Source organism: Pseudoalteromonas sp. SCSIO 43088 (assembly GCF_023650795.1).
Taxonomy (GTDB): Bacteria; Pseudomonadota; Gammaproteobacteria; order Enterobacterales; family Alteromonadaceae; genus Pseudoalteromonas; species Pseudoalteromonas shioyasakiensis.
This window is the reverse complement of record NZ_CP072675.1, coordinates 3,186,531-3,244,201: the sequence shown is the minus strand read 5'-3', so window position 1 is coordinate 3,244,201 and position 57,671 is coordinate 3,186,531. Positions and strand designations below refer to the sequence as shown.

Below are 57,671 nucleotides of genomic sequence, written 5' to 3'. Positions count from 1 at the left end.
TTGCGGGTACTTCAAAAGCTCTCTAGCTGCTAAGCCATCGCCACCGCCTAAAATTAGAATACGTTTGGCATTACCATGGCGCACCATAGCGGGATGGATAAGCGCTTCGTGATAGCGATACTCATCAATCGATGAAAACTGTAAGCCACCGTTTAAATAAAGCCGAATATCATCTTTATGACGAGTCAGTACGATTTGCTGATAGGGTGTTTGCTCTGAGTGTACAACACGGTCATCGTAGATTTGGCTTTGCCAAAGATGGGTGAGCTGTTTACTAGCAAATAAGCAAAGCACTAATACTGAGCAGACTAAAACTAATGTGAGTCTAAGCACTTTTCGACGATTTGGGCTGATATGGTCGATAAAGTACCACAGCAATAACAGCGCAATACTTAGATTCATTAAGCCAAAGCTTAAGGCTGTTTTAAAAACCCCAAGCCAAGGTAAAAATAGAAAAGGAAACAGTAAAGTCGCAAGCAGGGCGCCAAAGTAGTCAATAGATAACACATTGGCGAGGTTTGCTTTTAGCGCATAATGTTTTTCCATTAGGCGACTTAACAGCGGAATTTCTAAACCAATCAAAATACCAATTAAGCTGGTGAGTAAAATACTAATTGCTTGCAGTGGTAAGCCAAACGCATAACAGAAATACAATAAGGGCACACTTAAGCCACCAAGTAGTGCAAGCAGTAGCTCAAAACCGATGAAATACACCAGCAATGGCTTATCAGGCACAAAACGCGAAAAATAAGAGCCAACTCCCATTGCCGCCATATAGACGCCAATTGTCAGAGAAAATTGGGTGATGCTATCACCCAAAAAGTAGGCACCAGTGGTTGCGATCAGTAGCTCATAGATAATTGAGCAAAGGCCAGCAACAAAAATACTAAACAGTAAAATGTGGCTTTCGCGAATTGAGTTATTTTCCACCTGGGCCGCCTCGTGAACGGAAACCTGCACTGCCAATACTTTGTTCACGCAATTGTTTATCAACGCTTATCGTGAGGTGGTGATAGGAGTAAACTTGCCAATCTTGCTCTTTGTCACCTTTGCTATATGCCAAGAAGGAAAAGAAGAGCACGGGTGCTAAAAACAGTAACGCAATAGGCCAAACTGAGATACGCGATTCCATTGCTTTTATAGCCTCAGGGTTTAACTTATTGATTGGTTTATAAGTAATATCGGAGCCTTCACGCTCAGCTTCTAAACGATGCAGCATTACAAATAGCGCTACACCGCCGATGAAGCCAGAAATCCATAACAGCGGTAGCATGAAATTACTGTTACCTTTGATTGGGATTATACGAAACGTATAACTAAAATGTTCGGCACGCTTATTTGGGCCAAACGTACTACTGACGTAGGCGCTATATTGCCCCTTCTTAGGGAAGTGGACATCGTGATGAGTATAATCACGGTACTCAGTCCATTTACCATCTGAATCGTGTCCGGTTTCGGCCCAAAGTTCATCAGAGTAACTAAATAAGTAGTTACCATCAGGGTCAAAAATTTCGATATCAATGGCTTTCCATGAGTTTAAAGGCAGTCTGCCTTTAATTTCTAAGCGCATCATTTGGCCATCTTCTGGCACTGTAAATAGGTAAGGTTTGTCTTGTCCGTCGTAGTCTTTAAAGTTGCCATATTGGCCACTAATAAGTGGCGCTTGTAGATCTGCACGTATCACTAAGCAAACAACAAATGTGATAGCGGCAATAATAAAAAGCTTATAGATGTTCATCCATTACTCCATAAATAAGCTTAAATAGCGATAGTGATGATAACAGCAACACAGATTGCAATGCTGCTTTCAATAACCGCAACGGCGGTGTTTTTGTCGTGCATTGCTTGGTCGAGTGAAATTTTGCTAAAGATAATTTTATCAACGAGGTAACGCACAATTGGTAAAATTAAAAAGCCAAATAATGCGTCAATAAAGAATAAGCTTAAGCTTTGTTGCCAAGTATGAAAGCCACCAATAAGCGCATGACACAAGATAATAGCTAACGCCAACATGGTGCCAGAAAAGCTAAGCGCAACGGCTTTGTTGCCTTTTTCGAGCTGTTCGTGAAGATTAAAAGCAGTGAGGTGATCATAGCCTTTGGCAAAAATGATCAGCATTAGTTGCCCTAAAAAATAAAACACTATGGCTGATAACCAGCTGCCTTCACCGGTTAATGCGCCACCAATGATAAGTGCTGCGGCCATATAGTTTGCTGCTTGTACTAAGCCCACAGCCTCATTTTGTTGGTTAATTAATTGCTCTTGGTTACAGAACAAACGCAGCAGTAATTTGTCATTTAAAATACGTGAGCAAGTTAGCAGCACCATACCTAATACACTGTACAGTGATACATTCATCAAATCGCTTAGTAAACCTTGACTAGGCCCAGCTAAAACAAAGCCATAAATAATGGTAATTGCCCCTAAGTAGCCGCCAATAGATAAACCCAAGGCACTGTTGGCATTGTCGGTTAACTGGTTGGTGGTGTTATAAGGGGTTGCTAAGTTATACGACAGTTTTGCAACGGCTATGATTGCAATGAATAGACCAATATAGGCGCTGTTGTAGGCCATCGTTGCGAGGTAGTGGGTTAAGTTAATATCCATATAATTATGTTAGCTTGTTGTTATTTTCCGAAAATATTAACACAGAGTGTTTGTTGCAAAGAATATCAAAGCTTCATTTTTGGCAGAATTAATCAATTTCTTAAAAGTTTCATAGCTTTTGCCTGTCTCATTGTTAGGTTATGGGTTAAAATAACAACATAACCAACTAACAAGATAGTGAATGTCAAAACAGGATCCAAATCTCAGTCGAGAACAAGAAAAGTACGAAAACCCCGTCCCTAGCCGTGAGTTTATACTTACTCACTTAGAATCTCGCGCCAAACCAGCAAACTTCACACAACTTTGTGACGAATTACATGTGAATGATACAGAGCGTCAAGTTGCGTTCAAACGTCGTTTACGTGCTATGGAGCGCGATGGTCAACTGTATTTCAATAAGTTTAAATGCTACGCATTGATCGATGAATCTGGCCTAGTTAAAGGCAAAGTCATTGGTCATCGTGACGGATTCGGCTTTTTAGAAGTTGAAGGTGAGAGTAAAGATTGGTTTATCGCGAAGCACCAAATGAATATGGTGTTGCACGGTGACATTGTGCTTGCTAAAGGCAATCGCAAAGGCTCAAGTGGCAAATGCGATGCACGCATCATTAAGGTTTTGACCAATGAGCGAGCCCCGATTGTTGGCCGCTATTTTGTTGAGCATGGTATTGCAGTTGTTGTGGCTGAAGACCCACGCATAACGCAAGATATTATGATTCTACCGGGTAGTGAAAATGGCGCGCGCCACAACCAAATGGTGCAGGTGCAAATTACCCAAAACCCAAGCCGACATATGAATGCGGTAGGTAAAGTCACTGAGGTACTGGGTGAGCACTTAGCACCGGGTATGGAAATTGAAGTTGCACTACGCAATCACGATATTCCTCACGTTTGGCCTGAAGCGGTTGAAAAGCAAGTTGCTCATTTAGGTGAGTTTGTTGATGAACAGGCAAAGCAAGGTCGCGTTGATTTACGTGACTTACCGCTGGTGACAATCGACGGTGAAGATGCCCGAGACTTTGACGATGCCGTTTATTGTGAGCGCAAACCATCAGGTGGTTGGCGTTTATGGGTGGCCATTGCCGATGTGTCGCACTACGTAGGAATGAACACGCCTCTGAATAAAGAAGCGATTGAACGTGGTAACTCAGTATACTTCCCTGAGCAAGTTATTCCGATGCTGCCAAAAGTGTTATCGAATGGCTTGTGCTCATTGAACCCAGAAGTTGACCGTTTATGTATGGTTGCTGAGATGACGGTGTCAGAAGCGGGTAAGTTGTCTGGGTATAAATTTTACGAAGCGGTGATGAATTCACACGCTCGTTTTACCTACACTAAAGTGAATGCGATTTTACAAGGCGATGAAAAGCTGCGTGAAGAATACGCCAAGATGGTGCCACATTTAACTGACTTACAGCAAATGTACATGGCACTTAAAGCTGCTCGCCAAGAGCGTGGTGCGATTGAGTTTGAAACCTTAGAAACGCGCTTTGTGTTTAATGCACATCGTAAGATTGAATCAATCGTGCCTGTGGTTCGTAATGATGCACACAAACTTATCGAAGAGTGCATGATTTTAGCGAACGTATCGGCAGCCCGATTATTAGAAAAGCACGAGGCGAGTGCGCTTTATCGTGTGCATGATGAGCCTGATGCTGAAAAGCTTGGTTTCTTCAGAAACTTTTTATCAGAGCTTGGTATCGAAACTGCGATTTCTGATGAGCCAACACCAAAAGAAATAACCCAAGTGTTAGCTAAATTAGGCGACCGCCCAGAAGCTGAGCTTATTCAAACCATGTTGCTCCGTTCAATGAAGCAAGCGGTTTATCAGCCAGATAACATTGGCCACTTTGGTTTAGCTTTACCTGCCTATGCCCACTTTACATCGCCAATTCGTCGTTACCCTGATTTAGTGGTGCACCGTGCAATTAAAGCGGTACTTAAAGCGCAAGGTCAGCAAACATCGGGTGAGTATGCCTACACTGATGACGAAGTTGATATTTTAGGTGAGCAGTGTTCAACCACTGAACGCCGTGCTGATGATGCGACTCGCGAAGTGGCAGATTGGCTTAAATGTGAATTTATGCAAGACCATGTTGGTGACGAATTTGGTGGGGTGATCTCATCGGTAACTAACTTTGGTTTATTTGTACGCTTAGACGATTTACAAATCGACGGCATGATCCATGTAACTAACCTGGGCAATGAGTACTTCCATTACGATGGTGCTAAGCATTGCTTGATTGGTGAACAAACTCACACCGTTTATCGTCTAGGCGATAAATTAACGGTTCAGGTGTCATCTGTCAGTCTTGATGAGCGACGTATAAACTTAGTGTTAGCAGGTGAGGCGCAACAAGACCGTTATGCGCGTCGTCGTGGCCGTAGTGCCCCTGCAAAACCAAGTGTTCGAGCCCAGCTTAAAGCAGGTAAAATTCCTGGTAAAAAACCGCAGTCAGGCAGCTTTGAGGCAAAATCAGGCGACAAAGAGAATGAAAAACGTGGCAAGTCTTCACCTTCTAAAGGGCGCAAAAAGCCTAATAGTAAACAAGCTGATGCTGTAAAAGCCGGCAAAAAGAAGAGTAAGAAAAAAGCCACCAAAAAGGCAAAAAGACCGGGTAAGAATGCCCGTAAACGTAATGGCCGAGGAGCAAATAATACGTGAGTAATGAATTAATTTTTGGTTTTCACTCAGTTGAAGCAATATTAGCAAAAGAGCCTGAGCGCTTTTTAGAAATATACGCTTTAAAAGGGCGTGAAGATAAACGTTTAAACCCGGTTATTGACCAAGCACGTAAATTCGGTATTTCTGTACAATTTATGCAGCGTAAAGCGCTTGATAATAAAGCAAATGGTGAGCAGCACCAAGGCATTATCGCTAATGTGAAAGCGGCGCGCATGTATAACGAAAAAGATCTAGATGAGATCATAGCCCGTGAAGAAACGCCTTTCTTATTGGTGCTTGATGGTATAACAGATCCGCATAACTTAGGTGCCTGTTTACGTAGTGCAGATGCTGCGGGCGTGCACGCGATCATCGTTCCTAAAGATAAGTCTGCAAAACTGAATGGCACAGCGCGTAAAGTAGCATGCGGTGCGGCAGAAACAGTGCCATTGGTGCAAGTAACCAATCTTGCGCGTACGTTACGTGAAATTAAAGATGCTGGCGTTTGGGTTGTCGGCACTGCCGGTGAAACAGATACAGAGTTATTTGATGCAAATCTAACAGGGCCAATGGCTGTTGTTATGGGTGCTGAAGGGGATGGTATGCGCCGCCTTACTCGTGAGCATTGTGATTTATTAGTTAAAATCCCAATGGCTGGTTCGGTATCTAGTTTAAATGTGTCAGTTGCGACCGGTATTTGTTTATTTGAAGTGTTACGCCAGCGTAATGCAACGCAAATCTAACTGCCGCGAAAATTTCAGACACAAAAAAAGCCGATGTTACATCGGCTTTTTTGTATCTAACAGTTCTGATTAGATTTTTGCAAAAGCGTCTTGTAGTGGTGGTACTACTTGCTTCTTACGGCTTAATACGCGATCTAACCAAACGCGACCGTCTTCTGATTTAACATCATAGGCAGCTTCGATTACTGATACGTCATCAGACGCAATTAGCATTTCAGAGCCTTCTTTCATGATATCAGTTAACAGGAGTAATACTGAGTGGCGACCGCCTTCTTCTTTAAGCTTTGCGATGTCAGCTTCAAGATCTGCTTTGATCTCATCAAATACAGCAAGGTCGATAACTTCTAGCTGGCCAATACCTACTAGCTTACCGTTCATGTTGAAGTCTTTGAAATCACGCATTACTAAATCGCGTGCAGGCGTGCCTTCAACTGCTGATTTAACCTTGAACATTTCCATGCCAAGTTCTTTGAAATCTTCAATACCAGCGATTTCAGCAAGTGCTTCAACACACTTGATGTCAGCTGTTGTACACGTTGGTGATTTAAAGATTACAGTGTCGCTTAAGATAGCGCATAACATGATGCCTGCGATATCTTTTGGAATCTCTACGTTGTAGAAGTCATACATCATTTTGATGATAGTGTTTGAACAACCAACTGGACGGATCCAACACTCAAGTGGTGTTGATGATGTTAAATCGCCTAGTTTGTGGTGATCAACAACACCTACAACACGTGCTTCATCGATGTCATCAGGTGCTTGTGTTTTTTCTGTGTGGTCAACGATATAAACGTCTTCGCCTGCGTAGCTAAGTTTTAGCTCAGGTGCTTCGAAACCGAATTTATCTAGGATAAATTGTGTTTCAGGTGATACTTCACCTAAACGCGTCGGGATCGCAGGTTCATTGATCTGGTTTTTTAAGTAAGCAAGCGCAATTGCACCGCAAATTGAATCTGAATCAGGGATCTTATGACCCACTACATACATTGACATTGACGGAACTCCTTTAAATTTGGCGGATATTTTAGCAAAGTATCGACAGATTGATACATAACAGACATGAAATTTTGTTGATCAATTACAACTGCCAATTAATGTCCTTTTTGGTTACACTTTAAGATATTGAAAACTGAGGAAGATACTGATGCGCTTGAGCCGAAAAGCATGGAATAATGTAGTGATTATTTCGATGCTATTGATGATTTTTTTCTTCAATGGCCTACATAAAAAGCTCAATACACAGCCCGTTGAAGAAGGAGTACAAGCATTACTCCCAGAGCAAAGCTTCATTTTAGCAATGGCATTTCCAGAATTAAAAATCGAGCGTATCGGCACCTCTTGGCGTAGCCAATCACTACAAGAAACCACATGGCAAGGCGATGAGCAGCAGCTCGAACAACTTGTTGAACTTTGGCAACATCAAAAACTGACTATTGCCAGTCTCCCTGTTAGTAAAATTTCACAGACATCGGCTGATTATGTTGCCTCCGTGTGGCTAGCCGGGGAGCAGTTGCCAGCGGTGTATCAGTTGTACAACATAGATCAGCAATACTATTTATTAGATAAACGGTTACAACGAGTATTTGAGCTTGAACAAGCTGATGCGGCTAAGTTGTTTCCGTTATACCCGTTTTAAGAGAGTCACAGATGCCTGAATTACCAGAAGTTGAAGTTAGCCGTTTGGGAATAACGCCGCATGTGCTTAACCAAACAGTGACCAAAGTAAATATTCATAACGCCAGTATGCGTTGGCCTGTGCCTGATGATGTATATCAATTACAAGGACTTAAAGTTACTTCAGTGGAGCGTAGAGCAAAATATTTATTACTCGGTTGTGAGCTGGGTAGTGTTATTTTGCACTTAGGAATGTCGGGCAACTTACGAGTTGTGAGCGCAGATGAGCCATTAAAAAAGCACGACCATATCGAATTTATTTTAGCCTCAGGTAAAGCGCTAAGACTCAACGACGCGCGTCGCTTTGGTGCCTGCTTATGGCAAGCACCAGGCGAATGTCATACCTTGCTAACCAAGCTTGGACCGGAGCCTCTTACCGATGAGTTTGCTGCAAAGCGTGTTTACGAACAGTCTAGAAATAAAAAAGTACCAATTAAACAGTTTATTATGGATAACGCTGTGGTCGTTGGTGTAGGTAATATCTATGCCAATGAGTCGTTATTTAAGGCCGGAATTCACCCGAAACGAGAAGCCGGCAAGGTGTCTTTAAAGCGTTATCAGCAATTAGTGCCTATTATTAAAGAAACACTTGCTGCGGCTATCACGCAAGGCGGCACAACATTAAAAGATTTTGCTCAAAGTGATGGTAAGCCCGGTTATTTTGCCCAACAATTACTAGTTTATGGTCGCAAAGGTGAGCCATGTGTAACGTGTAAAGAGCCATTAAAAGAAATTAGATTAGGGCAAAGAAGCACTGTGTACTGCTCTAATTGTCAAAAATAACAAAGAATCCCTCATCTATGTAGTATTGCAACAGATAGCAAGATAGAGACAGGCTTAAGGAATGAGAAGGTTGTATGCTATTAAACAAATACGTCATAGGGTGCGTGTGCTTAGCGGCACTGGTGGGTTGTTCTAAAGAGCAACCTCAAGTTATCGTTGAAGAAGTGGTTACCGCTGAGGTTAAGCAGTTTGATGTGCCGCTGTATGGGAATTACGTGGCGCGTACAGACGCATCACTTGATGTTGAAATACGCGCAAGGATCACCGGCTTTGTACAAAGCGTAGAATTTGTTGAAGGTAGTTGGGTAAATGAGGGAGATTTACTCTACACCATTGATGATAGACCCTACCGAGCAAAACTTAATCGCGTTAAAGCGGCGCTGCAAAAAGACCAAGCAGCGCTGGCAAAAGCAAAGCGCGATGTTACTCGTTTAAAACCCCTCTACGAGCAAGATGCAGCAAGTCAGCTCGACTACGACAATGCAATTTCTATTCAAGAGCAAGCGCAAGCGTCATTATCAGCAACCCAAGCAGAACTTGAAGAAACCAAGCTTGATTTAGAATATACCCGTATTACGGCGCCAATTAGCGGCATGGTTGGTAGCTCTGAAGCCGATCTCGGTGCTTTGGTCGGCAGTAACGGTATTTCACTCCTTACTACCATTCAGCAAATAGACCCTATTTTCGTTAATTTTAATATGTCGGCACTTGATTACTTGAATGCCAAGCGGCGTATGACCAGCATGATGGAGCAGCTACAAGCCGAACAACAAGGCAAGGCACTTGAGGGCTTTGTACGTATTTCTTTGCCTGATGGCAGTGAGTATCGATATTGGGGTGATGTGAGTTTTACCGATCCTAAAATTAGCCCGAAAACGGGCACCTTTAAAGTAAGAGCAAAGCTGCCTAACCCTAATAGTGAGCTATTACCTGGGCAATATACAAAAGCACGGATTAAATTATCCGAATTGAAAGATGCCATTGTCGTCCCTGAGGAAGCTACACAAGTTGAGCAGGGCGGTATTTATGTGATGGTGGTACTTGACTCAGGTGAGATAGAGCGTCGCTTTATTGTTGTTGAGCATTACGGTGAACAAGGGATTGTTGCCAGCGCTGGCTTGAGTGCCGGTGAGCAAGTGGTGGTGAAAGGTTTGCATCGTATTCGTCATGGTCAGCAAGTAAAAGCGATTTCGTTAGCCGAGTTTGAAAAACGCCAATTAACGCCAAACACGGGCACTATTCCACTGGCGCCAGATAAACCAAGCAAACAAGATGATGAAAAAAATCAGCAGGGAGCTTAACTATGTTTTCGCATTTTTTTATCAAGCGTCCAGTGTTTGCTATCGTTATTTCGTTAGTTATTTTACTCACAGGCTTGGTCTCGCTCTTTACTCTACCGATTGATCAATACCCTGATATTGCTCCGCCGTCGGTTAAAGTGTCTGCTTCATTCCCTGGCGCAACGGCTGAGACCGCATCGGAGTCGGTAGCCATTCCTCTTGAGCAAGAATTAAATGGCACACCGAATATGTTGTATATGGAGTCAAAGGCAACTAACTCTGGCAGTGTTGGGATCACACTCACCTTTGATGTTGGCACCGACCCAGATCTCGCCCTTGTTGATGTGCAAAACACCGCAAGCCAAGCAGGTAGTAATTTACCTGTTGATGTGCAAACTGAAGGGGTGAATGTCTCTAATGAAAGTTCCGTTGAGCTGTTGAAACTGGCACTGACCTCTGATGATCCTCGCTATGACGAAATCTATTTGAGTAACTACGCCAGCATCAATGTTGAGGCGGCTTTAAAGCGTGTTCCGGGGGTTGGTAAAGTGCGTAACACCGGCTCGCGTTCTTATGCTATGCGGGTCTGGTTAAAGCCCGATATTTTAGCGGGTTACGAATTAACCGTGAATGATGTGACCGCAGCAATCAAAGCACAAAATAAAGAGGCCGCTGCTGGGGAGATCGGGGCTCAGCCAATGAGCGATGCAATTAAGCTTAATTTTCCGGTGCGGGCACAAGGACGGCTTAATAAGGTTGATGAGTTTAATAACATTATGTTGCGAGTTAACAGTGATGGCTCGATGATCCGTTTGCGAGATGTTGCAAGGGTTGAGCTGGCATCGTCTGCGTACACTTTAAATTCAAAACTAAATGAACAGCCCGCCACTATTTTGCAGGTTTATATGTTACCAGGCTCTAATGCATTAGCGGTTACTGAACGTGTTAAGGCTGAGATGGAACGCCTGAGCGCGGCTTTTCCAAAGGGAGTGAAATGGCAGTTATTTTATGATGCATCTGAGTTTATCAAGCTGTCGATTAATGAGGTGATCAATACCCTTATTCAAGCGCTGATCTTAGTGATTTTAGTGGTGTATTTATTTTTGCAAAACTGGCGAACAACTTTAATACCCGCTTTAGCTGTGCCGGTGTCAATAGTGGGTACCTTTATCGCCTTGGCTGCATTTGGATTTACCATTAACAATGTCAGTTTATTGGCTATGGTATTGGCAATCGGCATCGTCGTTGATGATGCGATTGTTGTAGTCGAAAGTGTTGAGCGATTGATCAATGAGCAAAATATGGAGGTAGTTGCTGCTACTAAGCAAGCGATGACAGAGCTTTCTGGCGCCATAGTGGCAACCTCTTTAGTACTGGCAGCGGTGTTTGTGCCGGTGTCATTTTTAGCCGGTATTACGGGCATTATGTACCGAGAATTTGCGATTTCAATTACCGTTGCGGTACTCATTTCGACCCTAGTTGCGTTAACCTTAAGCCCTGCTTTATGTGCGATTTTCTTAAAACCTAGCCTCCCATCAAACAATAAGATTTTTGTTAAATTTAATAATTGGCTTGAAGGTGTTGGCAAAAAATACACCTGGCTTGTAAAGGCATGCTCTGAAAAAGCAAAACGTAGTTATATTGGCTTTTTTATAATGCTAGGTGGCTGTTACTTTGTGTTCAGCCAATTACCAAGTAGCTTTATGCCGCAAGAAGATCAAGGACGCTTTTTTGTTGATATTACCTTGCCAGATGCGGCAACGGTCTCACGTACCAACGAGGTGATAAGTAAAGCTAACCAATTTGTTATGAGCCATGCTGGGGTGGCTTATTCATTCACGCTAGCAGGTGAAAACCGCCGTGCTGGTAGTGCGCAATCACATGGTCAAATGGAGGTGATTTTAAAGCCTTGGCAAGTGCGTGCAGAGCAAGGTTTTACGGTCACGAGTGTGATGAATGATATTCGTAAGCAGCTGTACGCCATTCCCGATGCTGAATTTAATGTGTTTCAGCCATCGGCTGTGGCGGGGCTTGGTTCGGGCTCTGGTGTTGAGTTTGCGCTGCAAGAAAAAACAGGAGGCAACTTAACGGGTCTGGTTGAATCGCTCGAGGTACTGCTGGCAAATTTAAATAACCGCCCTGAAGTTGCTAAAGCAAGTAGCTCACTGCGTGGCTCAGTACCTCAGCTATTTTTAGAGTTAGATAGAGAAAAAGCCATGGCATTAGAGGTGCCGATTGCCGATGTTTACAGCACAATGAAGGTGCTTACTGGCTCATCAACAATTAATGACTTTAATTTATTTGGCCGGGTTTATCGGGTTAAAGTTCAGGCTGAAGATGAATTTAGGGCACGCCCTGAAAACCTCAACGAATTTTATGTGCGTTCAAAAAATGGCGCTATGGTGCCATCAAATGTGCTTGCTAAGTTAAATTTAACAACCGGTCCGTCTGCAATAAACCGCTTTAATATGTTTACCAGTGCCATGGTGAATGTATCGCCAGCTGAAGGCTATGCATCGGGAGATGTAATTGACGTAATTAAAGAAGAAATGGCAAAACTACCGCCTAACCTTGGCTATGAATGGACAGGATTAACCTATCAAGAAATTCGCTCATCGGGTCAGCTAAGTATCGCTATCAGCCTTGCTATTGTGTTTGTATTTTTATTTTTAGCGGCGCTCTATGAAAGTTGGAGCTTGCCGTTTGCTGTACTACTAATAAGCCCGATAGCTATGTTGGGAGCCTCTGTATTGACCTTAGTGACGGGGCATGAAAACAATTTATTCTTCCAAGTCGCATTTATTGCATTGATAGGCCTTGCGGCAAAGAACTCTATATTGATTGTTGAGGTGGCAAATCAGCTTTATCAAGAAGGTATGAATGCCGTTGATGCTGCAATAGAAGCCGCCCGTTCTCGCTTTCGGCCTATATTAATGACTGCAGCCTCTTTTGTGCTTGGTGTATTGCCGTTAGTACTTGCTTCTGGCCCCGGAGCGGTTGGTCGGCAGTCGGTATCTATGCCTATTTTAGGGGGGATGTTACTAGCAAGCTCTATCGGCATTATATTAGTTCCGCTGTTTTTTATTACCGCTGCACGCTTTGTAAAAAAACAGCAAACACCGGCCTTTAAAGTAGTAGAGGAGCAAGTCGATGCATAAATTGCTGCCATTGCTTTGTTTCGCTTGTATTCAAGGCTGTGCTGTAGGGCCAGATTTTGAAATACCTGATCATAGTGAAGTTGCTAATTTTATGGGTGCAGCAGCTACGCCACAGTCTGAAGCTTTAGCGGGATGGAAGCAAATATATAGCGACCCTCATTTGCAAAAGCTGATTAGCCAAGCGCTTCTTAATAACCAAGATATGTTAATTGCGCAATCGAAAATTATTGAAGCGCGAGCTCGGTATCGAATTACCGATGCCGCTTTATGGCCAGATGTAAGCATAGGGCTTACTTCAGAGCGAGAAGAAGAGCTTAATAGCAGCCCCGAAAATACCTTTGATTTAAAAGGTTACTTAAGTTGGGAGCTAGATTTATTTGGTAGTAACCGACGTGCAAGCGAAGCCGCACTGGCAAATTATTATAGCCAAGAACAAGCAAGAAACGCGTTGCAGCTCGCCTTGATTGCTGATGTTGCGCAGCAGTTTTTTGCCCTTAAAGAAGTTGAAGAGCAATTAAATATTAGCCTGAGTACGATTAAGCTTCGCGAGAAGGAGCTTGAAATTGCGCGTATTCGTAAAAAAGGCGGTATTATTTCAGGGCTAGAACAGCGCCAAGCCGAGGTTGAATTAGAATCAGCGAAAGTGAAGATCCCGCCTTTACAGCACAGTGAAAGGCGGATTATTAATCAGTTAAAGTTTTTGATTGGTGATGCCAATGCTGATGTGCAAGGGGGGAATGAGTTATCTGTACAAACCCTTCCTAAGCAATTACCTACAGGACTACCTAGTGAACTGTTAAAGCGTAGACCAGATGTGCAGCAAGCAATGTATCAATGGCAAGCGGCCATGGCTGAGATTGGGGTCGCAAAAGCGGCTTTATTTCCAAAACTTAATTTATATGCAGAGCTTGGCAGTGAAAGCACTGATTTTAGTGATTTGCTCGCCAGTAATTCGCAGGTTTGGTTGCTGGGCTCAGAGCTGTTAATGCCAATATTTAATATGGGACGCAATCAGGCAAATTTAACGGTGGCGGAACAACGAGCTTATCAGGCAAGTATTCAATACCAAAAAACAGTGCTGGTGGCACTGCAAGAAGTAAGCAATCAGCTTTCGAACTATCAGTCGGCAGAGCAAAGCTATGATGCGCAAAGGAGCTTGGTGCTCAGTAGCCAAGATTACTATCGCTTAGCACGCCTTAGGTATAGCAATGGTGTTGCCAGCTCCCTTGATTTAATGGATGCACAGCGCCAGTTATTTTCGGCAGAAATAGCTTTATCGCAGGCAAAGAATGATCGTCTGCAAAGCCTAGCAACGCTTTATAAAGCACTTGGTGGCGGATGGTATGAATTAAGCGAACAGGAACTGGAAAAAGAAAAAGTGGTAGATTAATTAAAAGAGCATGCAAAAGCATGCTCTTTAAAAACTTATAACTCAAATGGTGCTACACCAACGGCTTTCATTTTATAGCCGACTTGAGCAATTTCACCAGACCAGGTTTCGGTGCTGATAACGCCAGTCACGACAATCGCATCGTATAGGCTTTCGATTGGTACGCCGTCTTTAATCGTGACATGCACAATTTGATTTGGCGGTGGTGGTGGTACGTGAATACAAGCACCAAAGTAAGGTACCAATAAAAACTCGGTGATCACTTCGCTGTCGCCTTCAAGGGGAACAACAAAACCAGGCAAACTTACTGATTGACCATTAAGTTCTTTTACCACGGGAGCATCAAGGTCTGGTTGCACCCAGTTTTGTTCTGAGCCTTCATGGTTTGCTTGCGCTTGGGTATCGATTTGCACATGACCTTTTGGAATTAAATCTTCCCAGAAGATTTCTTTAGGTGCGCCAGCATTAGCTCCAGCACACACAACTAATGCGACTAAAGCGACGAATTTTCGAAAAAACGGCATAACATTCCTTAAATTTTAATACTCATACCATCAGCAAGAGAGTAGAAATACGCGCGAGTTGCGGGAATTAACCCAACAATAAAGCCTGCAACCATTATCGCAGCTAAAAGCATGAGTTCATAGGATGACAATAAGGCTATATTTAGGCTTATTCCGGCATGGCTTTGCAAGTAATCTGCGCCGAGTAGCATTAAAGCATAGAATAATGCGATACCAACAATGCAGCCAAGCCCTGTAATGAGTAATGATTCTACACTGATCAAGGTGAAAATATGCCAAGGTCTTGCGCCAACAGAGCGCAAAATAGCAAGTTCTCTGCGGCGTTGATTTAAGCTTGAAAGCAGGCTCGTTAACATGCCAAGCAAACTGATCAGCACCACGACGATAGAAAATAACAGCAAGATTTTTTCAACGATAGAGAGCATTTCCCATAGTTCACGCAAAGTAACTCCCGGCATGATGGCTAGCAGTGCCTCATCTTTGTATTGGTTAATATTACGACGCACTTGTAAGGTATAAAGTGGTGAATCGAAACCAAGTAAAAAAGCGGTTATTTGTTTTGGTGTGCCAACTAAATCAACATCATCATGCTGGTCGTGGTCGTGGTCGTGGTCGTGGTCGTGGTCATTTGCATCAGCCTGAGCGGCTTCATGCTGATGAGCATGACCACCATGAATCGCTTCAATTGCTGCAAGTGGAATATGCAGGGTTTTATCAACAGGTGTGCCCGTTGGATTTAAAATACCGACCACTTTAAATGGGTTATCGTCATGATTATGAAAGCTGGTATTGCCCATGCCGTGCGCAATCACCACTTCGTCACCAAGCTGATAGCCAAGAGTATTGGCAACCTCAGCACCTAATACAACCTCAAATAAGTGATTAAATTCATGGCCTTGTGAAAAGCTCAACGACTGCTTTTTAGCAAAGCGATAGTGCTCAAAATAGTCTTTATTTGTACCAAGTACAGCTAAACCTTTATGGCTGTCGCCAAGTGACATAGGAATAGCCCATTTCACTCCCCGTTGCCCTGATATGTATTGGTAACTTTTCCAACTCACGCCATTATTAGCATGACCAATGCGAAATACCGAAGACAGCAGCAACTGGATATCACCGGTACGCGCACCGACAATTAAATCAGTGCCAGAAATTGTATTGCTAAAGCTACTTTTAGCATCAACTCGAACCCGCTCAATCGACATCAATAACATTACGCTGATAGCAATGGTAAATAGGGTGAGTAGGGCGCTGGCCTTTCGGTTTAATAAACTTTTTGTGGCGAGTTTAATGAGTAGCATCTGTGCCTCCTTGTAACTCAACAAGGCTGATACTGCGGGTAAATAGCGTTTGTAATGTTTCATCATGGCTAACAAAAATTAGCGTGCTATTTGCTGCGCTTGCCTGCTCAAATAACAATTTTACGAATGCTTGGCGATTTTGTGTGTCGAGTGCTGAGGTAGGTTCATCTGCAATAATAATTTCAGGGCTGCCAATAAAGGCTCGCGCTGCGGCAACTCTTTGTTGCTGGCCAATACTCAGCTGTGCAACTGCTTGATGCTGCAAGTTATCATTTAGCCCTAAAGCGCTCAGTAAGCGGCTTGCTTCAGCGGCTATTGTTGCACTATTTTTTAATGCGTTTTTTTGCCTTTGCTTTGAAAATTGGCAACCCAAAGTCACATTTTCAATAGGCGATAAATAAGGTAGTAAATTAAAGTTTTGAAAAATATAGCCAATATGGTCGGCACGAAAACGGTCCCGTTTACTATTACTAAGTTGGTTAATCGCTTTACCAAGCAGCTCGATATTGCCCTGTGTTGGTACTGTGACGCCAGCAAGCAATGATAATAACGTTGATTTACCACAACCACTCGGACCGTGAAGAAAAACATGTTCGCCTTGATCAATATCTAGCTTAGTAATATTGATCGTCGGCTCGGGTTGTTTTGCGTGCCATTTAAAAAGCACATTTTCAAGCGTGATCATAACGACCTATGAATTGTTACCATCGCCAGTAATTTAATTTTCTACGCATTTTAAAATTACGAATAAAATTACGTGGTTTCGGCTTAAGTGCAGGGTTGCTCAATAGTAATTCATTGCTAGCAGCAAGTACACGTTGACTCGATAAGCCGTCTTGATATGGATGCAGTTGCTGGCAGAAGTGCTCAATTTTCGCCATTAATTCAGCAGGTCGTGTGAAGGCATAATCAATCGCTTCAGTTAGTTTATTGACATCTGTGACATCAATAAGGTGTTCGCCAGGTGCTTGGTTGCAGAACGTCACGACGGGTTTTCTTTGTAAGATAAACATAAGCAAAATAGATGAGGTATCACACAGCATGACATCAGCAGCTTGTAAGAGTGGTAGTACATTATCTGTCTCGACAAAAGTTAGATTGTCGTTTTGTAGAGCCTTGTATCGTTCAACAAGCTCACTTGGCATTTTCGGGTGAAATTGCACCAAAATTCGCCATTTACCTTGCTCACTGTACGCTTTTATTTGTTCGTATAATTTAGGTGCAAGAGACAGGCGTTTTGAAAAAGTCGAACAAATTAAAAGAGTTTGCCTTTTATCGCCTTCATCTACGTATGGATTGTTTTCTATTTTTGAAAATAATGGATCTAGAGTAGGCCAACCTGTTTCTTTAGTTAAAAAGAAACCATGCTTTTTAGCTAGTTTCTCAAACTTAGAAGTTGTATTAGGGCCTTGGGTACAATACAGGTCAAAGCAGCCTCGGATGTTAAAATGATCTTCGTATCCTTTTCGATTTAGTTTTCCAGAATTAAAGCCGTGAAAAACAGCTACTTTTTTTCCTGGGATAAAGTTTGGAATTACATTCCCGGGAATGTATGAAATGTCTGGCTGCCACTGGATTACATCATCTATAGTTTCTAAACACGATTCATCTGAACGAAGGAAGTTCTGATTAACTTCATCACCATAGAAAAACCATTTAACTTCACCACCACGAGCTAAAATCTCCCGTTGCAATGGGCGTAAGATCGCGTACGAATAGTTCTGCGAAATAAACATTAAATATTTTTTTTCTGCGGTAGCTGCTAAGTAATCCAAGAAAACCTCCTATTTCGAGGGCACTAGTATAGCGAAATAATGTTTATGACAGCAAAATTACTGAAAGTTTAAATTTTTATGGTTTTTATTACATCCGCAGGCTGCTGATGATAGTGCAATGATTGAGCTTTCAAAGCGTCTAGATTATTATAGGCGGCCATAACCCCAATCCCATACATGTGCTCACAAGAGCATGCCAAATACTATCGGAGATAGCATGACTAGCTATAAAGTTTTAGACGTAAACGATGATTTACCGATCCGTACTAAAGGTGCGGTACACAGTGGTAAAGTGCGTTCAGTTTATTGGTTAACTGATGAAGACAGCGCTCGTTTAATTAATGAAAAAGGTTATCAAGTTCCAAAAGGAACTGAGCTAGCTATTATGGTTATTTCTGACCGTATTTCTGCGTTTGATTGTATTTGGCAAGGTGAAAACGGTTTAAATGGTGTGCCTGGTAAAGGCATCGCGCTAAACTCTGTGGCATCTCATTGGTTTAAGTTATTTGATAAAGCAGGCCTTGCTGGTAACCATATTGTTGATATTCCACACCCTTATGTATGGATTGTGCGTAAAGCAAGCACTGTGAAAGTTGAAGCCATTGCTCGCCAATATATTACTGGCAGTATGTGGCGTGATTATGCGAAAGGCACGCGTAATTTCTGTGGTATTGATTTACCAGAGGGACTTGCTGCGAACCAAAAGCTAGATGAAGTGTTAATTACGCCATCAACGAAAGGCATTATCACAGGTGTTGCTGATATTCCTGAAGTAGATGATGTGAACATTACCCGTGAAAACATCACCAATAACTTAGCTGTTTTCAACTTCAAATCTGAAGACGATGTCGCTAAATATGAGCAACTACTTGTTGAAGGTTTTAAGCTGATCAGTGATGAACTTGCACAGCTAGACCAAATCTTTGTCGATACTAAATTTGAATTTGGTTATGTTGAAGACATTGATGGTTCAGATAAGCTTATCTACATTGATGAAGTGGGTACGCCTGATTCGTCACGTATCTGGGATGGCCCAGCTTACCGTGACGGTAAAATCATTGAAAACTCAAAAGAGGGTTTCCGCCAGCTATTAATTAATAACGTGCCAGACAGCGATGTGTTATTAAATAAAGACCGCATGGACGAGCGTGAGCAGCTTGCTAAAGACTATACCTTGCCAGAATCAGTGATGCTTGAAGTGTCTGATACTTACGTTGGCATTGCGAGTAAAATCATTGGTCAAGAAATTACTATTCCAAGCGACCCACGTAGTGAAGTAATCGCTATTTTAGATAAAGAATACGGCTTAATTAAGCACAATTAATTGCTATTTTTTTAACTTAGATATGCTCTAAGTCAATATTATTAAAGCCAAGTTGGTTTTCTAGTAAAACTGCTTGGCTTTTTTCTTGCTTTTCATACCCTCTCTCATTAACTTAAGCTAAGATTAATCTATACTTATTAGCAAACTAGGCTAAGCAAGGTTCAATTATGACGTTTTTTGCGCACTGTGCTCGCACGGTATGTTCTTTTGTAGTTCTGTGCAGCGCAGCAACTGCATTCGCTGCTGATATTTCATTTACCGTTCGTGATCAATTTGGTAAGCCTTTGGCTGATGCTGTCATCGAATTAGAAAATAATGCGAACTCACCGAGCACGCAATTACCCATAGCGATAATGGACCAGGTTGATAAACAATTTTCACCTAATGTATTGGTGATACAACAAGGGCAGTCTGTTGATTTTCCTAATAGCGATAATATCCGCCATCATGTTTATTCTTTTTCAAGTGCTAAACCATTTAATATTAAGCTTTACGCTGACCGTCCAGAAAAACCAGAGTTGTTTGATAACAGCGGAGTTGTAGTCTTAGGCTGTAATATTCACGACTCTATGGTGGGTTATATCTATGTCGCAAATAGCGCTAATACACTAAAAACAGCAGAGGATGGCAAAGTACAATTAAAAGGTATTACTGTTCCAACTAGCATAACGATTTGGCACCCAAACCAAGCAAGTGAAATCAATAAAAAATTATCAGTCACTGTAACTGAGCAAGTCGCTGATATTACAATTAATACGAATGAACCTGCACCGCGTAATACGTTTGGTGAGATGTTTAAGGCAGATAATGATTCATAGTTTAAGAGGGCGGATCATAGCCTTATGCGTAAGCCTGGTTTTATTAACTAGTTTAGTAAGTTTAGCGAGCTCTTGGTGGTCGACAAATCGCTTTAACGATCAAAAGCTACGTGAAGATATTAATGTTGCTGAAAATGTTTTTAAGCAATATTTAAGCGCTAAAGAGAGCCTGCTATTAACGGCTGCAAAGGTCCTCACCGCAGATTTTGGCTTTAAACAAGCGGTCGCAACTCAAGACGCCGATACCATTAGTAGTGTATTGAATAACCACAGTCGTCGAATAAATGCTGATTTGATGTTGCTTGTGGATTTATCAGGGCAATTGGTTTCAGCAAATACTGAATTTAATCATAGGCCAGATGAGTTTTCTGCATTGATGAATGAATTACTCATTGATGCTGAGCAATCAAATTTCATTGTACTTGATCAAACCCTTTACCAAGTTATTTTACTGCCGGTGCGCGCACCTCGAACTGTTGCCTACAGTTTAGTGGGATTCGAGATTAACGACCTTGTTGCTGCAGAGCTTAAAAACCTCACCACAATGGATGTGAGTTTTATTGGTGAAGATGATGGTGTTGTAGAAACATCGCTGACCAAGCAACCACAAAGCACCTCTGTATTAGCGCATTTTAATAACGAGACAACGCAGCGCATATTTGGTGAAAAGCCGGTCTATAGAAACCGCCTGGTTGAACTTCCATCTTTGCCCGGACACCTAGTTTCTGTGCTATTAAGTGCTGATTTAACCCAGAGTTATCGTGAGTTTGAACAGCTGTTTTTCACCATTATTGTGCTTGCTGCTATTACTGTTGTGATAGGCGTATTGACCAGTGGTATCTTAGCTAAAAATCTCACAACACCGCTTTCAAAGCTTACTTTACTTGCACAGCAATTTGCCCGTGGCAATTATAAAGCTGAATTTGTAGGTAAAAAGCAAAGTAGCGAGATCACCACTTTAATTGATGCCTTTAACAACATGGGTAACGACATCAAAGAGCGTGAACAGCAAATAAGTTTTCAAGCTAGCCATGACTCATTAACCGGTTTTTATACCCGTTCTGCTATGTTGGAAAATATGGAAAACTTGTTTGCCGAAGGAGCTGAGTACACACTGGTTGCTATAGATATCCGCGGCCTTCGTCATATCAATGATAAATTAGGTCCGCGTATTGGTGATGATTGTTTAAAAGCGGTTGCTGAGCGTATTGGTGAATACTCAGCTCATCATAATGGTGTTAATGCTCGGATTGGCGGTGATGAGTTTTTAACTTTATTGCCAGCAGATGAAACGAAACAGTTTAAAGATGCGGTAATGAAGTTAGTTGCTCAGTTACAGGCTGGCTACTTAATTCAAGGCTTAAATATTACGTTACGCTTTAGTGTTGGGGTGGTGCATTGCCTTTCGCAAAATGTCAGCCCTGAGGACTTAATGCGTCGTTCGTTAATTGCTGTTGATACCGCATCTTGCGAGCATAAAACTATTCATTATTATCAAGAAGGTGAAGACGAAGAGCATCTTGAGCGCCTTGCAATAATTGATGAACTTAAGCAAGCCCTTGTTGATGATGACGGTCAGCTGTTCATGACCTATCAGCCAAAACTAAATATTAAAACTAATAGCATTGATAAAGTTGAGTCGTTAATCCGCTGGCAGCGCAAAGACGGTCAGTGGGTTTCACCAGAACTGTTTATTGATTTAGCAGAGCAATCGGGGGTGATTGTTGAGTTAACTTCTTGGGTTGTTAAAACCGTAGTGTCGCAAGTTGCAGCATGGCAACAGCAAGGTATTACTATGCAGGCTGCAATTAATGTCTCTGCGCAAGATATTGCATACCCAAGCTTTTACTCGCACCTTGCTAAACAGTTAGAAAAACATGCTGTTAATGGGCGCTTGATCACAATTGAGCTTACAGAACGCGATATGATTGAGAACGAAGAGCAAGGTATTAAGGCGCTAGAAAACCTCAAAACCTTGGGGGTTAAAATCTCGTTGGATGACTATGGTGTAGGGCAAACATCGCTTGGGCGTTTAAAGTCATTACCGATTGATGAGCTAAAACTTGATAAGTGTTTTATTTTGCAATTAGATCAGTCACGTCAAGATCAATACATAGTGCAATCGACGGTGACTCTAGGTCATCAGCTGGGCTTTTCGGTTGTTGCTGAAGGGGTTGAGAACAAAAATTCACTGGATATTTTAGTGCAAAATAAATGCGATTATGCACAAGGGTATTATTTAAGTAGGCCACTAAAATCAGAGCAGTTTTTGCAGTGGTTAGAGGTGTACAATGAAGCGTCTTAATTGGTTGTTTTGTCTGGCTTGCCTCGGTTTTGCAAGTTCAGGATTAGCTGCATCGGGTAAATTACTAGCAACGCCTGGTGTCTCACAAGTTGAAGGTAGTGCGGGTGGTGGTATTGTCCCTTGGGCGCAGCTTGCAGGCTATGCAAGTGATGATGAAATAGCAATAAATGGTTTTTGCAGCCGCGCTGATGTGAGTGATTACCGCTTAGATGTTTGTGGCGCGCAGCTAAATATTTATGATCGCGTTGAATTTAGTTACGCAGAGCAACGCTTCGAAGTTCCCGCATTAAATACCGATATTGAGCAATCAATTACAGGGGCAAAAGTACGCTTATACGGCGATATCGTTTACAGTAAATGGCCGCAGTTGAGCTTGGGTGTACAACATAAATCACTTGATGACGGCAGTATCGCAAACTTACTCGGCGCCAAAGATACCAGCGGTACCGATGTATACCTTGCTGCTAGTAAATTACATTTGGGCGCGCTTGCTGGGTATAACTGGTTTTGGAACACCACCTTTCGTTATAGCGATGCTAATCAGCTTGGCTTGTTAGGCTTTGGCGGCCCTGATAGCGATAAAGAATTGTTATTTGAAGCATCGACAGCTGTGTTTTTAACCCACCAAATAGCCGTTGGTGTTGAGTATCGTGAAAAGTCCAATAACCTAGGCTTAGGGGAGCAAGATTGGCAGGATGTGTTTGTTGCTTGGTTTCCTAATAAGTATGTTAGCGTGACTGCTGCTTGGTTAGACTTAGGAAGTATTGCTGGGGCTAAGGATCAAACAGGTTGGTATCTTTCTGTAACAGGGTATTGGTAATGATGAAAACACTTTTTACATTTGTATTTGCCGTTATGTTAGTTGGTTGTGCAAGTAGCAACAATAGCACCTTGTATCAGCAAATTAATGGCGAACAAGGAGTTGAAAAACTGGTTGATAGTTTTATTAATCAAATAGGCCGTGACGAACAAATTTTAGCTTATTTTAAACAAACGAATGTCGCCCATTTTCGACAAGGTTTTATTACTCATTTGTGTAGCGTCACCAACGGTCCTTGTGAATACAAAGGCGACAATATGGTTGATATCCACACAGGAATGAATATCCCTGAAAAAGACTTTAACCGTGTGGTAGAGCTTTTGATTAATGCTATGGACGAACAACAGATCCCGCAAACGGTACAAAATAAAATCCTTAGTCGCTTAGCACCACTTCGCCCTGAGGTAATTGATATTTAGCTATTGTTTATATTAAATTTTTACTTTATTGCATTCTTTGACTGTAGTCCTTAAACTTCAACAGAATTATTTAATGTATGGCTTAAAGCATGTCTTTTCTATTTATCTCTCGCAATAATGTACACGCCCGCTATTACAAAGAACTAATTGAGAAGTTACCCTTAAATTGCAAAGTGCACACGATGGGGGTACCAAGATTTGGTGCTCTGAAATACATCAAAAATACGACTAAGTATGATTTTAGTAAAATAATTGCGGAGCAACTATTACGGAAACAAGCGCGTAATAGTTTATGGAATAACCCGCTAATAATTAAAAGTTACTCTGCTTTGATGCTGCTTGTGGAGCGGTGTCGGTTCGCTAAGTATTATGATTTATTGAAGTCAGAATCGCCACAAGCTTTAGTCATTTGGAATGGTAATAAATTACCGAATGTTACTGTTTGTATGGCTGCTAAGGCTTTAGGAGTGACCACCTATTACTATGAAAATGGGTTACTGCCCGGAACAACAAGCTTAGATCCAAAAGGTATTAATTTTGCGGCTTCTGTACCGCGAGATAGTCAATTCTATTTAAACTTTGATCCGCAGGGGAAGTTGCCATTTTCTGCGCCTGATTTAATTCCAAGAGCGAATCATAAAAAGCGCTGTAAGTTTGACGCAATCGAGTTACCCAAAAAATACTTATTTGTGCCATTTCAAGTTCCACACGATACTCAAATAGCTTGCTACTCTCCATGGCTTAAGTCAATGGAAGAGTATTACTATGCTGTTGTTTCAGCTGTAAAACAGTTAAATGATCCAGAACTTAAAGTCGTTTTTAAAGAACATCCTTCATGGCATAAGCACTATGAGCACTTGTACGATAGAAATGATGTTGCCGTTTTTGCTAACGGAAATTGTACTCGAGAGCTTATCAATGGCGCTGAAGCCGTGATCACTATTAACTCGACCGTTGGCTTAGAATCTTTATTACTTGATAAAAAAGTGATTACCTTAGGGCTTGCTTGTTACAACATTGATGAGCTTGTACTACACGCGAGTGATCAAGCGACTTTGATTAAGTGCTTAGAAAAACTACAAAATGGCTGGCAGTCTAACAGTATTCTGAGAGATAAGTTTTTTACCTACTTAAAGCATGTGTATTGCTTGCCTGGTGTTTGGAAAGAATGTACAACTGAGCATGTTGAAGCGGTCGAAAAGCGCTTAACTCAACAAGATACATTTGCACAGTTATCGCAAAAGGAAAGCTAATGAAGAACATTGTCTCGCCAGAATGGTTAAACGAGCATTTAAGCCAGGATAACTTGGTTATCTTCGATGCAGGAATGGTACGTCCTGGTTTACCGGGTGAGTATGCGCCTAAGGCTATGCTTCCTAATGCACAGCGTTTTGATTTCAAAAAGACGCTGGCAGATAACAGTAACCCTGTACCAAGCATGATGTGCAGTAGCGAGCAGTTCACAGAACATATGCAGCTTGCTGGTGTTAACCAAGACTCTCTAGTTGTGATTTATGAAGACCAAGGCTTATTCAGTTCAGCGCGTGCGTGGTGGATGTTTAAAGCCATGGGCTTTGATAACGTAAAAGTTTTAAGTGGCGGTTTAGCTAAGTGGCTGGCACTTGGTTTTGCTACACAAGCAAGCTATTCAGCCGCTACTGGTCAAGGCAACTTTGTTGCCAGCCCGCGCGCTGATTACTTTATCAATGCTGAGCAAGTACTTAACTCACTTGACGAACAAAGCACACTAACACTCGACGCTCGCCCTTATGAGCGCTTTACCGGTGAACACGCTGAGCCGCGCGAAGGTATGCGCAGTGGCCATATTCCAAATAGTCGCAGTTTATCTCTAGCAACAGTGCTAAATAACGGTGAGCTTAAACCCCTTAGCGAATTGCAGGCATTATTTGAACAACACATAGCGCCGCATCACACCCAGTTGCAGTTTAGTTGTGGTTCAGGTGTAACCGCTTGTGCAATTGCATTGTGTGCCGATGAATGCGGTTACGCTAACTTACGTGTTTACGATGGCTCATGGAGTGAGTGGGGCGCTCGTCACGACCTACCTATTGAAACAGGTCCGCACCAATAAACTCAGCGTAATTTTGCCAGCTGCCGATACTGTTTTTATTCAGTGGCTGGCGGATTTGCTTTTTACTCGCCGTGGCTGATGCTGCATTACTTTTATAAAAAGTCAGGCAGTTTTCCTGCCAGCTTAAATCACAAAACGCATAGAGCTTCTGAGTTTGTTGAGTAGGCTCTGCCACCAATTGCTCATAGCTTTGCAAAAAAACATTTTCAGGATACTTGTTGGCAAAATGACTGACTAATGCCGAGTAATCTTGATAGAACGAGGCAATATCTTCAAGTGTAAAACTGTAGTGATGAAACACACTTTGCGGGCTATACATCTGTCTAAAATTGGCAATGCTGCAATCTTGCCAGCCCCGCTGCATACAAACGATTTTAGCATTAGGAAAAGCCGCTAAAATAAAATCAATATAGTAAAAGTTAAATGGCTGTTTGTCACAACTTCTTAGGCCGCCACTTAGTAGCTCAGCTCTTTGTTGATAGCTAGCCAGTGCTGTTTTTATTGCCTCAGATTCATATGCCTTATCGAGCATTTCGCTGTCTATTACACGCGCTGATTGCGTGGCGAATTGTATGAGTTGTGCAATATCATTTAACTCCCCAACCCCTTGCAGTTGTGTACTTTGATTAAGGATTTTTTCAACTAAGGTTGTGCCAGAGCGGGGCATGCCAACAACAAAAACGGGTAAGAACTCAGAGTCACTACTTGCAGGTGCTTGTTGTTTGCTTTGCGTAATGAGCTTTTGACAAAAGTGGTGGTGTTGGCTTGCTTGATAGTTAAGTTTACTGGCTATCGCTTGCTTACTTTGTGCAAAGTATTTAAATGCATTTTTGTAGTCATTTAGGTGCTCATAATTAAGAGCAAGACTATGAAAATACACTTGCTGTTCAACAATGCTTTTTTCTTTATCCGCCAAGGCTTGTAGTTTTTGGATATGTTGCTCTGCATCTATAACAGTATTGAGTTCAGCCTGCGAATAGTGGGCTTGATAAAAGCTAGGTTGCTTTGTGGTTAGTTGCTGAAGCAAGCTTTTAGCTTCATCGAACAGTCCGTGAATTTTATAACACACTGCCAAATTATAGCTAATTTGTGGGTTATCTTTATTGCGCTGGTAGGCTGCTTGTTGGAAGCTAAGAGCGTCGTCATAATGCCCTAAACGGGTCGCAATGTTGGCTAATGTATCAAAGTCTGCGCCACTAAAGTCAGCTGTTTGTAATGCGCTTTGATAATGTACAGCTGCATTACTTACTTTGCCTAACAGTACGTATAACCTGGCAAGTGCTAAATGATAAACTGCAAAAGGGGCTAGGCTTAGGGCTTTTTCAAGGAGCTTAATCGCTTTGGTGATATCGCCAGCTGCGGTGTTGACTTCGCTGAGTAAAAAGTAACAAACATGGTCTTCAGGATTTTGTTTTAGGCGCTGCACAAGTAAGTGATGTGCATCGGTTAGTTGTTTGTTGTTTAACAACTGTTGGATATGAGCGCGAAGCGCTTGTTGGGTATCATTTAGCATAAGCGCATAGTATACCAATTAATTATTTTCAGGTATTAAAAAGCCCTGCCTAAAGGTGGCAAGGCTTTTATGGGTATGTTTAATTACAGCTCAAAGTTGTAGCTAAACTTCATACCGATAGTACGAGGCGCTGTGGTGTAGTGACCATAAACACGCTGTAGCTCAGGTAGTTCTTTGTTTAGCTCAGTATATTGTGACATACCTGCCCAAGACTTATCACGACGTACAGAAGTGAATGCATATTTATCGAATAAATTGTCTACGTAAAGCGTTGCAGACCACATATCACCAGTAATTTTGGCAGATAAGTTACTTAGTGCATAACCAGGTAATACTTCGCCGTCTGCTTTTAGGCCTACTTTGGTGATCACATTGCTTTGCGCTGTGATACCGTAGTTTACACTTAATAACTTATCACCTAAGACATCTTGCTCGTAACGAAGACCAAACGAGAATTGATGCTCAGGAGCGCCCGGTAAACGGTCGCCTTTAGCACCATCATAGTAGCTTTGGTACTGTGCTAAGTCATCGCCTAACACACCAAATAAGTAAGGTGCATCTTCGGTCAATTCAGCCTTTGCATACGCGTATGTCGCATATGCAGCCCAATTATCACCAATCATTGCGCGAGTAGAAAGTTCAACACCTTTCGAATTAGCAGAGCCTGCATTTGAGGTAATTAGCTCTTGGCCATTTACAGTGCTACTACCTACTTGCGCATCTTTCCAATCAACATTAAATAGTGCAGCATTGAAGTGTAGGCGGTTACGTAACCATGATGACTTAAAGCCTAGCTCGTAGTTGACTGTTGTATCTGGTTTGTAATCTTCTTCGTTTGGCAGGGCACAAACTATTTGTTGCTCAGGTAATACATCAGGGCAAGGAGCAATACCGTTACCACCACCAATACGGAAACCTTCACTCACAGTAAAGTAAGCAAGTACACCATTATCGAATGTATAGTTAGCATTAAACTTAAATAAGTTACCGTTATCACTAGCGCTCACATTTTCCATAACAAGGTTATCTAGTGAATCAAAATCACCAGAATAAAGCGGCGTTGCAGAGCCTGATGTTGTTGATACATCGTATTCGTAAAAACGAGCACCTAAAGTTACATCAAACTGATCTGTGATGCTGTAGCCGATTTCACCAAAAAGTGCTTTTTCAGTGGTTTCGCTATCTGAAATTAGAATGTACTCAAGGTCTTGTTCAACATTTGGAATACCACCACCCCAGTACTCAGTCAGACCCGGCGTGTACTCACGATCATCAGAGTAACTTTCTACTTTGTTGTAGAAGCCGCCTACAATCCAGCTAAAAGCACTATTACTATTTGAAACTAAACGAAGTTCTTGCGTAAATGTATCGCGATCTGAGGTATCGTGCGTGTAGCCAACAAAAGAAGGGAAGTCGGCATAACCTGACCAAATATCGTAAAGTAGATCAGTTTGATCGCGCTGACCAGACTGCTCATAGCTAGACCAACCAGATGCAGATACCAGCTCAGCAAAACCAAGATCTGCTTTTACTTCTAAACTTAATAAATCGTTTTCTTCTTCACCAGGCTCAAGTACACGAGCTACGTTTTCGTACTTTCCTGGGACACCTTGTAGTGCACTACTATCAGCAAGTGAGCCGTATTGCGATGTCGAGTTACCGCCATTTTCTTGCTTTTGATAAAAGTAGTTTAGCGTTGCATCAACATCTTCGGTTGCAAGCCAACGCAGTGATAAACGTGCTGTGGTGATTTGCTCATCGTTAACATCGCTTACGCTTTTTAAGTTGGCATTTACATCGCTGCTGTCTGAAAAGTCAGGGTTTGGGTTTGATACACCCGGTTCTTGAACCACGTGAGTGTAGTCAATGTAACCAGGGTTATCGTAATAATTTAAGCTAGCACGAAGCGCTAGTTTTTCTTCAATTAGCGGGGTATTGAATACAGCACCAAACTCACCGCCAGTGCCGTCACTTTCGTTAATGCTAAATACATCGCCTGTAATCTTACCTTCGGTGATATCAAGCTCAGGTTGCTTTAGTAAGTAACGAATTGCACCACCTAAAGTACCTGCACCATACAGTGTACCTTGTGGGCCAATTAGCACTTCAACACGGTCAACATCAGTTAAACGTAAGTCGATGCTCAGTGGAATTTCACCAACATAGGTTGCCACTGTGCCACTATCAGAAATACGGTCAGAGGTATTTGTATTCAAACCACGAACGATAATCGGAGAACCTTCACGACCACCTTGATCAGAAATTGTTAAGCCAGGTACCCAGCGTGCGACATCTTCTAGATCGCCAATGTTTTGGTCGCTAATTACATCGCCATTGAGCGCTGTGATATTAAGCGGTGCATCTTGCACAGAGCCTGCACGTCGTGTTGCAGTAATTTGAATAGTTTCAATTGATTTATCAACTTCGATAGCATCTTCTGCAGCAAACGCCATATTGCTATTGATTAAAACTGCAGAAATTGCACTTGCAAGTAGAGCAGGCTTAAAAGTGTTCATGATTGATTCCGACTTAGTTACAGTAAATTTATGCTTAAAAAATAGACATTACTAGTAATTTAAGCTTAAAAATTGATGATTTAGTGAATTTATATCCAATTATAATGTATTTTTATTCTTATCGTCCATGCGTTATTTGCAATTAAATGCAAAATAATTGAATAAATACTCTGTAAGGGATTAGCTGTCGGAATAAGGGCAATGAGTACAGCCATTACTACAGCAATGGCCGCGTTTTAAAAAGAACCAGCGGCTAAATACCATGTAGTTGTTTTGCATGGTGTAATCGAGATTTTCTATTAAATTACCTTGAGTAAAATAAGGCTTAGCAAAGGCAAGCTGCTGTTCAAGAGGTTGTTGGTAAAGTTTAGATAAAAATGAATTGATCTTTTTTATAGTACAGTCTCGGCATAAACATTCTGTTGCAGCCTCATCGAGTGGTAAAATGTTGGGCAGCTCATTACACCAACAGGCATTAATATTGTCGGCTTGGCAGTTAAGCGTTGCTTTGCATTGTGAGCAAGTAAGGGTTGTCATTAAATAAAAAGATGCTTTGAGATTGAAAAGGTAAGCATAGCAAATGGATAAATTAGACGCATTAGATGAGTTTGCCCGCTTTGGTGATAACCGATTTGAGGCAATCTCAGTAATTACCAGTACTCCAGACACGCAAGGTGGTATCTATACTCTGACGCAAGATGTTTTCTGCCAGGTTTTACAGCGTGTTATAGACGGCGAAATAGATATCGATGAATTAGAACTTTGGGCAAACGTAGTAGAGTCTAGGCAAGACATCGACGAAAGTGCCGTTGAAGGGGCTATTTATGCGCTAAGTAATAACGAGCAAATGGGTGAGTTGAGTACAAGTACGCTAAAGAAGTTATTAGCAGTGACTTTAGGCTGAAAGAATTTTATACCTTTCAGCCTAAGGCATTTACTGCTTGCTATTTATGGTAGCTTAAGCAGGTTTCCACTTCGTTCTTCGAACCTAAGATCACCGCCACACGTTGGTGAATAGCATCAGGTTGAATGTCCATGATGCGCTCAGTGCCTGTTGAGGCAATACCGCCAGCTTGTTCGATTAACATTGCCATTGGGTTTGCTTCGTATAATAAACGTAATTTGTTAGGTTTATTTGGATCTTTCGTGTCGGTTGGGTAAGTAAAAATACCACCACGGCATAATACACGGTGCACATCACCTACCATTGCAGCAATCCAGCGCATGTTAAAGTTACGACCACGCGGTCCAGTATCACCAGCAATTAAGTCATTGATGTAATTTTGCATTGCTGGTTGCCAATGGCGTTGGTTTGAAGCATTGATTGCAAATTCGCTAGTCTCTTCAGGTACGGTTGCAAAATCTTGCGTTAATAAGAAGGTACCGTGCGTTTTATCTAAGGTGAAAAAGCGTGTGCCTTTGCCGGTTGTTAACGCCAGCACGGTTGATGGGCCATATAATACATAACCCGCTGCAACTTGGTTTTTACCCGGTTGCATAAAAATACTAGGATCAGCCGGAACAGCCCCTTCAGGCGCCGCCATAATTGAGAAAATCGTACCAACGAGTGAGTTGATATCAGTATTTGATGAGCCATCAAGTGGGTCGAATGCAACAATGTAGTTGGCATCTGGATTACCCGCAACGGTGAAATCTTCTTCTTCAGAGGCAATGGCTTTTACGTAGCCCGATTCTAATAAAATATCTTTTAAAAGTTGGTTAGTTAGAACGTCGAGTTTTTTCTGTGTTTCACCCTGAATGTTTTCGTCTAGGGTTGAGCCTAATACGCCAGATAGGGCGCCTTGACCAACACGAAATGAAATTTCTTTACATGCCGCAAGTACCGTTCTGATCAATGAGATCAGTTCACGAGGGCAACCATCTTCTAACAATACCGGTGGGAGTCTACGCATTCTATTTTCCTGATAACGTTGTAGCCAGACATTTTTAGTGTGAGAGAGAATGTCTTAGCAAGCGCTGAATTTCGTCTTAAATAGCTGATTTTTCTTGGCGGTACTTTATACTGCTTAATACCTATACAGTATTTAAAACGCGAATAACAAAGATAAGATTATGCAAAAAATACCATTACTACGATATCTGCTCTTAGCTGTGCTACTTACTATGATAACTCAAGCACACGCAGCAATTAAGTCTATAAATGATTTTACTGAAAAAATGACTCATTTTTCAGGCTATTTTTCATTTTACTACGACACAGAAAACGGCAAATTGTATCTTGAGGTGGATAAACTCGAGCAACAATTTTTATTACAACAAAGCTTACCTTACGGTGTTGGTTCAAATGATATTGGCTTAGATCGCGGTCAGTTAGGCGATACTCACTTAGTTCAATTTGAGCGTTTTGGCGATAAAGTGATGTTAAGAGCTATTAATACTTATTACCGTGCTAATACTAATAACCTTGCGGAACAACAAAGTATTAAAGAGGCGTTCGCATCAAGTATTTTAGCGGGCTTTAGTGTTGTAGCTCAGTCAGACACTGCGGTACTTGTGGATTACACCCCTTATTTATTAAGCGATGTTCATGGTGTAAGCCGTCGTTTATCAGCAACCGGGCAGGGAAGTTTTAACTTAGATAGCAACCGCAGTGCGGTATATTTAGCACGCTCAAAAGCGTTTGAAAAAAATACTGAATTAGAAGCCGTGCTTACTTTTCAAGGTAATAACCCAGGTAAGTATGTACGCCAAGTGAGTGCAGACCCTTATGCACTGACAGTGCATATGCATCACTCATTAATTGAGTTACCGGACGATAACTACACCCCTCGCAAATTCCACCCCCAAGCAGGTTTTTGGAGCATTGAGCACAAAGATTATGCGGCAGCGCTGGGTGAGTCTATGTATGTGCGTTACATCCCGCGTCATCGTTTAGCGAAAAAAGATCCGAGCCTGCCAATCAGCGAGCCCGTTGAGCCGATTGTTTATTACTTAGATCCGGGTGTCCCAGAGCCAGTTAAAACAGCGTTACTTGATGGTGCTAAATGGTGGAATGATGCCTTTAATGCAGCAGGTTATAAGAACGCATTTATTGTTAAAGTGCTCCCTGATGATGCAGACCCTATGGATATCCGCTACAACGTAATTCAATGGGTGCACCGTGCAACCCGTGGTTGGTCGTATGGCAGCTCAGTGATTGACCCTCGAACAGGTGAAATCATCAAAGGTCATGTGACACTGGGTTCACTGCGTGTTCGTCAAGACATCCTAATTGCGGAAGCATTAGCAGCTCCCTATTTTGAAGGCAATGAAGTGGCTAAGCGTTTACAAGCCATGGCACTTGATCGTATTCGTCAATTAAGTGCCCATGAAGTCGGGCATACTTTAGGTATTTCGCATAACTTTGCAGCGTCAGTGGCAGACAGAGCCTCTGTGATGGATTATCCACACCCACTACTGAGCTTTAATGAGCAAGGTAAATTAGATGTAAGTCGAGGCTATGCTACTGGCATGGGCGTGTGGGATACCCAAGTGGTCAAATACGGTTATAGCGACTTCACCAATCAAAATGAAGCACAGCAATTGGCCGCAATTTTAGCTGAAAACAAAAGCAAAGGGCTGGAATTTATTTCAGACAGTGATGCCCGCGCTCAAGGTGGTGCTCACCCAACAGGGCATTTATGGGATAACGGCAGTTCACCAAGTGATGAGCTAATGCGTGTACTTGATGTTCGCAAACAAGCGCTGACGAGCTTTGGTATCGAAAACATCAAAACAGGCACTGCTTTATCACAACTAGAAGAAATACTGGTGCCACTTTATTTGTTCCATCGCTATCAAGTAGAAGCTGCGGTTAAACTAATTGCTGGTGTGAATTATGAGTACGAAGTACGTGATGGCTCACAACCAAAAGGGGCACAGGTTGTGGCAAAGCAAACGCAACAAGCAGCAGTGGATGCCTTACTTGCAACGCTAAAAGCCGAAAACCTTGTTTTACCTGAGTCAATATTAGCGCTTATTCCACCAAAAGCATATGGAGAATCTAAATCACGCGAAAGTATTGTTGGTCGCACAGGACTAACGCTTGATGCTATGGCGCTGCCTGAGGTTGCTGCAGCACATAGCTTGAGCCTACTTTTCAATAGCCAACGCATTAACCGTTTGGCGCAGCAGCAAGCACGAAGCGATGCATTTTATGGTTTAGATGCGCTATTAGCACAAACTTATCAGCAAGTTTTTGAGCAAAAAATTGCTTCAGGGATGGCAGGTAAAATTAGCCAACGTGTGCAGCTTTTAACGGCGAAACAGTTTGCTGACTTAGTGGCAAGCAATGAGGTGGCACCCGAAGTACAAGCACAGCTTCGTTACTACTTAGCTAAACTTGCAAAGAGTTACCAACAAGAATCAATGCTAGGCAGTGCATCCGTTGGTAACAGTGCATTTAAGCAATACTTAAGCGAGCAAATCAGCTTGTTTTTAGAAAGCGGTGAATGGCCTGCAAACTTTAAAGTGTTGCCAATGCCACCGGGTTCACCAATTTAATCCACCTTTCTTTTAAGACGCCTAGCATAGCTAGGCGTTTTACTTGCATAAAATTGGATATTTGCTAATCTAGCGGCCTTCCTTTTTTGTCTTTTTGAGGTGTATATGGCGTTCTTTTCTCGCTCGTTGTTAGCAGCGGCCATTACATTCTCTAGCTTTTCCAGCTACGCAACCCTAGAAAAAAAACAATGCGATGTAGAGCTAAGCCATGGCTTAATAATCACTGATGATGTCATTCGTATTGTTGATAAAGGTCAAACTCGCGTACAGATCAATAACGATAACCAATTGTTTATAAGAGGTTATTGGGTTGATTTAAGCCCAGATGAAAGCAAAGTTGTAGAGCAGTTCAGCCGCGGTATCAGGCAAACAGTCCCTGAACTTGTTGACTTGGCGACCGATGGTGTAAACCTTGGCTTAAGTGCCATCGAGCAAGTTGTTGAGGGCATGTCAGACAAAGAGCCCGAAGTACTAAAAACTCAGCTGCAATATGTTGAGCGTGCGCTGATGGATAAATTTAAGCGTGGTGATGACTTCTTCTTTATTGCTCCGCAGTCGCTGTCGAAAATAGATGACTTTTTTACCAAAGAAATCAGCCAAAAAATTCACTCTGCAGTGCATGGCTCACTTGGCGCTATTTTAGTCTCGTTAGGCGATGCTTTTAAATCGCGCGAAGGTAACATCGAAGACCGTATCAATGATATGGGGCAGCGTATGGATATCATCTCAAAAGAAATTGATAAATCACTACAAAAGAAAGCAGAGCAATTAGAGATGAAAGCCTCTGAGTATTGTGAGTGTTTGAACTCATTAGATGTCACCGAATCACGATTACAACAAATGGTGCCTGGTATGGCCGATTTTGATTTGGTACAAATAAAGTCTTAATGCGAATTTAAAACGAAAAAGCCCAGCAGTTGCTGGGCTTTTTCGTTTTAGTTGATTTAAATTAACTGAATTTAGCGGTTTCAGTTTCTAAATTGCTAGTAAGACCTTTGATCAAATCGGTTGCTGTATGGGCCTGATTTGATACATCAGCCGTTTGTGAAGCCGTGTCTGAGATAGTTACGATACGTTTGGCAGTGTCTTCACCGGCATCAAGCTGCTCTTTTGCAGCAATGGCTATCTGATGGCTCATTTGCGCGATGGCGCTGAGTGAACTGGCAACGCGTTTTAGCTCTTCATTGGCTTTAGTCGACTTTTCAACGGTTTGTTCACTGGTACTAATACTAAGCGAAACAGATGATTTGGCATCTTGGGTTGCAGCTTGTAGTTTGCCAATCATATTGCGGATTTCTTCAGTACTGGTTTGTGTGCGCTGAGCAAGCCCGCGAACTTCATCAGCAACAACAGCAAAGCCTCGTCCTTGCTCACCTGCACGGGCAGCTTCTATCGCTGCGTTAAGCGCAAGTAAGTTAGTTTGTTCGGCAATACCTTGAATAACACTGAGCACATTTGCGATGTTATTTACCTCATCATCTAGCACTTGAATATTATTACCAGCGCTGTCAATTTGCTGCTCTAAAAGCGCGATGGTATCAGCAGCCTCGCTGGTTAAGTGGCTGGCGCTTTGACCTTGTTGCTCAGCTTCTTGCACTGAGTAAGCGGCTTGTTCAGCATGTTCAACAACGGTTTGCGCTGAGGCTGTTAACTCGGTAATTGCTGAAGCTACCATTTGAGTTTCTTCGTTTAGGCTACGAGTGAGTTTATCGAGCTCAACAGAGCGAGACTCGTTATCAACACTTTGATTTTTTAAGCTATCTGTAACGCCTTTAATGCCGCCAACAACGCCACGTAAACCTTGCTGCATGTAATGCATGGCAGCAATAATGCTCTCAGGTGGAGCATCTTGGCGAATATATGAGTTTAAGTTGCCGCGAGAGACGTTTTTTACAATACCGATTACTTCATCAATTTCGCCGCCTAAGGCATTAGTGAGCGATGAGCCAAAGCGAGCAATAGCAAAGGTCAGTGCAATGGCAATAAGCATAGATAAGCCCAGCAACCACTTTGCAGTATTCCAATAACGTTCATCAACTTCTTTGGCGCTAATGCCTGTACCAACATACCAGCCAAACAGCGGTGTTTTTTGTACTACAGAGGTTAAATCAACGGTTTCACCATCTCGCACTGAATCCCAGTGATAGGTGATGATTTTATTGGTCGTGTTACCCACGAGATTTTCGACCATACGGCCGATACTGTTGCCGCTGGCATCTTTAAAATCGTTAAAGCTGGTGCCGTGTAGCTCTGGGTCGTGCGGAGTGGCGACAAAATCTAAGTTGTTGTCGACGACATACACATATTCTGAGTCGTGGTATTTATTTTCTCGAAGTACCTGAATAGCAAGCTTCTTTGCTTGTGCTTCTTCGAGTTGATTGCTTTTAACCATCAACTCAAATTGCTCAACAATATTGGTGGTGCTCTTCATGAGCTGGTTGATACGCGCGATGTTGTCGCTTTCGCTGGCATGGCGTAAAGATTGTAAGCCAAGTAACGCTATCGCAGATAACGCAATAAACATAGCGATAGCAAATAAGGTGATTTTTGTTTTTAAAGCTAATCCTGATAACACAGTCAGCCTCCTTTATTATTTCCCCTGTTAACTTTTACCACGTTTGTCTGGTTTTATTAAGGAAAAATGACAGCGTTATCATGACTTTTGCTCAAGTACCTATTTAGAGCTTCAGTTCGGCTTCTGTAAGGGCACGATATTCACCGCTTGCAAGGCTTTCGTCGAGGGTGATGTCAGCTATTTTTTCACGATGTAATTCAACAACTTTATTACCTACAGCCGCAAGCATTCGCTTAACTTGGTGGTATTTACCTTCGCAAATTGAAAGGCGTAAGCTGTAGCTTGCAAGTTTTTCAACAACCGCAGGGCGAGTTAGCTCTTTTTCGTTGTGCAATTGCACCCCTTGCTCTAACGCTGCAATGGCTTCTTCATCAATAGGTTCTTGAGTTTCAACTAAATACGTTTTGAATTTGTTATGCTTTGGTGCAGTAATTTTGTGTGACCAGTCGCCATCATTGGTGATGATTACTAACCCTGTAGTATCGATATCTAAACGGCCTGCAACATGAAAGTCGCTCATATTTGGTTCATCAAGTAAATCGAATACAGTCGGGTGAAGGTCATCTTTATTGGCACATACATAGCCAGCAGGCTTATGGAGCATGAAGTAGCGCTTACCTAAAAATACCAGTGGCTCGCCTTGCCAGCGCACGTCATCATCTTGGCTGATTGAATAATCAAATGAGGTGATCACCTCGCCATTCACAGTGGCGTATTTACGTTTGATACCTGCTTTGGTTTTGCTGCGAGGTAACTCGGCAATATGGCTAATAAATTTATCTAAACGGCATGGAAATTTCATTGGGATCACATTTTTAGTCGGCTACAATGGCGGCGAGTATAGCGGATACTAGTTACCTATGACAGTACAGCAAGGACAAATATTACAGCATTACCAAGCGCAAATAGCCAAAGGTGATTTGCAAGAAGACCGTGCCCAGCGCACAGCGATTAATGCTCTCGATAATCTAGCCACAGAATTAGCTGCACCAAGCCATTGGTGGCAAGGCGCTAAGCCAATAAAAGGGGTTTATTTATATGGCCCAGTAGGGCGTGGTAAATCTATGTTAATGGACGTGTTTTTCAAGCTTGTTAACACTGAAGCTAAACAGCGTTTGCACTTTCATCATTTTATGAAGCAAGTGCATGAGCGCTTAACTCAGCTGCAAGGGCAGAAAAATCCGCTGACGGTGATTGCTAAAGAGTGGGCAGAGCACATTCGCTTGATTTGTTTTGATGAGTTTTTTGTATCTGATATTGGTGATGCCATGATCTTAGGTGGCTTATTTAAAGCCTTGTTTGAGCAGCAAGTAGTGTTAGTGGCAACGTCAAACTGCCAACCGGAGCAGTTATATCGTAATGGTTTACAGCGAGCACGATTTTTACCCACTATCGATTTATTAAATGAGCATTGCCATGTTTTAAGTGTTGAAGGCGATACCGATCATCGCTTTCGCTTTGGCAAACAAACCGCACATTATTTTATTGGTAACAAAAAGGCGCTAACAGAGCGCTTTTTAAAGCACGAGCAAGCTATACAAAGGCAAACAACGATAGCGGTTTGCCACCGCGAGCTTAGCTGTGTAATGCAAGCTCAAGACGCCATTATGTTTGATTTTATGACGCTTTGCTCAGGACCTAGAAGCACCGCGGATTATATTTATTTGGCAGAGCGTTTTCAGCGCGTTTATTTACTCAATGTGCCGGTGATGGGGCGCGGAGCAACAGGTAAACAAATTGTGCATGGCATTGAAGATAGTTATCAGCGAGAAAAGCAGGATTTACAAGAACATTTTTTAGATGATGAAGCGCGGCGCTTTATTGCTTTAGTTGATGAGTTTTATGATCGCAGCCGATTACTGGTGATTTCGGCCGATGTGGGTATTAGCGATTTATATCAAGGCCAAAAACTGGCATTTGAATATGCGCGTACCGAGTCTCGGTTAGTTGGGATGCAAAGCTGGAAAAGATAAAAGGCGCAATAAAAATGCGCCTTTGATGTCAGCCTAGCTGGGGATCTTCATATGAAACGGTTAAAAGCTATATTGAGCACCTACATACACGTAGCGACCAGCACCACCGCCGTATGCGCTGTAGTAATTACCACGGCCATATGGATAAAAGTCACCTTTATTATCAAACACGTTATTCACACCACCGAATACGCGCAATTGGCTCTGTTCACCAAGTGACATGGTGTAAGACGCTGAAAGGCTGTGCTTTAAGAACGAACCATAATCTTGGTAGGCAAGTTTTTCTGGATTACTGATACAAGTATCTTCACCAGCCTCACAGCGGGCATCATTTTCGGCAACATACTCTTGATAATCTTCTTCAAGACTCTGGCTTGCTTTAAACGAGCCTAAGTAATTTGTACGCCAGCGAATACGCAAGTTATCGTTACGCCATGTAAGTGACATTGAGGCTTTATCTTTGCTGCTGCCGTAACCTGCGTAGTGACTGGTTACTAAGCTGCCATCAAGGCCTTCATAAGTTTGCGAGTTTTCGATTACATGGTTGTAATCTAGTTTAAACGATAACTGACCTAGGTTATCTAAGTCTAATTTGTACTGTGCAACCACATCATAACCACGTGCAGTTAGCTCATCGAGGTTATATTGACGCTGAAGAATTTTGATAATGTTACCTTCGCTATTACGGGTAATATCATTACAAAATACGGTGTCTTCACCCCATGCTGCTTCTGAGTCGTAACATTCACGCATGATGTTTTCATTGCTGATCTGCGAAATCGCATCAACAATAGCAATATCGTAGTAATCAACAGCAAGATTAAAGTTTTCTAAAAAGGCAGGAGCCACTGTCACACCAAAGGTATAAGTATCAGCGGTTTCTTCTTTTAGATTTTCGTTACCTGCCCCTGGAGAGTAACTGTTGTTCTCATCGCTAAATTCAAAGTTAGGATCAGCAGCAAGTTGCGCAGCTAACGTAGGTTCTTTGCGGCAGTTATCGTGACCTGCTTTAGTTGATGTTGCTGTTAAACCGTCACAAATATCATCATAGCTGTCGTAATCGCCACGCGGTGGTGACATAAGCTCAGTGATTGTGGGAGCACGTTGAGCGCGAGCGTAGTTTGCTCTAAATGCATAGCCTTCGATTGGTTCCCAAAATACACCTAGCTTGTAGCTGGCAACAGTGTTGACGTTTTCCATGCTGTAGTTAGCTAAACGTAATGAAGTTTCTGCGCTTAAATTTTTTGCTAAAGGAGCATCTTTTAAAAGTGGGATCGCAAGCTCTGCAAAGGCTTCATAGACCTCAACTTCACCATAAAAATTTGGTACATAGTTGAAGGTAATACCGCCTGCCTTCATGTCGTCGCTGGTTGATAGGTCTTGGCTGTCTTTACGGTATTCACCACCAAATACTGCGGATACTGAGCCTGCTGGTAATTCAAATAAATCACCCGCAACGTAGCCAACTACACCGTATTGTTCTATTTCGGTATCAATAATTGGGTTGGTACGGATCCAAGCAGCCATTTCTTCGGTGATAGAGCCCTCACCAAATAAGTTAATTGGCACACAGCCTTCAGCGCGAGCTGCTTCATCAATACATTGAATGGTGCCATCCGCTAATTCTTCTGCTTGCAAAGCTTGATTAAGTTTTACAGTATTTAATTCATTGCTACGAATTTGGTGTTGGGTAAAACGACCATAACTTGCAGATACATCCCAGTCCCACTCGTCGTTAAATAATGTGCCTTGGAGACCTGCCCAACTACGAATCGTTTTACGGGTATTATCAGTGCTAATATTCCCCACTTCACTGAAGCGGCGATCCCAATAAATACGATCTTTGTATGGGTTGGCATCGAGGATTTCTTGCGGAACATATGGGTTGTCGATAGGGATATAACCCGGTGCTACATCTGCAAGGGGCTCGCCAGTGGTCGGGTCATAACGCGGTACATACGCACCTTCGTATTCATCTTCAGGCGACTTATTGTTAAAAGAACCACTTTCACTGTATTGAACTTGCGCGTAGAACATTACATCGTCAGTTAAATCGTAATCAATTTTAACTGCAGCAGATACGTTATCGCTTGGTACATCAAGCATCACGTATTGCCTAGAATTCACACCGTAAATTTCTTCGTTGCCTTTCCAGTCATCACGTAGAGTTTGGCCGTCATACCAAAATTGCGTGTCGTTACGGCTGTTTTCTAAGAACACACCGCCAGGAATACCATCACTTTTGCTAACCCAATCAGCTTGTGTGATGTCACGCATACATTGATAACCGTCTTTTGTGAGCATCTGATTACACATTTGCTCATCGTCGTAGCGGTAAGAATCTTCGATTTGTGCGCGTTTACGATCGTAAAAAGTCATACCGAAATCACGGTCCCAGTTGGCACTGAAATAGGCGTAACCGCGATCTTCAGCAAACGAGGTACCGTAGTTTAAATCAAGGGTAAATTCTTTACCGCCGCCATCGGTGGTTTCACCTGTGTTCGCTTTAAAATCAAAGCCTTCTTTTTTGGATTGGGTGATAATATTCACCACACCTGCTACAGCATCGGCACCATAGGTTGCAGATGCACCACCACTGATTATTTCAACGCGCTCAACCATACCGCTCGGAATGGTATTTAAACTGACATAGTTGCCACTGTAGCTGTTTGAAACAACACGACGACCATCAATCAATGTTAGGGTACGGTTAGCGCCTAAATCTCGAAGCTGTACTGTCGATAAACCGGTCGCTGAAACACTTGATTGGCTGGTGGTATTACCTATGCTCTCGCTAAGAGCTGGCATGTTATCAACCAAAATGTCTGATAAGTTGGTTAAACCTGTATCGGCAATGGCTTCGCGGTCCATTGTGACCAGCGGTGTTGGAATTGAAAAGCTATCGCGTTTAATACGAGAACCCGTAACAACGATTTTTTCCGGCTCTTCAGTTTGTTCATTAGCTGCTGGAGTGGTGTTGGCAGGGCGGGCAATCTCAGCCTCATTGGCAAATGCATGTTGGCTAAAACCACTGGCAACAGCAAGTGCAATAGCACAAGGTTTGGTTAGTAGATTTCTCACAGGCGTTCCTAGTTGTTTTATTTTTAGTTTTTAGAACCAGAGTGATGCTCTTTTAAGGGCAGTTAAAATTTACAGTGAGCAACACTCTGGTTGGTCGGTATTGACGTAAAAATTTTTATAGAAATGTGAACCTAACTACAATCTTAGGTGGCTCGTTTATGTCTCTATTTTATATCTATTGAATATCTATTTATTTAAAATCAGCGAGTTAAGAAATGTTCATTGTTAACTGTTTTGCAACGTTAAAGCTGGTGAAAGGGCTGCTTTTACGATAAATTGATAGGGCTTTATACTGCTGTACTTCTAAAATGGGGTTTTATTTAGAGTAAATGGAAACATCTAATCGCGTTTATCAGCTGGGCTCATGTATTGTTAACCCACTCGAAAATAAACTGATCTGCAATGGTAGTGAACAGCTTTTGCAGCCTAAGTTTATTGAGTTGTTAGCTTGCTTAGTTGCGCGTTACCCCGAACCCATCACCCGTGAAGAGCTCATCAATAGTGTTTGGGAGGGCAATTTTTACGTGGGTGAAAAAGCCTTAACAAATGCAATTTGGCATTTACGAAAAGCATTTAAGGAACTCGATCCAGAACAAACTTACATAGAGACACTGCGTAAAACGGGTTATCGCGTTTTATTAAAGCCCGAGCCAATAGATACAGCCGATAAAGAAAACCCAGTGGGTTTTAGTATCACTACTGCACAAATACGCCAGCTGTTTGTGGCTTTGTGTGTCATTAGCTTGGTTGTGATGTATTGGTTGTTCTCTTCGCCTGTAAAGCAAACTAACTCAAGCTTTGTGCTACCGCTTAATAGTATCGAAAGCGTGACGGCAAGCCCTGGTCGTGAGATTTATCCTTCAATTTCTGATGATCAGCACTATTTGGTGTATTCATGGCGACAGCTTGGTAAACCAAATAACCTATATTTACGTGATTTACATTTTCCAGAGCACCCAGCAAAGCAATTAACGGACTCACCTTTTACAGAAGGGCGCTCTGTGTTTAGCCCAGATGCAAACACATTATATTATTACCGTATGGCGTCAGATGTTTGTGAAATTGTAAAACTCTCTTTGGTAAATGCCACCAGTGTCGTGCTAGGGGAGTGCAGTAATAACTATGCGCCTGATCTTGATATCAGTAGTGATGGTAAAACCTTGGCCTACATTGTTGATCATACAAGCAAGACAGGTGATTATGTCACTCGTATCAAACTGCTCGGTTTACAGGCAAAACAAACAAAAGAAACAGTTATTCCTTGTAATGATGACTGCGAAACTGTGTATGAGTCAGTGTCGTTTTCGCCAGATGCACAGCGAGTTGTGGTTACGCGTAATGTTAAAAACAACCAAAAAGCGCTGTTTTTAATAGATGTAAAAACAGGGCAAAGCCAACGGCTAACTCATGATTTTGTTGATATTCATGGTGTAGATTGGCATCCGTCTAAAGAGCAATTGGCGTTTAGTGCAGTTGAGGGCGGTAAACGTTATGGCTACTTCTTTGACATTAAGAATCAAACCCTAATCAACACGCAAATTGCGGGCATGAGTTCACCTAATTACAGTAGTGATGGTAGTGTTTATTACCATCAGTGGGATTTAGATAAGGTGATCACGCGTCTGAAAATAGACGAACAAGTGGCCAACTCGCCGTTTTCTATGTTGTCGACCAATTTTAGCTCGCTATTCCCTGAATATAATCAGCAGCAAAATAAACTACTGTATGTGTCCAATGAATCTGGCAGTTCACAGCTTTGGATTGTTAACCCTGATAGCAGCTCGCGAAAGCAGCTTACTGACTTTGCACATAACACGGGGGAAGTTCGTGATCCAACCTGGTCAGCCGATGGACGCTATATTTTGTTTTCATTGTATGACAATGGCAGTACCCGCTTATATATTTATGATTTCAAAGTAGAGCAAAGTCAGCAAATCAAACTGCCATTTAGTCATGCAATTAAACCCAAGTTTAGCGCTGATAGCCAGCATATTTTAGTTTCTGATGGTGACTACTTATATCGTTATGACTTAACAGGTAAAAGCCTAGGTAAAGCTGTTGAAGTGCCTGCGCAGTATGGCGTTGAAACACAATCAGGCGATATTTTATTTACCAACTCGCGCCATGCTATTTGGATAAAACATCATGATACGGGTGTTGAAGAAATGCTGGTGAACGATGTTAAGTTGGCGCGCAGTTATGCATGGTTGCTGGTGGCAAAGAACGCGTATCATGAGGGGCGTATTTATTATTATAAAGAACGCTTAGGTGATTACCGTATTAGCTACTATGACTTAGCAAGTAAGCAGCATCATGATTTAATTGCCTTACCGGAGCGAGCTTATAGTCGCTCATCGGGTTTGACCTACATACCCAATGAGCGTTGGCTAGTTTACACTGCGTACTTATCGCCTGAGATAGAAATCAAGCGCTTACCGGCAGCCTATTTGCCAAAGTAATTAACACTTACGGTAAATATCAGCATCCATATCGTAAATATTAACGCTTAAGCTATACGAGCGGCGGCAGTATGTTCTTAAGCAACTTAATAATTGCTCACTGAGCATTTGCTTTTGCTCTATGGTTCTGCCTGCCATGATTGATGCGCCGATGTGAATAAAGCCATCTTTGCCTTCACCTAATTCGTAATGCTGATAAGCAATTGCACGAGTCTTTATGGTCGAAAGCTCAAATAAGCCTGAGTCAAAAACGGCTTGGTGAACTTTTTCAACTAACACTTGTGGCAGAATTGGCAAGTCTTCTGAGTGTTCTATAACAATGTGCGGCATGGGGTCTTCCTTAAAAGCGGTAACTAAAACCGATGTTTGTCTGAAATTGGTTTAACACATCACCATCAAAGTGCCATAGACATTGGTCGTCTTCTGATGTTGGCAATGTTCACGATACGTTACTTGCATTATTTACAATAGTTGCCAGCCAGCGAGTTTCAACATAAACCCGTGCTTGTTCAGTAAATAAATAATCTGCGCCAGCATAAAGGCCAGAGGTAAAATATGTATCAGAGTCGGCAAAGTCAGTGTTGACGTGGTTTGCGCCAATTTGGGCACCAACAAAACCAACTATACGGTCAGCTAATGGCACTTCTACGGCACTTTGAAATAGCAGGTATTGCATCTCGACTTGCTTGTTGGTTTGGTCTTTCATATCAAGCTCGGTTGCTGAATAAAAGAACCCATAGCGAGCATTATCAATGGTTCTATCTAGGCTGACAGTAAAATGGCTGTCATCCTCAAGCTCAATTTTAAGGTTTTCTTCGGTTTGCACCGAGTTAGTAAAGTTTTTGCCGAAACCAGCGCTAATAGAGTAGTCAGCGTGAGCTGTACTACTTAAGAACATTAAACACAGTAAACCAAGCGATTTTTTCATTGTTTAGGTGCTCGTTGTTGAAGATATTTTGAGATAGTATTGAAACATAGCAAGCAAATCGTTGTAAACGGACAACTATCGCTTTTTAATAAGGAACACTAGGATGAAGTTACTAAAATTAGCTGCACTTACTGCGCCACTGATTTTGTTGAGCGGTTGCTCGGATGATGCTGCTTCGGTGAGTTTGGGGTTATTTACGACCAAAGATATTAAAGTGGTATCACAACAAGACCCGCTTATAAGCGGTGTTACTTGTCACATTAGCCATATTGAAGCGAACCTTGATTTTGCTGATCCATCCGATATGTCTATTGCCTGTCGTCAAACAGGCCCCATTACCGCTGACCAATTACAACAAATTGATCGCAGTAAATCGGGCGAAGTGGTATTTAAATCATCGAAAAGTATTTTGTTTAAATCGTTAAAAGTACGTCGTATTTATGATGCGCCAACACGCACACTTTTATATTTGTCTTATTCAACGAAAGAGTCGAGCGGTAGCCATCATCATGCTTTATCAACTGTGCCTCTTTACAATACGGATGCATGGCAATGGGCACAATCACAAGAGTAATTTATGTTAGCGTTATTTAAGTCAGCCCCACTTGTTGATGAGCAAGAGCAGCAGTGGTTAATCGATACCTTTTTATGGGCTGTTGAACACTTTGATAGTGAATATTTTTTAAAACACACACAAATCATTTTACCTAACGGGCAGTTCTTTCCGGATAGGGTGTCGAGCGTCAATGAAATGGCTGAAAAGGTATTTAGCCGAGTTGTTGATTATGCGGGGATGCAGGCGTGGCCAATTAACTTAGTTGCGCCATCTGGGCTTACACCGCAGGTGTTTCCGCATTTTGAATTTCAAGACAATTTACGCGGTAGCGAGGCGAGCTTAATTTTGCCGGCAAATCATCCGGTGAATATCTCCTTTAACCCGAACCAAATCAATCAACCGCAAGATTTAGTGGCAAGTTTTGCTGGTACCTTAGCGACCATTTTGATTCACCATGTGGGTGATGAGATGGACGCTCCCCTAAACGGCGTCAATGCGCCAAACTGGTTAACTCACACTCAGTTAAAAGGGAACGTCCGTCATGAAAATTAGCACATTATCAATTGATTTGGCAAAAAATGTATTCCAAGTCGCTGGCTTTAATTCTAACTATAAAAGAGAATGCAATAAACGTTTAAACAGAGCTAAACTCAACGCCTTCATGGCGAATACCCCTCCGTGCCGCGTGGTGATGGAAGCCTGTTATTCTTCCCACTACTGGGGAAGAGTATTTTCGTCTTACGGTCATACCGTTGACCTTATCCCTGCACAACACGTTACCCCCTTTGTTCGCGGTAATAAAAACGACAGTAACGATGCCCTTGCTATCTATGAAGCAAGCTTACGCCCTCATATTAAATTCGTTCCTATTAAAACCGAAGCTCAGCAAGAAATACTCATGCTCCATAAGATACGTGAGCGACTTCTGCAAAACAGGATTGCTGCAACCAACCAGTTACGCGGTTTATTGGTCGATTTTGGGTATGTATTTCCTGTCGGTATGAAGGCATTAGAGCAAGGGATAATTGCCTTAGAAAGTGATTCTGAGCTTCGCCCTCAGCTGCGCATAATGGTGAGTGATATTTACACTGAGTACAAAACCCTTGTTAAACGCATTAAAGCCATTGAAGCGATGCTTACTGCACACGTTGAACGGGATACAAACGCTAAAATACTTCACTCTATTCCTGGCGTGGGTGTACTCAATGCCTCGGCCTATGCAGCGTCAATCGGGAACGGTCAGGCATTTAAAAATGCAAAAGAGCTGGGCGTCTGGCTAGGATTAACTCCAAAACAATACGCGTCAGGCGATAAAAGTAAAATGTCTGGTATTACTAAGCGAGGTAACAGTTACCTGCGAAAACAACTTATTCACGGTGCTCGCGCCCTTATCGCCAGAAGCCACCATAAAACAGATGCGCTAAGCCAGTGGATAAACCAGTTGCGCGAGAAAAAACACTTTAATTGTGTGGTGGTCGCCACCGCACACAGATTGGCTCGACTGATGTGGATATTGCTGACCAAGCAAACTCTCTACTCTCCTCAGTATGTGCAGAATACACAAAAGGATGCTTAATTATGCGTATTTTACACACCAATCACACCCGAGTTTACGACTTAAGACAGCCTGGTTATGACATAGGTTTTAAAACCTGAGTGGGTGTTTGGGCACTTAAGTCGTAACATACGCTTATCCTGTATGTACTTCACTTATAATGAAACAAAAAGCGCACGCTAACCAAGGTTAACCAGATAAAGACACGAGATTAAATCTCGTTTGGGTGAATATTTTTTAGGTCCCTTGGTACGAAGCTCATTAGGAGCATGGCGCATGATAACCATGACACCATAGCTCGAATATATGTCAGTACCTTTGCTTTTCAGCAAGCTTGTGACGCATCATTACTGTGATATGAGATACATGATAATAAAATAAAGGCATCAATTTTGATGTTTATACATTAGCTCGTCTTGACTTCAAGGGAGCGTCCATATATGTCTTACCTCCTGGCGGTAAAGAGTACTTACCGCAAGCAAGCGATGCGTTGGCATGCTATTTAGGCTTTGGGGTGATGATGAGTAATACGGTGTATCAATTTAAAGGTGGCTGCGGCTGCGGTTATAACCCTTATGCCAATCGCCAAGCAGCGCTGACTGAGCCACAAACGCTATTTATGCATGCGCTGGTTACGCATTTTAAAGGGGACAATCAGTCGAAGAAGTTTTTAAAACCCCATTTACGCAGCCAATATAAAAAAGCGCAAAAGCAAATTAAAGCATTGGTGAGTGACAGTGCAAATCCGTTGTTATTAGCATTAGATGAACAAGCAGTAGGGTAATATTGAGTGCAGTATTTAGATGAGTTTTTATTGATAGCCATAGCTCACTTTTTTGCGGTAGCAAGCCCAGGTCCTGACTTTGCAATTGTACTCAAGCAAAGTATTCAACAAGGTCGTAAAAATGCGCTTTGGACCAGTGCTGGGGTTGGTGCGGCTATTTTGCTGCATATTGCTTATTGTGTATTAGGTGTGGCATTAATTTTATCCCAGTCACCTAGCTTATTTATGGCTTTAAAATACCTTGCAGGGGCTTATTTGGCATACTTGGGTGTGCAAGCTTTACGAAGCGCAAAACCTAGCGATAGTAAACAGCAAACCCTTGCCCCTGCTGAGCCTGAATCTGTGTATAAAGCATTTCGACGCGGTTTTTTTACCAATGCCCTTAATCCCAAAGCAACACTGTTTTTTATGTCGTTGTTTACTCTTGTAATAAGCCCTGAAACACCTGTTGTAGTGCAGGCTGGTTATGGCGTGTATATGGCAATGGCGACTTGGCTATGGTTTTCATTTTTATCATTGGTGTTATCAAAAGCATCAGTGCGAGCATTTTTCTTAAAAAGCGGATACTGGTTTGATAGAGGCATTGGCGTGATCTTAATTGCCTTAGCTATTCGCGTTGTTGTGTGAGGTAAGTATGGCGCTATATAACTTTTCATTTGGTTCAAATATGTCATCGAGCAGATTGCTGGCAAGGTTACCTGAAGCAAAGCGGGTAGGCACAGCTATTTTAAAAGGCTATGAACTGACGTTTGATATGGTAAGTACCGACGGCTCTGCAAAGTGTAGCGTGCGCAAAACAGATCAGGCAGATGCCTTGGTATATGGTGTTGTGTATCAGTTAAACGAAGCTGAAAAGTCGATTCTTGATGATATCGAAGGGCCGCGTTATGACTGTGTAGATATCACCGTTGAACTACTAGATGGCGAGCAACTTGCTGCCCATTGTTATATCGCTAACACCTTAGATGAGTCTTTACTGCCATTCGACTGGTATCTTCAGCATGTTCATCGCGGAGCGCTTGAAGCAGGTGTACCAAATCATTACAGTGAAGCAATACTCGCAAGACCAAGTTGCGATGATCCAGATAAAACTCGGGCAGCGAAAGAGTTCGCTATTCACAACAATAAAAATCACCTAGGGATATTATGATATTTCGTAAATTAGCCGTTGCAGCGGCGCTGTTATCGAGCTGTTCGTTTTACAGTTATGCCGATATTGATACTAAAAAAATTGAAAAAGTAATCGAAACGTCAATGGCACGTTTTGACGTACCGGGTATGGCTGTAGCGATTGTTGAAAATGATCAGGTCGTGTTAGCAAAAGGTTTTGGTGTATCTCACCTTGATACCGGTAAAAAAGTAAATAAAGACACCTTATTCGGTATCGCGTCAAACACCAAAGCATTTACCGCAGCAGCGTTAGCTAAATTAATTGATGAAGGTAAGCTTAGCTGGGATGACAAAGTAATTGATCATCTTCCTGAGTTTCGTCTGTATGACCCTTACGTAACACGTGAAATGACCATTCGCGATTTATTAAGCCACCGTAGCGGTTTGGGTTTAGGGCAAGGCGATTTAATGATTTGGCCAGATACTGACAAATCGATTGATGAAATTATCGCAGGGCTAAAATACTTAAAACCAGCGAGTAGCTTTCGTAGTAAATATGCCTATAACAACTTAATGTTTGTGACTGCAGGTGAAGTGGTAGCCCGTGTATCTGGCATGAGCTGGAATGATTACATCGAGAAAAATATTCTTCAGCCACTTGATATGAAAAACTCACGCGCAGGTTTTTCACGTATTCCTAGTAGCAATAAAAACTGGGCGACGGGTCATATTCCAATGGATGGCCAACTACACCCATTTTTTGTGAACTACCTTGAAGATTTCCGTGGCGCTGGTGCGATTGCATCAAGCGTAAGCGATATGAGCCAATGGCTACGCACGCAGCTTGCACATGGCAAAATGCCAAATGGCCAGCAGTTATTCACTGAAAAGCAACAGCAACAAATGTGGCACCCGCACATTACGTCAATGGCATCAAAAAGTGCTTATGAAGCTTACCACCAACAATTTAGAGGTTATGGTTTAGGCTGGAGCATTGAAGATTTCCACGGCATTAAAAAGCTAGGCCATGGTGGTGGTATTTTAGGTATGGTGTCTCAAGTGACATTATTACCAGAGAAAAACCTCGGTATTGTTATTCTGAGTAACCAGCAAGCGTTTAGTGCGCTCTCTGCAGTGACCTATGAAGTATTAGAAGATGCATTAGATCTTGAAGATAAAGACTGGGTTGAAGATCTTGCTAAAAAGCACTTTGAAGGTAAAAAAGAAGCTTACGCAAACGCAAAACCAGAAACACCTGCTGATTATCAAGCGAAACTACCAAACATCAACTACACAGGCACTCTGCACGATAACTGGTATGGTGATGTGGTAATCGAGGAGTTAAATGGTCAGCTACGTATTGATTTTACTCATACAAAGCGTTTGAAAGGTCAGCTTGAGCATTACACGGGCAATACGTTTATTGTGAAGTGGGATGAAAAGTTACTCGAAGCAGATGCTTACATTGAGTTTCAAATGAGCCCAGATAACCGAGTGAGTAGTGCAAAAATGCGCGCTGTCTCAATGGCGGTGACAGACTTTAGTTTTGACTTTAGGAATTTAGATTTACGCGCTAAAAAGTAAACCAAAGTCGCAAAGCCACCGTTAGGTGGCTTTGTTATACTGGGGGAAAATAATTCAAGGAGCGTATTATGAGAACGGCAGTTATCTCACATCCATTTTGTCGTAAACATAAAATGATTGAGGATCACCCCGAATGCCCCGCGCGTTTAGATGTGATCACCGACCGCTTGCTAGCAAGTGGTGTTGATATAGCAATTACTCACTTACAAGCTCCTAAAGCCAGCCGCGACGACTTTTTACTTGCTCATGATGAACCTTTGGTAAGCCATGTAGAGCAAACAATTCCCGATGAAGGGCTTGCTGAATTAGACGGCGACACTTGGTTGTGCCCAGATTCAATGAAAGCAATTGAACGAGCCGTTGGTGCTGGATTACTCGCCGTTGATGAAATTCTTGCTGATAAACTGGATGCTGCATTTTGCTCGGTTAGACCACCAGGGCATCATGCAAACCGTAGCACCTCTGCAGGGTTTTGCGTTTTTAATAACCTAGCCATTGCCGTGAAATACGCGCAAAGCAAAGGTGTTAAACGTATCGCTATTTTGGACTTTGATGTACACCACGGTAATGGCACGCAAGATATCTTTTTAGATGATGACAATGTGTTGTTTTGCTCTTTGTTTCAACACCCTTTTTACCCAAATACCGCCGTTGAAAATAACGCGACTTTAGTTAACTCACCGCTGCCAATTGCCAGTGATGGTAATGACTTAAAAGCAGTTTACCTTGAGCAGTGGCTACCAAAACTCAATGAATTTAAACCTGAACTGTTGTTTATTAGTGCAGGTTTTGATGCTCATCTTGAAGATGACATGGCAAGCCTGAAGTTTGTTGAAGACGATTACGCATGGCTAACCACACAATTAGCTGAATTTTGTCAGCAGCAAGATTGCAAAGGGATTATCTCTTATCTTGAAGGGGGTTATGCTTTATCAGCCCTTGGCCGTAGTGCCGTTGCGCACATTAAAGCGCTGGTGGATGCGCCTTAATCTGCCAGCATCGCAAAGGCTTGCGTTGGTGTAAGCCGAGTAACCTTACTTAAACAGCATACTCCCTCTTGTGCTAGGTGCTCAGTCACTCTATTAGCAAGCTCTAAATCAGTTAATGCTTTCACGCTTTCTCCCTGCAAGTTGACATAGTGCCCTGTTGCCAAAAGTAGCATCGCTTCTTGTTGCTGCTCTTCACTTAAGCCATATAAAAAGCTTTCTATATCGGCTTCGTCTTCAACTAATGCTAATTCATGGTCTGAAAAAATAATCTTAGGAAATGATGAGTGCATTTATTGTCCTGTGTCAAAGTTGCATAGGTTGAAATGATTATAATTGCCAATTCATGTAAGAACTAGGAAAGTCGACTTATGAATCAACCAAGACGACATCAAAAGGTGAGTGATGTCTTTTCGCAAAAGTTGGTATCGTGTCCTGCGCATACGCCTTTGGTCGATGCGGTGAGGTTGATGCATGTTCACAATGTGACGGCTATTTTTATTAAGCATGAGCAGTCTGTTGTTGGTATTTGGACGGAAGCTGATTGTTTGAAAATTGACATCAGCAGCCCGCTCTATAAGAACCTTGCCATTCACGAGGTCATGTCGGCGCCTGTTATTACAGTGCCAAATCAATGCTCAGTCAGTGATGCAACCCTGCGTTTTCAACAGCATGGCATTCGTCATTTATTGGTAATGGATAGCGAAAATCAGCCTGCGGGTATGTTGAACTTATCTGATATTGTGCATAACCAAGGTTTGGACCACTACTTACAATTTCGGCCTATTCATGAGCAGTATCGCACTGACCTAGAGATAGTTGATGCGCAAACCCCGATAGAAGAGGTTGTGCAACTGATGCGCGCAGGCCGCCTTGATAGTGTACTGGTTTATAACCGAGAGCTTGAACTGCACGGTATTATTACTCAGCGTGATATTGTTGAGCTGATCATTCAAACCGAGTGGCTAAATCCTTGTTGGCAATATGCTAGCTACCCGTTAATTGAAATTGATTGTGAAAGCAGTTTATTTGATGCGTATCGCACTATGACAGAGCGTAATGTGCGTCATTTAGTGGTCAGAGATGATGAAATTTGCGGGGTTATATCTTTTGCTGATTTGATCACAGAGATTGAGTCAGCTTATTGCTGCGAGCTTGAACGAGCCATAGAGCAGCGTGATATTGCCTTGCAAAAATCACAACGTAACTTGTTTTTAGCAAATAAAATTATTGATGCCTCACTCGATGGCATTATGTTAACCCGTAAAGACGGCACGATTATTCAAGTTAACCCTGCTTTTACTAAACTGACCGGCTTTGCTGAGCATGAAGTAATTGGTAAGCGTCCCAATATTTTAAGCTCGACAAAACACAGCCGTTCGTTTTATCAAAAAATGTGGCATGCCATTGAATACGAAGGGGTCTGGCAAGGGGAGATCTGCAATTGCAAAAAAGATGGTGAAGAGTTTGTAGAGTGGCTCACCATTATCCAGATTAAAGACCCTAACTTTGATGAAGTGCTTTATGCGGCAATTTTTAGCGACATTACAGAGCGTAAACGTGCAGAAGAAAAAATTGCCCAGCTCGCCTATTACGATGAGCTAACAGGCCTGCCTAATCGGCGCTTATTTCATGACAGACTCTCTATTGCGCTGAGTTCTGCCAAACGAAACCATGATCTATTAGCAGTGATGTTTATCGACTTAGACCGCTTTAAAGAGGTTAACGATAGCTTAGGGCATGACGCTGGTGATAACTTATTGCAGCAAGTAGCAGAGCGTATTTTATCAATTCTTCCTGAAGGGGATACTCTTGCGCGCTTAGGTGGCGATGAGTTTGTTCTGCTATGCGAAGTAAATCGGGTTGAAACACTGCTCAACTTTGCCGAACAAGTCTTGCAGCAGGTGAGTATGCCGCTTGCTATTAACGAGCATGTGGTTGCAATTACAGCTTCTATTGGCGCTGCGGTTTACCCTGATGATGGCGTAGATAGCGCTACACTGCTTAAGCATGCAGATATTGCTATGTACCGTGCTAAAGAAGTGGGACGTAATTCATTTCAATTATTCAAACCTGCGATGAATGCACGCTCTTTAGAGCGATTGGCAATGATGAGCCGATTACAAAACGCCATAGAAAGCGATGAGTTTGAGCTTTATTTCCAACCTAAGCAGGAGTTAAATTCAGGCAAAATTTTAGGGGTAGAGGCTCTCTTACGTTGGCATGAGCCAAACCTTGGAGTGATTTCACCTGCTAAGTTTATCCCTCTTGCTGAAGAACTTGGCCTAATTGTGAAACTTGATTTATGGGTTATCGAGCAGGCTTGTATAGAGTTAGAAAAATGGCAGCAACAAGGCATTGAAGCAGGGCGCTTGGCAATTAATATTTCGGCTAATCACTTACGTCAGGGACAATTAGCATCGAATGTTGAACGCTTACTTGAGCGTTACGATGTAGACCCATACAAGCTTGAAGTAGAGCTTACTGAAAGCTGTTTTATCAGCCACTTTAGTGAAGCTAAACAAGAGTTACTCGCGCTTAAAAAGCTAGGTGTGCATATTACGTTAGATGACTTTGGCACGGGCTATTCGGCTTTAAGTTACTTAACTAAACTGCCAATTGATACGTTAAAAATAGATGCCAGCTTTATCGCAAAAGTGCCAGATGAATACGGAAATAGTGAAATTGTTACGGCGATTATTAGCCTTGCGAAAAGCTTGAGTATTCATGTTGTCGCAGAAGGGGTAGAGAAGGTAGAGCAGTTAAATTACTTACGTTCACTTAACTGCGATACCATTCAAGGCTATTACTTTTGCCGCCCAATAGCGAAGCAGCAATGGTATGATTTTTATCTCAATAGCGAAAAAAGTGCTTAACCTAAGCTAATTTCGTAAGAAGTGAACTTACGAATATTAATGACGCCAGTATCAAAAATTAAGTACTGGCCTTTAATGCCTTTTAAAATACCTGATACTTCTGGTGCTTTATCAAAATTGAAAGAGCTGATTTTGCTTGGGTATTCACTTACTGGGTAGTCTAGCTCAACTACATCTTCATCGAGCTTTTCAATGGCTGTTGCGCCAAATAGCTCTGCAAGTTCACTTAACTTAGCATCAATTTGTGGGATCAACTCTGCAGCAGCAGCTTTTAAATCAATTGCTTCAGATTGACCTTTTAGCATGTTTCGCCAATTGGTTTTATCAGCAATAAACTCGGCTAAGGCAACCTCAACTAAACCCGATTGAAGACGGGTTTGTACTTTAAAGATAGGTAAAGCTTGCGTCGCACCTTGGTCAATCCAGCGTGTAGGAATTTGAGTATGGCGGGTAATACCTACTTTTAGGCCTGAAGTGTTGGCTAAATACACGTAATGCGGGATCATGCAGTTTTCTTCACCCCACTGTGGCTCACGACAGGTGCCCTTATCAAAGTGGCACGTTTCAGGTTTCATGATACACATGTCACAGCTAGCCAGTTTGCGCATACAAACAAAACAGTGGCCTTGAGAGTAGCTTTTCTTGGTTTTCTTACCACAGTTACAGCAAAAAATATTGCCGGTAAAAGTCAGTGTGAGCGGCTTACCAATATAGTCATTTAATGAAACTAGCTCATCACCGATAGGTAATTGATATTCGACAGGAGAGGTCAGTGTCGACTTTAATTTTCTGATCGTACCTTGCATCTTTACATGGCCCCTAAAGATGTTAAAAAGGGCAGTGTAACACGGCCTATTTAAATTGTGAGGCAATAAAGCTTAGATACTCATTAATCGGTACCGCTTTGCTGTAATAATAGCCTTGCCCTTGATCTGCGCCCATCTTGATCAGCATTTTTTCTGTTTCTTGGTCTTCAATGCCTTCGATAGTGATATTCATATCAAGGTTATGAGCCATATCAATAGCCGTTTTTACCACTACCTGGTTGGTGGTGTTATTCACTAAATCAAGAATAAAGCTCTTATCGACTTTAATCGTGCTAAATGAATAATTTACTAAGTAGTTTAACGATGAGTAACCGGTACCAAAATCATCGAGTACCACCTTGCTACCGAGTTTATTAAGTTCGCTGATAAAGCTGACCATTTCATCATGGTTTTTGATAAGCGCAAATTCAGTCAATTCAAACTTTAACTGATCCGCAGTAATGCCATGCTTTAAAATGGTGTTTTCGACTTTTTCGACAAGCTTAGGGATAGCTAGATTCTTGGCACTTAAATTAACGCTAATGGTATGCTCGCGATAGCCTTGTCGATTAAGCTGGGCAGCAGCTAGGCAAGCCTGATCAATCACCCATAAGCTCAACTCGTTAATTAAACCAGTACGTTCAGCCAATAAAATGAGTTGCTCAATGTCCAGGTATTTACCCGCTGTAGGCCAGCGTAACAATGCCTCTGCGCCACAGATAGCACCATTGCGTAAATTAATAATGGGCTGTAAGTAAATGGCTAAGGTATTGCTTCGCATTGCTTGTTGTAACTCAGCGGCAAGGCTGACATCCATATCGATATGCGGTGTGTTAAAGTCGATGTTTTGCTGCTTTTGTGACAACCCTAAGTAGCCACGTTGTAGCCAAATATCAAAGCCATCATCACTCACTGGCTCAGTAATGCTATAGCGGTAGTAAAGCTGCAGGTCTAAGCCTGCCACTTTATATTGCTTAGGCAGCTGTTTGCATAAGTTGCTAAGCTCTTGGTGAAGCTCTGCTTGTGATTGAATTTTGGTAGAAATAAAAGCCAGTACACCATTGCCTAAGTCAGCCACTTTTGGACTGTTATCTAGCGCTGACTCTAAATTAATAAATTGCCTATTCTTATTAATTTGATGCTCTAAAGATTGAGCCACAGTGATAATTATTTGGCTGCTTTGGCTTGGCTTTAGAATGCTCATTAGGGCATTAAATTGCTCGATTTTCACTAAGCAAAGGTTAGCGAGTCTATGCTCCGAGGTAATCGCCATATAGGCTTGTTTGAGCATTGCTTGGTTGAGTAGCTCAGTTTGTTGGGTATGGGTTGCATGATACAGCGCTTTTTCACGTTGATAACGAACGCGATCTGCCAACGCCATTGCCATGAGCACAATCTCACAGAGAATAGCGACTAAAAATATGTGCCTAACTGCAAAGCTATAAGGAATAAAGCCCGTTAGTTCTAAAGGCTGAATGGCAGCGCCTACAATCAGTGGCACCCACGACATGACATAAAATTTTGCCCACCGAAAACCGCTCACCAACTTTTTGTAAATCATGCAAATACATAGAATGTATAACGGCACCATGATGGCAAAAAAGATTTTTGAAGAATGGTATTCCAGCATAAAAAAGCTGATAAGACTGAGGCTAAACAGCAGGGCTAAAAAGCTGATACTGAGCTTGTATAAGCGGCAATTGTCTTTATGGTAGCGTAAGAACATAGTGCAAAACGCCACGGTGAAAAATGCAATCGCGTAGTTACTGAACACCACTTGCTCATTAAAAAAGATTTGCCACGATAACGGCCATAAGTAAAAACCAAAGCCGAGCACTGAGCCCATAAGTAACAGTGCTGAGATGATGTAGCCTATATAAATAAGGTAGACGCGGTCACGGATCCCTAAAAATAATACCAAGTTATACAGGGCAGCCATGATCAGCACACCAATGAAGATCCCCCAAATTCCTGATTGCGAACGTAGTAGATCTTGAAACTCTTTTTCACCATAAATATTAATAGGTGTTTTGCTAATACCCACCGTATCTATTTTTATAATGAGGGATGTTTGCTCATAGCCCTGCATTGTAAGCATGCTATGCGGTGTACTGTACTGAAACAAACTAAGACCAGATACTTTATCACCCAGCTCGGTTGTATCTATAAGCTGCCCCTTATCATC

46 protein-coding genes and 2 pseudogenes (2 of these 48 cut by a window edge) are annotated in these 57,671 nt (G+C 42.2%); 28 read left to right on the top strand and 20 right to left on the bottom strand.

The genetic code is table 11. The annotated features are described in order from the left end of the window. The 3 genes in view from J8Z28_RS14930 to J8Z28_RS14920 are tightly spaced (at most 20 nt apart) and all read right to left on the bottom strand, a layout consistent with a single transcriptional unit that may run on beyond the window. A protein-coding gene (locus J8Z28_RS14930; protein ID WP_082710970.1) for a polyamine aminopropyltransferase crosses the window boundary here: on the bottom strand, window positions 1-930 show its 5' portion. Its footprint begins 597 nt before the window's first position; the window shows 930 of its 1,527 coding nt (coding positions 1-930); its start codon is at window positions 928-930; its stop codon lies off the left edge, out of view. Next, entirely contained in the window at window positions 920-1,738 is an 819-nt protein-coding gene (locus tag J8Z28_RS14925; RefSeq protein WP_062566478.1) for a hypothetical protein, read from the bottom strand. The genes J8Z28_RS14930 and J8Z28_RS14925 overlap by 11 nt, the downstream gene beginning before the upstream one ends. A gap of 20 nt (window positions 1,739-1,758) precedes the next feature. Then, window positions 1,759-2,607, bottom strand: coding sequence for a DUF350 domain-containing protein (locus tag J8Z28_RS14920; protein ID WP_062566477.1), 849 nt, complete (start codon window positions 2,605-2,607; stop codon window positions 1,759-1,761). Window positions 2,608-2,788: 181 nt separating this feature from the next. On the opposite strand from J8Z28_RS14920, the gene rnr reads away from it, so the two are divergent. Next, entirely contained in the window at window positions 2,789-5,272 is a 2,484-nt protein-coding gene (gene rnr / locus J8Z28_RS14915; protein ID WP_062566476.1) for a ribonuclease R, read from the top strand. Continuing rightward, a complete protein-coding gene (gene rlmB / locus J8Z28_RS14910) occupies window positions 5,269-6,015 on the top strand; it encodes a 23S rRNA (guanosine(2251)-2'-O)-methyltransferase RlmB (RefSeq protein WP_054561023.1) in 747 nt (248 codons plus the stop codon). The genes rnr and rlmB overlap by 4 nt, the downstream gene beginning before the upstream one ends. A gap of 69 nt (window positions 6,016-6,084) precedes the next feature. Here the strand turns inward: rlmB and J8Z28_RS14905 are convergent, their stop codons facing one another. Further along, window positions 6,085-7,011 (bottom strand): manganese-dependent inorganic pyrophosphatase, encoded by a 927-nt coding sequence (locus J8Z28_RS14905; protein WP_250659650.1) that lies wholly within the window; start codon window positions 7,009-7,011, stop codon window positions 6,085-6,087. A gap of 151 nt (window positions 7,012-7,162) precedes the next feature. Here J8Z28_RS14905 and J8Z28_RS14900 point away from each other — a divergent pair, with 151 nt between their 5' ends. From J8Z28_RS14900 to J8Z28_RS14880, 5 genes are all read left to right on the top strand, one after another. Continuing rightward, window positions 7,163-7,654 (top strand): hypothetical protein, encoded by a 492-nt coding sequence (locus tag J8Z28_RS14900; protein WP_054552702.1) that lies wholly within the window; start codon window positions 7,163-7,165, stop codon window positions 7,652-7,654. Window positions 7,655-7,665: 11 nt separating this feature from the next. Then, window positions 7,666-8,475: a bifunctional DNA-formamidopyrimidine glycosylase/DNA-(apurinic or apyrimidinic site) lyase gene (gene mutM / locus J8Z28_RS14895; protein WP_054552701.1), complete on the top strand. Its 810-nt coding sequence runs from the start codon at window positions 7,666-7,668 to the stop codon at window positions 8,473-8,475. Between the two features lie 74 nt (window positions 8,476-8,549). Then, window positions 8,550-9,776 (top strand): efflux RND transporter periplasmic adaptor subunit, encoded by a 1,227-nt coding sequence (locus tag J8Z28_RS14890; protein WP_062566474.1) that lies wholly within the window; start codon window positions 8,550-8,552, stop codon window positions 9,774-9,776. A gap of 2 nt (window positions 9,777-9,778) precedes the next feature. Next, window positions 9,779-12,913 carry an efflux RND transporter permease subunit gene (locus tag J8Z28_RS14885; protein WP_062566473.1) on the top strand — a complete coding sequence of 1,045 codons (3,135 nt, stop codon included), beginning with the start codon at window positions 9,779-9,781 and terminating at the stop codon, window positions 12,911-12,913. Next, entirely contained in the window at window positions 12,906-14,303 is a 1,398-nt protein-coding gene (locus J8Z28_RS14880) for an efflux transporter outer membrane subunit (RefSeq protein WP_062566472.1), read from the top strand. Before J8Z28_RS14885 ends, J8Z28_RS14880 begins: the two co-directional genes overlap by 8 nt. 35 nt (window positions 14,304-14,338) lie before the next feature. On the opposite strand, the gene J8Z28_RS14875 is transcribed toward J8Z28_RS14880, so the two are convergent. From J8Z28_RS14875 to J8Z28_RS14860, 4 genes are read right to left on the bottom strand one after another with little or no spacing between them, the layout of a single operon-like run. Continuing rightward, the gene (locus J8Z28_RS14875; protein WP_054552700.1) at window positions 14,339-14,827 is read right to left on the bottom strand and encodes a DUF3299 domain-containing protein; all 489 of its coding nucleotides are present in this window, start codon (window positions 14,825-14,827) and stop codon (window positions 14,339-14,341) included. A gap of 8 nt (window positions 14,828-14,835) precedes the next feature. Further along, entirely contained in the window at window positions 14,836-16,128 is a 1,293-nt protein-coding gene (locus tag J8Z28_RS14870; RefSeq protein ID WP_055199221.1) for an ABC transporter permease, read from the bottom strand. Further along, window positions 16,115-16,813, bottom strand: coding sequence for an ABC transporter ATP-binding protein (locus J8Z28_RS14865; protein WP_054561016.1), 699 nt, complete (start codon window positions 16,811-16,813; stop codon window positions 16,115-16,117). The genes J8Z28_RS14870 and J8Z28_RS14865 overlap by 14 nt, the downstream gene beginning before the upstream one ends. A 16-nt stretch (window positions 16,814-16,829) precedes the next feature. Further along, window positions 16,830-17,903, bottom strand: coding sequence for a CDP-glycerol glycerophosphotransferase family protein (locus J8Z28_RS14860; protein ID WP_244269411.1), 1,074 nt, complete (start codon window positions 17,901-17,903; stop codon window positions 16,830-16,832). Between the two features lie 217 nt (window positions 17,904-18,120). Here J8Z28_RS14860 and J8Z28_RS14855 point away from each other — a divergent pair, with 217 nt between their 5' ends. The 7 genes from J8Z28_RS14855 to J8Z28_RS14825 all read left to right on the top strand — a co-directional run bounded on the left by J8Z28_RS14855 (window position 18,121) and on the right by J8Z28_RS14825 (window position 25,681). After that, a complete protein-coding gene (locus J8Z28_RS14855; RefSeq protein ID WP_062566470.1) occupies window positions 18,121-19,227 on the top strand; it encodes a phosphoribosylaminoimidazolesuccinocarboxamide synthase in 1,107 nt (368 codons plus the stop codon). A 167-nt stretch (window positions 19,228-19,394) separates the two neighbouring features. Next, the gene (locus tag J8Z28_RS14850) at window positions 19,395-20,045 is read left to right on the top strand and encodes a methylamine utilization protein (protein ID WP_062566469.1); all 651 of its coding nucleotides are present in this window, start codon (window positions 19,395-19,397) and stop codon (window positions 20,043-20,045) included. Next, window positions 20,035-22,350, top strand: a complete 2,316-nt coding sequence (locus J8Z28_RS14845; RefSeq protein WP_062566468.1) for a bifunctional diguanylate cyclase/phosphodiesterase — start codon at window positions 20,035-20,037, stop codon at window positions 22,348-22,350. The genes J8Z28_RS14850 and J8Z28_RS14845 overlap by 11 nt, the downstream gene beginning before the upstream one ends. Next, the gene (locus J8Z28_RS14840) at window positions 22,337-23,170 is read left to right on the top strand and encodes a DUF3034 family protein (protein WP_058585872.1); all 834 of its coding nucleotides are present in this window, start codon (window positions 22,337-22,339) and stop codon (window positions 23,168-23,170) included. Before J8Z28_RS14845 ends, J8Z28_RS14840 begins: the two co-directional genes overlap by 14 nt. Beyond that, window positions 23,170-23,589 carry a group I truncated hemoglobin gene (locus tag J8Z28_RS14835; RefSeq protein WP_062566467.1) on the top strand — a complete coding sequence of 140 codons (420 nt, stop codon included), beginning with the start codon at window positions 23,170-23,172 and terminating at the stop codon, window positions 23,587-23,589. Before J8Z28_RS14840 ends, J8Z28_RS14835 begins: the two co-directional genes overlap by 1 nt. A gap of 377 nt (window positions 23,590-23,966) precedes the next feature. Beyond that, complete coding sequence (locus J8Z28_RS14830) at window positions 23,967-24,842, top strand: capsular polysaccharide export protein, LipB/KpsS family (protein ID WP_240701459.1); 876 nt, start codon at window positions 23,967-23,969, stop codon at window positions 24,840-24,842. Beyond that, window positions 24,842-25,681 (top strand): sulfurtransferase, encoded by an 840-nt coding sequence (locus tag J8Z28_RS14825; protein WP_062566465.1) that lies wholly within the window; start codon window positions 24,842-24,844, stop codon window positions 25,679-25,681. The genes J8Z28_RS14830 and J8Z28_RS14825 overlap by 1 nt, the downstream gene beginning before the upstream one ends. On the opposite strand, the gene J8Z28_RS14820 is transcribed toward J8Z28_RS14825, so the two are convergent. From J8Z28_RS14820 to J8Z28_RS14810, 3 genes are all read right to left on the bottom strand, one after another. Continuing rightward, window positions 25,656-27,194: a tetratricopeptide repeat-containing sulfotransferase family protein gene (locus tag J8Z28_RS14820; RefSeq protein ID WP_062566598.1), complete on the bottom strand. Its 1,539-nt coding sequence runs from the start codon at window positions 27,192-27,194 to the stop codon at window positions 25,656-25,658. The genes J8Z28_RS14825 and J8Z28_RS14820 overlap by 26 nt on opposite strands. An 83-nt stretch (window positions 27,195-27,277) precedes the next feature. Beyond that, entirely contained in the window at window positions 27,278-29,710 is a 2,433-nt protein-coding gene (locus J8Z28_RS14815) for a TonB-dependent receptor (protein ID WP_062566464.1), read from the bottom strand. 180 nt (window positions 29,711-29,890) lie between these two features. Beyond that, window positions 29,891-30,247, bottom strand: coding sequence for a DUF5522 domain-containing protein (locus tag J8Z28_RS14810; RefSeq protein WP_062566463.1), 357 nt, complete (start codon window positions 30,245-30,247; stop codon window positions 29,891-29,893). Window positions 30,248-30,290: 43 nt separating this feature from the next. Between J8Z28_RS14810 and J8Z28_RS14805 the strand changes: the two genes are divergently transcribed. After that, window positions 30,291-30,614, top strand: a complete 324-nt coding sequence (locus tag J8Z28_RS14805; protein ID WP_062566462.1) for a hypothetical protein — start codon at window positions 30,291-30,293, stop codon at window positions 30,612-30,614. Window positions 30,615-30,654: 40 nt separating this feature from the next. Here the strand turns inward: J8Z28_RS14805 and J8Z28_RS14800 are convergent, their stop codons facing one another. Beyond that, window positions 30,655-31,623, bottom strand: coding sequence for a class 1 fructose-bisphosphatase (locus tag J8Z28_RS14800; protein WP_062566461.1), 969 nt, complete (start codon window positions 31,621-31,623; stop codon window positions 30,655-30,657). 160 nt (window positions 31,624-31,783) lie between these two features. On the opposite strand from J8Z28_RS14800, the gene J8Z28_RS14795 reads away from it, so the two are divergent. Together J8Z28_RS14795 and J8Z28_RS14790 are read left to right on the top strand one after the other, a co-directional pair. Next, window positions 31,784-34,213, top strand: coding sequence for a zinc-dependent metalloprotease (locus J8Z28_RS14795; protein WP_062566460.1), 2,430 nt, complete (start codon window positions 31,784-31,786; stop codon window positions 34,211-34,213). 105 nt (window positions 34,214-34,318) lie between these two features. Continuing rightward, the gene (locus tag J8Z28_RS14790; RefSeq protein WP_054551020.1) at window positions 34,319-35,101 is read left to right on the top strand and encodes a YggN family protein; all 783 of its coding nucleotides are present in this window, start codon (window positions 34,319-34,321) and stop codon (window positions 35,099-35,101) included. Between the two features lie 61 nt (window positions 35,102-35,162). On the opposite strand, the gene J8Z28_RS14785 is transcribed toward J8Z28_RS14790, so the two are convergent. Both J8Z28_RS14785 and rsuA read right to left on the bottom strand, forming a co-directional pair. Beyond that, window positions 35,163-36,737 carry a methyl-accepting chemotaxis protein gene (locus J8Z28_RS14785; RefSeq protein ID WP_062566597.1) on the bottom strand — a complete coding sequence of 525 codons (1,575 nt, stop codon included), beginning with the start codon at window positions 36,735-36,737 and terminating at the stop codon, window positions 35,163-35,165. Window positions 36,738-36,891: 154 nt separating this feature from the next. Then, a complete protein-coding gene (gene rsuA, locus J8Z28_RS14780; protein WP_062566459.1) occupies window positions 36,892-37,590 on the bottom strand; it encodes a 16S rRNA pseudouridine(516) synthase RsuA in 699 nt (232 codons plus the stop codon). A 58-nt stretch (window positions 37,591-37,648) separates the two neighbouring features. On the opposite strand from rsuA, the gene zapE reads away from it, so the two are divergent. Continuing rightward, window positions 37,649-38,761 carry a cell division protein ZapE gene (zapE, locus tag J8Z28_RS14775; RefSeq protein WP_062566458.1) on the top strand — a complete coding sequence of 371 codons (1,113 nt, stop codon included), beginning with the start codon at window positions 37,649-37,651 and terminating at the stop codon, window positions 38,759-38,761. Window positions 38,762-38,821: 60 nt separating this feature from the next. Here zapE and J8Z28_RS14770 read toward each other — a convergent pair whose 3' ends face one another. Further along, entirely contained in the window at window positions 38,822-41,842 is a 3,021-nt protein-coding gene (locus tag J8Z28_RS14770) for a TonB-dependent receptor domain-containing protein (RefSeq protein WP_250659649.1), read from the bottom strand. 329 nt (window positions 41,843-42,171) lie between these two features. On the opposite strand from J8Z28_RS14770, the gene J8Z28_RS14765 reads away from it, so the two are divergent. Next, complete coding sequence (locus J8Z28_RS14765) at window positions 42,172-44,301, top strand: winged helix-turn-helix domain-containing protein (RefSeq protein WP_062566456.1); 2,130 nt, start codon at window positions 42,172-42,174, stop codon at window positions 44,299-44,301. Here the strand turns inward: J8Z28_RS14765 and J8Z28_RS14760 are convergent, their stop codons facing one another. Both J8Z28_RS14760 and J8Z28_RS14755 read right to left on the bottom strand, forming a co-directional pair. Further along, window positions 44,302-44,631 (bottom strand): 5-carboxymethyl-2-hydroxymuconate Delta-isomerase, encoded by a 330-nt coding sequence (locus J8Z28_RS14760; RefSeq protein WP_054560998.1) that lies wholly within the window; start codon window positions 44,629-44,631, stop codon window positions 44,302-44,304. 109 nt (window positions 44,632-44,740) lie between these two features. Further along, on the bottom strand, window positions 44,741-45,229 hold the full coding sequence (locus tag J8Z28_RS14755; RefSeq protein WP_062566455.1) for an outer membrane beta-barrel protein: 489 nt from the start codon (window positions 45,227-45,229) through the stop codon (window positions 44,741-44,743). A gap of 103 nt (window positions 45,230-45,332) precedes the next feature. On the opposite strand from J8Z28_RS14755, the gene J8Z28_RS14750 reads away from it, so the two are divergent. The 8 genes and pseudogenes from J8Z28_RS14750 to J8Z28_RS14715 all read left to right on the top strand — a co-directional run bounded on the left by J8Z28_RS14750 (window position 45,333) and on the right by J8Z28_RS14715 (window position 51,807). After that, complete coding sequence (locus J8Z28_RS14750) at window positions 45,333-45,803, top strand: CreA family protein (RefSeq protein ID WP_055196731.1); 471 nt, start codon at window positions 45,333-45,335, stop codon at window positions 45,801-45,803. A 3-nt stretch (window positions 45,804-45,806) separates the two neighbouring features. Further along, a pseudogene (locus tag J8Z28_RS14745) lies at window positions 45,807-46,247 on the top strand (hypothetical protein); the annotation flags it as partial. 79 nt (window positions 46,248-46,326) lie between these two features. Further along, the gene (locus J8Z28_RS14740) at window positions 46,327-47,361 is read left to right on the top strand and encodes an IS110 family RNA-guided transposase (RefSeq protein ID WP_008113199.1); all 1,035 of its coding nucleotides are present in this window, start codon (window positions 46,327-46,329) and stop codon (window positions 47,359-47,361) included. Between the two features lie 421 nt (window positions 47,362-47,782). Further along, a pseudogene (locus J8Z28_RS14735) lies at window positions 47,783-48,124 on the top strand (hypothetical protein); the annotation flags it as partial. Between the two features lie 6 nt (window positions 48,125-48,130). Continuing rightward, window positions 48,131-48,751, top strand: a complete 621-nt coding sequence (locus J8Z28_RS14730; protein ID WP_054560994.1) for a LysE family translocator — start codon at window positions 48,131-48,133, stop codon at window positions 48,749-48,751. Between the two features lie 7 nt (window positions 48,752-48,758). Next, on the top strand, window positions 48,759-49,274 hold the full coding sequence (locus tag J8Z28_RS14725) for a gamma-glutamylcyclotransferase family protein (protein WP_062566453.1): 516 nt from the start codon (window positions 48,759-48,761) through the stop codon (window positions 49,272-49,274). After that, the gene (locus tag J8Z28_RS14720; protein WP_062566452.1) at window positions 49,271-50,818 is read left to right on the top strand and encodes a serine hydrolase; all 1,548 of its coding nucleotides are present in this window, start codon (window positions 49,271-49,273) and stop codon (window positions 50,816-50,818) included. The genes J8Z28_RS14725 and J8Z28_RS14720 overlap by 4 nt, the downstream gene beginning before the upstream one ends. Window positions 50,819-50,886: 68 nt before the next feature. Continuing rightward, window positions 50,887-51,807 carry a histone deacetylase family protein gene (locus J8Z28_RS14715; protein ID WP_062566451.1) on the top strand — a complete coding sequence of 307 codons (921 nt, stop codon included), beginning with the start codon at window positions 50,887-50,889 and terminating at the stop codon, window positions 51,805-51,807. Here J8Z28_RS14715 and J8Z28_RS14710 read toward each other — a convergent pair. After that, on the bottom strand, window positions 51,804-52,097 hold the full coding sequence (locus tag J8Z28_RS14710) for a DUF4144 family protein (RefSeq protein ID WP_062566450.1): 294 nt from the start codon (window positions 52,095-52,097) through the stop codon (window positions 51,804-51,806). The two genes, J8Z28_RS14715 and J8Z28_RS14710, sit on opposite strands and share 4 nt — an antisense overlap. A 78-nt stretch (window positions 52,098-52,175) precedes the next feature. Between J8Z28_RS14710 and J8Z28_RS14705 the strand changes: the two genes are divergently transcribed. Next, window positions 52,176-54,680 carry an EAL domain-containing protein gene (locus tag J8Z28_RS14705; protein ID WP_062566449.1) on the top strand — a complete coding sequence of 835 codons (2,505 nt, stop codon included), beginning with the start codon at window positions 52,176-52,178 and terminating at the stop codon, window positions 54,678-54,680. Here J8Z28_RS14705 and J8Z28_RS14700 read toward each other — a convergent pair. Both J8Z28_RS14700 and J8Z28_RS14695 read right to left on the bottom strand, forming a co-directional pair. Then, window positions 54,677-55,486, bottom strand: coding sequence for a DUF2797 domain-containing protein (locus tag J8Z28_RS14700; RefSeq protein WP_062566448.1), 810 nt, complete (start codon window positions 55,484-55,486; stop codon window positions 54,677-54,679). The two genes, J8Z28_RS14705 and J8Z28_RS14700, sit on opposite strands and share 4 nt — an antisense overlap. Window positions 55,487-55,532: 46 nt before the next feature. Next, a protein-coding gene (locus J8Z28_RS14695; protein WP_062566447.1) for an EAL domain-containing protein crosses the window boundary here: on the bottom strand, window positions 55,533-57,671 show its 3' portion. It continues 360 nt past the right edge of the window; the window shows 2,139 of its 2,499 coding nt (coding positions 361-2,499); its start codon lies beyond the right edge, outside the window; the stop codon is at window positions 55,533-55,535.

What these genes read in the sequence shown, in the direction of transcription:
- J8Z28_RS14925 (WP_062566478.1), bottom strand. Translation starts at nt 1,738, where the DNA reads ATGAACATCTATAAGCTTTTTATTATTGCCGCTATCACATTTGTTGTT.
- J8Z28_RS14920 (WP_062566477.1), bottom strand. Translation starts at nt 2,607, where the DNA reads ATGGATATTAACTTAACCCACTACCTCGCAACGATGGCCTACAACAGC.
- rnr (WP_062566476.1), top strand. Translation starts at nt 2,789, where the DNA reads ATGTCAAAACAGGATCCAAATCTCAGTCGAGAACAAGAAAAGTACGAA.
- J8Z28_RS14905 (WP_250659650.1), bottom strand. Translation starts at nt 7,011, where the DNA reads ATGTCAATGTATGTAGTGGGTCATAAGATCCCTGATTCAGATTCAATT.
- J8Z28_RS14900 (WP_054552702.1), top strand. Translation starts at nt 7,163, where the DNA reads ATGCGCTTGAGCCGAAAAGCATGGAATAATGTAGTGATTATTTCGATG.
- mutM (WP_054552701.1), top strand. Translation starts at nt 7,666, where the DNA reads ATGCCTGAATTACCAGAAGTTGAAGTTAGCCGTTTGGGAATAACGCCG.
- J8Z28_RS14890 (WP_062566474.1), top strand. Translation starts at nt 8,550, where the DNA reads ATGCTATTAAACAAATACGTCATAGGGTGCGTGTGCTTAGCGGCACTG.
- J8Z28_RS14885 (WP_062566473.1), top strand. Translation starts at nt 9,779, where the DNA reads ATGTTTTCGCATTTTTTTATCAAGCGTCCAGTGTTTGCTATCGTTATT.
- J8Z28_RS14880 (WP_062566472.1), top strand. Translation starts at nt 12,906, where the DNA reads ATGCATAAATTGCTGCCATTGCTTTGTTTCGCTTGTATTCAAGGCTGT.
- J8Z28_RS14875 (WP_054552700.1), bottom strand. Translation starts at nt 14,827, where the DNA reads ATGCCGTTTTTTCGAAAATTCGTCGCTTTAGTCGCATTAGTTGTGTGT.
- J8Z28_RS14870 (WP_055199221.1), bottom strand. Translation starts at nt 16,128, where the DNA reads ATGCTACTCATTAAACTCGCCACAAAAAGTTTATTAAACCGAAAGGCC.
- J8Z28_RS14865 (WP_054561016.1), bottom strand. Translation starts at nt 16,813, where the DNA reads ATGATCACGCTTGAAAATGTGCTTTTTAAATGGCACGCAAAACAACCC.
- J8Z28_RS14855 (WP_062566470.1), top strand. Translation starts at nt 18,121, where the DNA reads ATGACTAGCTATAAAGTTTTAGACGTAAACGATGATTTACCGATCCGT.
- J8Z28_RS14850 (WP_062566469.1), top strand. Translation starts at nt 19,395, where the DNA reads ATGACGTTTTTTGCGCACTGTGCTCGCACGGTATGTTCTTTTGTAGTT.
- J8Z28_RS14845 (WP_062566468.1), top strand. Translation starts at nt 20,035, where the DNA reads ATGATTCATAGTTTAAGAGGGCGGATCATAGCCTTATGCGTAAGCCTG.
- J8Z28_RS14840 (WP_058585872.1), top strand. Translation starts at nt 22,337, where the DNA reads ATGAAGCGTCTTAATTGGTTGTTTTGTCTGGCTTGCCTCGGTTTTGCA.
- J8Z28_RS14835 (WP_062566467.1), top strand. Translation starts at nt 23,170, where the DNA reads ATGATGAAAACACTTTTTACATTTGTATTTGCCGTTATGTTAGTTGGT.
- J8Z28_RS14825 (WP_062566465.1), top strand. Translation starts at nt 24,842, where the DNA reads ATGAAGAACATTGTCTCGCCAGAATGGTTAAACGAGCATTTAAGCCAG.
- J8Z28_RS14820 (WP_062566598.1), bottom strand. Translation starts at nt 27,194, where the DNA reads ATGCTAAATGATACCCAACAAGCGCTTCGCGCTCATATCCAACAGTTG.
- J8Z28_RS14815 (WP_062566464.1), bottom strand. Translation starts at nt 29,710, where the DNA reads ATGAACACTTTTAAGCCTGCTCTACTTGCAAGTGCAATTTCTGCAGTT.
- J8Z28_RS14810 (WP_062566463.1), bottom strand. Translation starts at nt 30,247, where the DNA reads ATGACAACCCTTACTTGCTCACAATGCAAAGCAACGCTTAACTGCCAA.
- J8Z28_RS14805 (WP_062566462.1), top strand. Translation starts at nt 30,291, where the DNA reads ATGGATAAATTAGACGCATTAGATGAGTTTGCCCGCTTTGGTGATAAC.
- J8Z28_RS14800 (WP_062566461.1), bottom strand. Translation starts at nt 31,623, where the DNA reads ATGCGTAGACTCCCACCGGTATTGTTAGAAGATGGTTGCCCTCGTGAA.
- J8Z28_RS14795 (WP_062566460.1), top strand. Translation starts at nt 31,784, where the DNA reads ATGCAAAAAATACCATTACTACGATATCTGCTCTTAGCTGTGCTACTT.
- J8Z28_RS14790 (WP_054551020.1), top strand. Translation starts at nt 34,319, where the DNA reads ATGGCGTTCTTTTCTCGCTCGTTGTTAGCAGCGGCCATTACATTCTCT.
- J8Z28_RS14785 (WP_062566597.1), bottom strand. Translation starts at nt 36,737, where the DNA reads ATGTTTATTGCGTTATCTGCGATAGCGTTACTTGGCTTACAATCTTTA.
- rsuA (WP_062566459.1), bottom strand. Translation starts at nt 37,590, where the DNA reads ATGAAATTTCCATGCCGTTTAGATAAATTTATTAGCCATATTGCCGAG.
- zapE (WP_062566458.1), top strand. Translation starts at nt 37,649, where the DNA reads ATGACAGTACAGCAAGGACAAATATTACAGCATTACCAAGCGCAAATA.
- J8Z28_RS14765 (WP_062566456.1), top strand. Translation starts at nt 42,172, where the DNA reads ATGGAAACATCTAATCGCGTTTATCAGCTGGGCTCATGTATTGTTAAC.
- J8Z28_RS14760 (WP_054560998.1), bottom strand. Translation starts at nt 44,631, where the DNA reads ATGCCGCACATTGTTATAGAACACTCAGAAGACTTGCCAATTCTGCCA.
- J8Z28_RS14755 (WP_062566455.1), bottom strand. Translation starts at nt 45,229, where the DNA reads ATGAAAAAATCGCTTGGTTTACTGTGTTTAATGTTCTTAAGTAGTACA.
- J8Z28_RS14750 (WP_055196731.1), top strand. Translation starts at nt 45,333, where the DNA reads ATGAAGTTACTAAAATTAGCTGCACTTACTGCGCCACTGATTTTGTTG.
- J8Z28_RS14740 (WP_008113199.1), top strand. Translation starts at nt 46,327, where the DNA reads ATGAAAATTAGCACATTATCAATTGATTTGGCAAAAAATGTATTCCAA.
- J8Z28_RS14725 (WP_062566453.1), top strand. Translation starts at nt 48,759, where the DNA reads ATGGCGCTATATAACTTTTCATTTGGTTCAAATATGTCATCGAGCAGA.
- J8Z28_RS14720 (WP_062566452.1), top strand. Translation starts at nt 49,271, where the DNA reads ATGATATTTCGTAAATTAGCCGTTGCAGCGGCGCTGTTATCGAGCTGT.
- J8Z28_RS14715 (WP_062566451.1), top strand. Translation starts at nt 50,887, where the DNA reads ATGAGAACGGCAGTTATCTCACATCCATTTTGTCGTAAACATAAAATG.
- J8Z28_RS14710 (WP_062566450.1), bottom strand. Translation starts at nt 52,097, where the DNA reads ATGCACTCATCATTTCCTAAGATTATTTTTTCAGACCATGAATTAGCA.
- J8Z28_RS14705 (WP_062566449.1), top strand. Translation starts at nt 52,176, where the DNA reads ATGAATCAACCAAGACGACATCAAAAGGTGAGTGATGTCTTTTCGCAA.
- J8Z28_RS14700 (WP_062566448.1), bottom strand. Translation starts at nt 55,486, where the DNA reads ATGCAAGGTACGATCAGAAAATTAAAGTCGACACTGACCTCTCCTGTC.